The following is a 57,671-nucleotide window of genomic DNA, read 5'->3' as shown; positions in this document are numbered from 1 at the left end:
CAGGCTCTGAACTGGTAACCGTAGCCCTAAAGCGTGTTGATGTAAAAAACAACGACAACGACGATCTGTTGCTGCGTTTAAAATATCCGCATATTAATCTGCTGCCCAATACCTCAGGTGTACGGAACGCTAAGGAGGCTGTGTTTGCTGCCCAGCTTGCCCGCGAGGCGCTGGAAACCAACTGGATAAAGTTGGAGATCCATCCCGATCCCAAATACCTGATGCCCGACCCTATAGAAACCCTAAAAGCTACCGAAGAACTGGCGAAACTGGGTTTTATAGTATTGCCCTATATCCATGCCGACCCCGTATTATGCAAAAGGCTTGAAGAAGCCGGTACTGCGGCTGTAATGCCTTTAGGCTCGCCCATAGGTAGCAATAAGGGGCTTAAAACCATCGATTTTTTAGAGATCATCATCAGCCAAAGCAGCGTACCCGTTATTGTTGATGCGGGTATAGGCGCTCCGTCTGATGCAGCCAAAGCGCTTGAAATAGGCGCCGACGCCGTACTGGTAAACACCGCCATCGCGGTATCAAGTAATCCTGTACAAATGGCCGAAGCATTTAAACTGGCCGTTGAAGCCGGCCGGATAGCTTTTGAAGCAAAACTGGCACAACCTGTATCACATGCTATGGCAAGTAGTCCACTAACTTCTTTTTTAGATGAGTAGTTTTAACGATATTTTTGAAACCTATAACTGGGATGATACCAAGGCCAGTATCTACGCTAAAACCAGCGCGGATGTTGAACGCGCCCTGGCCGCAGATAAACGAACATTGGAGGATTTTAAGGCCCTGGTATCACCTGCTGCAGCGCCCTACCTGGAGCAAATGGCGCGGATCAGCCAGCGCCTGACCCTGAAACGTTTTGGCAAGGTGCTGCAGATGTACGTGCCGCTTTATCTATCCAACGAATGCAGCAACATCTGTACCTATTGCGGCTTTAGTTACGATAACAAGGTAAAACGCAAAACGCTTTCGCCAATGGAAATTATGCAGGAAGTGGCCGTTATTAAAGAGATGGGCTACGAGCATGTTTTACTGGTAACCGGCGAGGACAACGTGAATGTGCATGTTGATTATTTTAAAAAAGTGCTCGAGCTGATCAGGCCGCATTTTGCCCATATCTCGATGGAGGTGCAACCGATGGATCTGGAAGACTATCAACAGCTAACGTCTTATGGCCTCAATACCGTGCTGGTATACCAGGAAACTTATCATAAAGAGGATTACAAAAAACACCACCCCAAAGGCAAAAAATCAAACTTTAAATACCGGGTGGAGACGCCCGACAGGTTGGGCCAGGCCGGGATCCATAAAATGGGACTGGGCGTTTTAATAGGTTTGGAAGACTGGCGCACCGATTGTTTTTTTACCGCAATGCACCTTAATTACCTCGAAAAAAAATACTGGCAAACTAAATACAGCCTTTCATTCCCGCGGCTAAGGCCTTTTAGCGGCGGCCTCGAACCAAAGGTGGAAATGAATGACCGCGAACTGGTACAACTGATCTGCGCTTATCGTTTATTTAACGAAGAGGTTGAACTTTCGATATCTACACGCGAATCGGCTAACTTTCGCAATAATATCATCAAGCTGGGTATCACCTCTATAAGCGCCGGTTCAAAAACCAATCCGGGCGGGTACGCGGTAGAGCCTGAGTCGCTGGAGCAGTTCGAAATTTCAGACGAGCGCAGTCCAGCGGAAATTGCAGAGATCATTGCCCAACAGGGTTACGAGGCGGTTTGGAAAGATTGGGACAACTGTTTAACCTAAGGATATGCTGGAACGTGAAGAACTGAAAAGATACAACCGGCAAATGATATTGCCCGAGCTGGGCCTGCAGGGACAAGAAAAACTAAAAGCAGCCCGGGTGTTGATGATAGGTGCCGGCGGATTAGGTTGCCCCATTTTGCAGTACCTGGTAGCAGCCGGAGTAGGCACCATTGGTATTGTGGATGATGACATGGTTGATATCAGCAACCTGCACCGGCAAATATTATATGCTGCCGCTGATATTGGCCAGCCAAAGGCTTTGATAGCCAAGCAAAAACTAAATCAGCTTAACCCTTTTGTAGAGCTGATAACATATACAGAAAGGATTACCCTTGCCAACGCCCAACAACTGATAACCGGCTTTGATTTGGTGATAGATGGCTCTGATAACTTTACCACCCGCTATCTGGTGAATGATACTTGCGTCACCCTTGGCAAACCGCTGGTATTCGGATCGATATTTAAATTTGAGGGACAGGTATCGGTGTTTAATCATCAGGGCGGCACCGGCTATCGTGACCTATTTCCTGAAGCGCCACCAGAAAATGAAGTACCCAACTGTGCCGAAATTGGTGTTATTGGCGTGTTACCTGGTATAATAGGTACTTATATGGCCAACGAAGCCATTAAGTTGATTTGCGGTATTGGGGAGCTATTATCAGGCAAACTGTTAACCCTGAATGCGCTTGACAACAGCATCAGTATTTTCAAAATTTCTGCCGCAACGCCTTCACTCCCGGTTAACATTTCTCAGCCGGTTGAAAGTGACAAAGTTATAAATGAAATCGACGCCGACACCTTTAAAAAATGGAGGGCGGAAACACCCGACCAAATTTACCTGGTTGATGTGCGTGAAACCTATGAATTTGACGATGAAAATATAGGAGGAATAAATATCCCGCTTTATGAATTGGAAGAACACGCTAATATTTTTCCAAGCGGTAAAAAGCTGGTATTTATTTGCCAAACCGGCCAACGCAGTAAAATAGCGGCTCAGCAAACCAGGTCTTTGTCGGGGATAGCAGCCTTCAGTTTAAAAGGAGGAATTAACGCTTTTAACTTTTAAAACGCGCTTATGCAGTATTATCAATATTGTTCGGTATTAACCATTGCCGGCTCCGATAGCGGCGGCGGTGCGGGCATTCAGGCCGACCTGAAGACTTTTGCTGCCCTGGGTTGTTATGGTACCTCGGCCATTACTGCCATTACCGCGCAAAATACCCTGGGGGTAACTGATATCCACGTTGTTCCACCGGCAATGGTACAAAATCAGATCAGCGCGGTAATGAGCGATATCAGGCCTTTGGCAGTGAAAATCGGGATGCTGCCAAATGCGGAAACTGTGCAGGCAGTGGTCGATACATTAAAAAGCTACGAACCGGTACCCATCATCCTCGACCCCGTTATCAGCTCAAGCAGCGGAAAACAACTGGCAAATAACGAAGCATTGCTTGCCATGAAGGAGCTACTTTTTCCGATGGTAACCCTGCTCACTCCAAACCTGAATGAAACAACTCAACTAACCGGCCAACATGCCGGTAATGTTGATGATATGATAAACGCGGCAGAAGCATTGTTAGATTTAGGTTGCCAGGGCGTTCTTATAAAAGGTGGCCACTTAGATGGGACTGAACTCTACAACGTATATGCTGATCGGCAAGGTGTAAAAAAAACTTTCGCCTACCCTTTTATAAACTCCTTAAACACACACGGAACAGGTTGTACACTGGCTTCAGCTATCGCATCTTACATAGCACGAGGGCAATCTCTACCCGAAGCTATTGCTTTGGCCGGGAATTACGTTAATATCGCCATCAAAGAAGGGCAGAATGTAAAGACAGGCGAGGGATCCGGGCCTCTTAATCATTTTTTCAAGCCTCGTAAGTTGGCGAAGCTCAATTCCTGAAGGCATATATATCAAGTTTTTAAAGAATCGGCAGTGGTCCGTAATTAAAAACTGTGCTTTGCCTCTACGGTATTTCTAATTTTTATGAGCACGATCTATTTACATCCCCATTAGTTCAACCGATTTAACAACCACATAAAAAGCATTGCTCTGTTTATGTGGTTGTTTCTGTTTCAGGATATACCTTTTCAATTCAGAAGCTTTTATGGAGCATTAAAAATGAATTAGGTTTAATCTCCACATCCTGTATTGAAAAAATGCCTTGTGCCTCCTCCTATTTGTTTCTGCCAAGGCTACGCTGCACTCACCGCCTGTACCATGGATGTGCTGATCGGCCTGTCTTTAATATCCTACTGATATACCAAAGTTAAACGCTGTGCCTCTGCCTTTTGAATAGAATCCCGGTTGCATGAACCATTGCGCACGTGCTGGAAAATAGTCTTCATTAAACAGGTTTTCAATGCCCAGGCTCAACCGGGTATTCTTATTCACTTTATACCCGGCGGCCAGGTTGAACAGGTTATAGGCTTTTACAGCTCCTTCATTGCCATTGTAGATACCGGCAGCATTTTTTGCGAAACGGTTGCGGTTGCCAATTCCTGTATAATTCAGGGTTATGTCCACCACCCGGATTGGTGAATAAGTAACATTACCGGTAATCTTAGGAGCAGAAATGCGCCTGCCATTCAGGTAGGCATCTTGCGGGTCATCGTATTTCCCGTTATTGATTAACGTCCCTTTTTCCATCTGTATAACTGTAACTACCGCCTACAGTTAACCGGCGGCTAAATATGTAGCTGGCAGCTAATTCAAAACCGTAAATTTTTTCAGGGCTGCGCGCGGTATTAAATAAGCCGGTGGCCGGATCATATAATACCTCAATTCCCAACTTAGAGGTGCTTTGATAGGCTGAAGCTGAAAATGCCAGATTTTGATAACGGCTTTCAAAGCCCGCCTCATAATTATTCACTTTAACAGCATCGGTATTGATCTTATTAATACTGTTCACCCTGGCATCGCGTAAAGCCAAACCGATGTCCATTACAGAAAAACCCTGGGAGAAACTTACATAAGGACTGAACAGCTCAAAACGATTATACTTTAAACCGGCATTAAACAAAGCGGTATTATATTTCAACACGCCGCCTGTTACATCAAATGATGGAGTTACCGTAGCACCGCTTGCATTGGTGATGCGTAATGTACGATAATTGTCAACATCAATATTTACACGCTCATACCGGAACCCTGTTTTGAACACCAGGTCCCGAATGATCATTAGGTCAGCTTGCGCAAATGGCGCCAGGTTGGTCATGTCCATGGTCGGTACCCAAACACGGCCGTCTACCAGCGGTTGTGAGGTTTTGTCTTTCAGCAAATCTATACCATAAGACAGGTTAGCGTTCAGCAACGGACGGCTGACCAGTGGAGTTTGGAGGAATAATCGTATGCCTTTTTTATCATTATGTGCTAATGACTGACCGTCTCCGCCATCAAAGCGGCCTAACGACACATAAAAAACATCCTGGCGTTTTTCATAATAAGCGTCCGCGTTTAGGCTCGTATGAGCGAAAAGATTGTCAACCTTGTAAGATAAATGCAGGTTGTGATTGTAAGCCGCCCCGGTAGGAATGCCCGCCGGTTTACCAAGTACACCGGTAGCTTTCTGACCTGTAGCCAGGTTGCCGTTCACCAGCGTAAAGTTGCTGTTCTGTAAGCTGCTATAATAGTTATATACCAATTGCAAGCGCTGGTTACGCGTTGGCTGATAACCCAGTTTAGCAAAGGCATTATAGGTGTTTGTTTCACCGAGGCTGTAGTTAGGTCCAACCACATCGCCCCTGGCATCTTTGTATTCTCCGGTTTCTTCTGCCATGCCGCTTGCTACATAATCAAATTTCCCTGTTTTGCCATAAAACATCTGACTGATGCGACCGCCTACCGAATTACGTACTTTCACCAGTGAGCCGTTTAAATAAATGTCGGTCTTACCGGCAAACTTTGCCGAAGTATCAGGCACCAATGTTACATAGTTAACCAGGCCGCCGGCGGCACCATTACCGTAAATGGCCGTTGCCCCTTTTACGACTTCAATTTGCTGCAATACAGACGGGTCAATAGATCGCAGGTCCACCTCAGCATTTCTGAGTGGTGACGACTGGCTCACACCATCAATCATAACCAGCATGGGACGCCCCCTTAAGTTTTGACCAACATTACTGCCCGATTGCGCTGTCGGGGCAAAGCCGGGTACCTCGTTTGCCAGGATGCTGGTCAGGTCCGGGTTAACAGCAATCTCATTATCGAGTTTCTTTTTTGAAACGATGCTCACTGTTGATACAATATTCCTGGGGCTTTCCGGTCTTCTGGTTGCGGAAATTACAACCTCACCAAGCGCCTGGCTGGCTTGCTGTAAACGCCAGTTAATAGCCGTGTCGCGCGTTAAAGCAGGAAGTGATACCAATATGGGCTGATAGCCGACGGCAGAAATTTCTATTGTCAGTTGCTGTCCTGCCGGTACAAAAGCCGTGAAGCGCCCTTTGGCATCACCACTTATCTGCGCGGTTTTCAACTTGATTGTGGGATAGGCCACTCCAGACACGGAGTCGCGGACGCTACCTTGTATTTTCACGTTTTGAGCTGATGCAAAACAGGATAATAATAAAAAACAGGTAGTAATAAAGTGTAATGGTACATGTGATTTCATCAGATTAAATTTTGCACGAAAGTATTTATTTAATCTAATTCTAAATACTAAATCTTAAGAAACCCTATTAAGTCATATAGTTAAGTCAATATTAAAACTGGCAAATAGCATCTCACATATCAGGGTTTCGGCGAAACTATTTCTATAGATTACTGTATGGCAGGTCTGTCTTCCGATTCCTTATTTTAATTGTTTTGCCTGGAAAAAATGTATACAACATGGCCGAATGCAAATCTTTTAAAATTTTATCTTTGCCGATGAAATCAAATACTACAAAAGATGAGTGAACTTGCCCCCTGCCCAATATGTAAATCTCCCTATGCTTATGAAATGGATAACCTGCTCATATGTCCGGAATGCGGACACGAATGGAACCCCCAAGATAATCCTGTAAGTTCAGATCTGTTTGTGGTGAAGGATAGCAATGGAAATATTCTCCAGAACGGGGATACTGTTGTTACCATAAAGAACCTGCCGGTACGTGGTTCCTCTCAAAGTATAAAAGCCGGGACCAAGGTTAAAAACATCCGTTTGGTTGACAGCGATCATAACATTGATTGTAAGATAGATGGGTTTGGCGCTATGGCATTAAAATCAGAGTTTGTTAAGAAAGCATAATTTTTAAAAAATACAGCCCAAAGCGGGTAAACGCACTTATTTAATGGAAGGAGATCGGCTTTTACGGTATTCTTTTGGGCCGTATCCCATAGTTCTGTTAAACAATCTTGAAAAATAAAGAGGGTCGTCGATGCCAATGCGAAAAGCTATTTCACGTATCCTCAATTCCGTGAACTGCAAGTACTGACAGGCTTTTTGTATTTTAAGATGATTAAAATAATCTATAGGAGAAAATCCTGTGGTTTTCTTAAATAATGCAGAATAATGACTCACCGATAGGTTTACCGAGGCCGCGAGCTCAGCTAAACTTAGGGTCTTATCCAGATTCTTCTGCATGAATAAAATAGATCTGTCCTGCGGCTGGGAGTGTGTGTTTAAATTCGTTTTATAATATTTGTCCCTAAACAAAAAAGAACTTAAATATTGCAGCAACAGTAAATTGACGTAAGTGAGATTTTCTGTACTGTAACCCTGTTCTAAAAATACGTAAAGCTTGTCAAAAAGGGCGATCCGATCACCGTCAAATTCGATGCTGTACCGGAAACTCTGATCCCTTACATAAATTTGCTCTGTTATAGCATCCGCTTGCGGGCCTTTAAAGTGGCACCAGTAAATTGTCCAGGGGCTGGTTTCATTTGTTTCATAAAAGTGCTTAACACCATGAGGAATAACAAAAAAGTCGCCGGGCTTGATCTCATAAGTATGAGTGCCTATCTTAACCATCCCTTTTCCGTCAACGCAGTAAATCAGGATATTTTGCCCCGCACCTGTATATCGCTCCCTGCGATGAAATTTTGCCTTGGGATAGTATCCAATATCCGTTATAAATGCTCCTTGTATAGCCGCATTTCCCTCACAAAACCGCTGTAATATAGTTTTGGGTATCACGATCGCTCGCTGACCTTCAAAACCATCTTTTTTGTAACTTGCTGAATATGTGTTCATTTGATTTATTTAAATCCTATCGCGGGTTACGCATGTTTGCGAATGCAGACATGCTGTGTTAAAAGGCGAATAGATACTGTTTTGCCACAGCCGTTATCAATGCCGGATACTGACATTAAAAGTAAAATTTCTGAACGGCTGAATTTCATAAATCCATTAAATTATTATCTTTTAAAATACTGCCCTGCCCCATTTTTTAGGATATGGACAGGATTTGATATTCATTGATTTCAATCTGTAATTGTTAGTCGGTCAACATTGATATTCACAAAAATATTTAATAACAGGGCATTCTATATAGATGAAAAAATTAAAAACATGGACTATATAACTATCGCCGGAACGCTAAAACACTTTACGTTCATTGCGAAAATAAGGTCAGGCTTTTATAAGAAACAAGCCTGATGAGTACCCCTGATTCGGCTATTTATGGCAAACTTTTGTGCTTTTTATCAAACAGGACGAACTGAAATCATTTAACATTTGTTTTATTCCCTTCAATTTTCTCCTTCCTATAATTTAATGCGCCACTACGCATTCATTTTAATCAGCAATGCCACATTCGAAAGGCCCTGGCATACTCTATAATTAAATAGTAAAATTATCCATATAGAACGACCAAACTCATGAATGCCCGCCTTTCGTTTTTTTAACTAAAAGAATAAAATAACTCTACATAGCCCCAAATAGCGAAAAAAAGGCATAGGTTTTTATCAACCAATAAGCAGCAAAACAGCTAAATACAATAACAATCAGAATATTATCCATGTATTACATCATATCGTCTATACTCAACGATCCGATTGCCATTAGATTTGTCATCCTTAATAACCCCAAATAACCCAATTATGAGAACAAAATTTACACTAACATTAGTGTTATTGTTACCACTTTGCAGCCTGGTTTTCGCCCAAACCAAAGCCTTAAAAGGACGTGTAACAGATAACACGCATCAAACGCTTATTGGCGTAAGCATTTTGCTTAAGGGCACAAAAACCGGTTCTGTAACCGACGCAGCCGGTCAGTTCCAGATCAGAGCAAGCAAAGGTGACATACTGGTATTCTCTTACCTTGGTTTCCAGGCCAAAGAGGTTCCGGTGGATGACAGAGAAACTTATGAGGTAACACTTAATCCTGCCGACAATCAGCTTAATGAGGCTGTGGTAATTGGATACCAAACCATTACCCGCAAAAGCGTAACTACAGCGGTGTCCTCTGTCGGGACTAAAGACATTGCCCCTACCACCACCAGTAATGTTGCAGATGCTATTCAAGGTAAAGTACCCGGCCTGCAGGTATTTCAGGGGGGCGGCAATCCCGGCGCGCAACCGAAGCTGCTGATCAGGGGCTTCTCCACAATCACAGGGTCCAGCGATCCGCTCATTGTTGTTGACGGCGTGATCACCTCATTCGGCGGCCTTAATGACATCAACCCGTCAGATATTGACAAAATCGACGTGCTGAAAGATGCGGCAGCTACTGCTATTTATGGTTCCCGTGGCGGAGCCGGTGTTTTGCTGGTTACCACAAAAAGAGGGAAAGAGAAAACGCAGATCAATTTTAACGGAACTTCGGGCATGAACTATTGGGTGAACCCGAAACTTGCACAGACAGACGAGTTTGTAAGCCATTACCGCCAGATCTATGCTAATAACAACCAGACCCTTCCGGCCAATGGAACGGTGACAGGTGTTAATACTGATTGGTGGAATGAGGCAACCAAAAAAGCTTACACACATAACTATAATGTCAGCGCATCCGGATCAAAAAACGGGCTCACCTTTTACGGAAGCGCCGGGTATTTTGATCAAACCAGCAACTTTGCCGCACAGCGTGGTACTGCTGACTATCAAAAAATCACCACCAGGTTTAACATCGATTACGAAATTTCAAAAGTATTTAAATTTGGTGTTAGCCTTGCACCGCGTATGGAGCGATATGGCGACGGTGGCGGCACAAGCCTGTTCAACATCATGTCTATTGCACCCAACGTAGCGGCAACCAGATCTGCTGCCGAGACGCAAACGGCTGTTAACGCTTATGCAGCAACCAATCCGAGCTGGAGCTTCACTGCCTATAACCCGGTTTACAGCCAGTTTACGCGTTCCAATTTTAATAATATCAATAATCCATTAGCTGCCATGGCCCGTGATTTTAACCAATCACGATTATTCGGCACACAGGGTTCCTCCTATCTTGAAATCAAACCAATTAAAGGCCTGACATTAAGAAGCAGTATTTCCGGCTTTTATAACTCGATAAACCAGACTAATTACCAACCTAAATATTACATCGATCCGCAAGACCGCAGTGATATATCAGGCGCATCCCAAAACTCGGTGATCAACTACCGCTGGCAATTGGATAATACGATCAATTATATTGGTAGTATCAACAAACATCATTACAACGTTTTGATAGGCCAGTCTGCCGATAATTACACGTATAATAACACTTACGTGTACCGCCAGGATATTCCTTATGATGCGGAGCCTTATCACTACATTTCTGCCGGCGCAACGCTTGCCGACGGATCCGGCTCTCATCAACCCGGCGCGGGGCCCTTCGGTAAAATGAGCTCTTACTTTGCCCGCGTATCTTATGATTTTAATGAAACCTATTTCATTGCCGGCTCTTTCCGGGCAGATGGTTCATCAATGTTATCACCCGCCAACCGCTGGGGTTATTTTCCAACCGTTTCAGGTGCTTATGTGATTTCAAACGAGTCATTTATGAAGAACATCAAATGGCTGAACTACCTCAAATTGCGCGGATCATTTGGCCGTGTGGGAGGCAATTTGCCAGGCTCGCCAGGCGCATACGAAAGTACTCTGGGCTTATCAGATTATATCAATGGCGCAAACAGCCGGGTTTATGGTTATGTTCCCTCTAATGTACCAGACCCAAATATCAAATGGGAAACAACACAGGACGTGACCATCGGCTTTGATGCGGACTTCTTCAATAATAAATTATCCATAACTGCTGATAAATACTGGCGCTCGCCTAAAGATATGTTGCTTTACCTCCCGGTACAACCCTCGCTGGGCTATCCGCAGGGATATATCCCAACAGTTTATACTAACGTAGGTACCATGCGTACCTGCGGTTGGGAAGCAGCCATCAATTATAAAGACAAAATCGGTGGTGTTTCTTTCGGTATCGGTCTTACAGTACAGCATTTCATTTCCAAAGCGGTTGACTTGAAGGGACAGATCCTGTATGACGAAATATCCAATGACGTATTTCAGTCTACCCGGAGGACCAAAACCGCTGCAGGTGATATTTTAGGCGGTTATTACGGTTATAAGGTACTCGGTGTTTTCCAAACAGCCCAGGACGTACAGAACTATAAAAGCCCTAACGGCACTGTATTGCAGCCTAATGCGAGGCCCGGCGATTTTATGTACGCGAACGTTAGCGGCGATAATACCATTGATTTGAACGACCGGACATCGATCGGAAATCCATATCCTAAATTATCATCGGGCTTAAACCTTCAGGCTTCTTACCATGGCTTTGATTTCCGTATGGAATTTTATGGGTCCTTTGGCAATAAGGTAGCTGATGATTACCTGGTAAGGATGAACCCCATCTACGGGTATAACTTCATCAGCGGTAAAGAAAATAAATTTTGGACAGGTCCGGGCAGCACGAACAGTTATCCTGTGTTGAGTTTGAGTGATCCAAACGGCAATTTCTCTAAAAACTCCAGTTTCTTTATCAAAGATGGCACCTATGTACGCAATAAGTTATTGCAACTGGGTTACACCGTGCCTGAAAAAGCGTTGGGCGGCCGGGCAAAAGTGCGGATTTACGTATCTGCTCAAAACCTCTTCACCATTACCAAATATGACGGATTAAACCCTGAAGTACCATTTGCGGGTGTACTGAGGTATGGCATTGACAACGGACAGAACCCGATCCCCAAATTCTTCAATATCGGATTTAACGCGAATTTTTAAGACTTAGCAGTAAACAACAATGAAACACTTGAAATATATATTGCTCGTACTGGTTATTGCCGGCATGAGCGCTTGCAAAAAGACTTTCCTGGATCAGGAACCTTATGGTAATGCTATACAGGCCAATACTTTTTATAATACAGTTGATGAAGCCAGTGGCGCAACGATTGCTTGCTACAAATACATTGACTTTGACGACTGGTGGCAGACGCAATGGTGGAAGCAAGTAGGCGGCGAGGCCGCCTCCGACAATGAGTGGATCGGTATCAACGGAGGGCAAGGCACGGCAGTACAGGCCGCGCATTACACATTAAATGCCGAAAATGATCGTATTGAGGCACACTGGATCGAGATCTACAAAAGCATTTATATTTTCAATGCTACCATTGAAGGCATTCAGAAATCGCAGATTGACGACCCTACCAAACAGAAGCTTATCGCCGAGATCAAGTTTCTGCGGGCTTTCCAATATTTTGAGCTGGTAAGAAACTGGGGCGGGATTCCGCTGATCACTAAGACACTGGGCCCTCAGGAAAATACCTACAGCAGGACCAGCGCCGCCGATGTGTACAATTTCATTAAACAAGATCTTAATAGTGCTATTGGCATTTTACCGAATAAATCCCAGTATAGCGCCACAGATAAGTTCCGCGTATCAAAGGGAGCAGCGCAAGCACTGCTGGCCAAGATCGACCTGTATACGGAAGATTGGACAGGAGCTCAAAATCTGACCGGCCAGATCATCAGCTCTGGTGAATACAACCTGGAAACGTTTTTTGGTAATATATGGCAAACAACTAATCATAACGGACCTGAGTCTATTTTTGAAATACAATACCAGTATTCTACCCAATACCCAAACCTGGGCAACATTTTTCCTACAACCTCCATGCCTGGGACCGAAGGCGGATGGGGATATTTTACGCCAACCAGCGATCTTGAAAATGCCTTTAAATCTCAGGCAGACAGTGTAAGGTTAAACTGGACGATCATGCGCCAGGGCTTCTCCGTTGCCGGCGATCCGGCCAATACCTCATTCAATGCCAATCCGGCACAATGTAAATCTGCCAGGTACAACCGAAAAGTTTATGTACCTCGCGGTGAAAGAACACCGAACGGCCGCTTTTCAAAAGATCATATTTACCTGAGGCTGGCAGATGTTTACCTGATGAATGCTGAAGCTGCCGCTATGCAGCAGCAGTCGGCCCAGGCTTTACAGTCGATGCGTGCGGTTAGGAACCGCGTTGGCCTCACTACCGATATGACACTTACCGGTTGGAACCTCATCAACGCTGTGCGATTGGAGCGCAGGCTCGAAATGGCCCTGGAAGGAGATCGTTTGTATGACATCAGGCGATGGAAAGATCAAAGCGGACAACCGGTGATCAACAGCATTTTAGGACCGAACGGAAGTTTTGTTAAATACAATACGCAACAAAGCAAAGACCCATATGAAACTAAGAACCTGAACGAACCTCAAAATAAGGGTGCTAATTTTATTGCAGGAACACATAATCTATGGCCTATCCCATCAAAGGAAATTATTGCCTCGAACGGAAAGATCACACAAAACCCGGGATATTAGCAAATAGCCGCCGGCATGCCGGCGGCTTTAAATAACTATTATGAAAATAAATTTGCGATCAGCGCTGCTATTGATGGTAATGCTGGGGGTATCAAACTCATTCAGCTGCGCTAAAAAAACAGGAATTAAAAAAGGAGACGACGGTTGCATCGTTAATGGCGTTAATACATGCAACACCGGCCCGGCCCGCATCACTATCAATTTGGGAAATGAGCAGCAAACGATGCAAAGCTTTGGTGCCTCTGATTGCTGGACAACCAAATTCATCGGAAAGTGGAATGATGTTACCAAAAAGAATCAGATTGCTGATTACCTGTTCAGCATGGAAGCCGACCAGCAGGGCAATCCCAAAGGCATTGGCCTTACGCTTTGGCGCTTCAACATCGGCGCCGGGAGCTATGAACAAGGTTCGGATAGCGGAATACCGGATGAGTTTCGCCGGGAAGAATGCTTTCTGGATGCAAATAATAATTATAACTGGAACAAACAAGCAGGCCAGCAATGGTTCCTGTCGGCAGCGAAAGCACGCGGTGTAAAAGACTTCCTGGCATTTTCTGTTTCGCCACCGGTACAGTTCACGCAAAATAATAAAGCTTATGGTTTGGCTAACAGTCATCTGAACCTGACAGAAAGCAAAAAAAATGCTTTTGCAGATTTTCTGGTTAGCGTTTTAAAGCATTTTAAATCAAGCAGTACCCCTTTTAATTATCTCAGCCCCTTTAATGAACCCCAGTGGAATTGGGGAGAAAATCCATCGCAGGAAGGCACTGGTGCTACCAATGCTGAAATTGCAGACTTTATACGCCTGTTGGGCCCGAAGATGAAAGCTGCCGGCTTAGCTACCACGATCTGTCTTGGTGAAGCCAATCAATGGAATTCGCTGGATGCTAACAACAGCGATGGTCGCGGCGATCAGCTCAATCAGTTCTTTAACAAAAGCTCCGCTAATTATATAGGCGATGTCCCTTCGATGGAGCACTTACTATCAGCACACAGTTATTTTACTACCTGTCCGGGCACCGATTTGATCAGTTACCGGCAACACGCAGCAGATAAGCAAAAGACTATTGACCCAAGTCTCCATCTTTGGCAGTCAGAGTTTGGTATATTAGGCGATATTTGTGGTCAATTGAATGGGTACCCGAAAAATACCGGTATTGATTACGGCTTGTATGTGGCCAAAGTTATTCATCATGACCTTACGGTGGCCAATGTAACTTCATGGCAGTGGTGGCTTGCCGTTGATACTTATAATTATAGTGACGGGCTTGTATACATTAACGACCCATCTGGTGGATATGACCTGAACAGCATGAAAACCAATGGCCTGGTTAGTGATTCAAAACAATTGTGGTGTTTGGGAAATTATTCGCGGTTTATCAGGCCGGGGATGATCCGCATAAATGCAGCATTAAGCGATGTTACCGATCCCGTGCTGGCAACAGGAACACAAATGGTTTCCGCATACAAAGATCCCGCTTCAAAACAATTGGTTATTGTGCTGATAAATATGAGTACCGAAAGCAAACAATACACGGTTGATCCGGGTGGTTCACAATTGGCCGGAAATACATTTGATGTGTACACTACAACAGTTCTCAAAAATCTCAAAAAATCAACAACACCAATAGGCACAATAACACTTGAGCCCCGCTCTGTTACTACTTTAACCGCTCACTATCAATGATGCAGTATTCTTTAAAAAAAACATTTTTCTTGCTCGCGGCACTGGTAGCAAGTTCCACCATTTCGGCGCAGGTTAAACCAATCCCGGTTGCCGGCAAATGGCTGTACAGACTCGATTCGCTTGACAATGGTTTGGATCAGAAATGGCAGCAACAGCAATTTACTAACAGCATATGGCTGCCTGGCACCTTAGATGACGCCGGTATCGGGGCGCCTGTAAAGGTGGATACAACTGTGCTGAGCAAGGACATCATGCTGCATCTGTCCAGAAAACACAGGTATATCGGTGCTGTTTGGTACCAGCGCAGCATTAATTTAACCAGCTGGATGGCCAACGCCCTGCTGTCGCTTGAACGGGTGATCTGGAAAACCGATTGTTGGATAGATGGCAAACCAGCCGGCACACAGGAAAGCCTGATTGCACCACAAGTTTTCAAATTAGGTCCTCTGGCAGCAGGTAAACATGTGATCACCATTCGCGTAGACAATCGCAAACAGCATGATATCAGCGTAAATGACTTTGCCCATGCCTACACCGACGGTACACAGATCATTTGGAACGGCGTTATCGGAAAGATGCAGCTGATCGACATAGGCAAACAAGTTATTAACCAGGTACAGGTATACTCCTCGCTGGCCAATCACAGCGTAAAGGCAGCTATCAGCCTGGGCGGTTCCCATCGTGGCGATACTTATCTGCGGGCTTCCCTCCTTTCCGGAAAAAAGGTCGTTAAACAAACCAGCCCAACCGTTATTCAGCATGATCAGCAGGAAATTAACCTCCAGGTTCCGGCGGTGCAATCATGGGACGAATTTCATCCGCGGCTATACAACCTTCGCACGGAAGTAATTGACAGCAAGGGACGAGTTTTGGATGCCAGGACTCAAAGTTTTGGCTTCAGGGATATTAACGCGACCGGGAACGAACTTCGTATCAATGGTCGTCCGCTTTTTCTGCGCGGTACACTTGAATGCAATATTTTTCCGCTGGAAGGCCATCCACCAATGAATACAGCCGGCTGGCTGAAGGTGTTTAAGACCGCTAAAGCTTACGGGCTGAACCATCTTCGCTTTCATTCATGGTGCCCGCCTGAAGCAGCATTTCAGGTAGCCGACTCGCTGGGTTTTTACCTGCATGTTGAGCTGCCGCTATGGGCACTAACCGTGGGCAAAGACCCAAAAACATTGATTTACCTGGAACAGGAAGCCGAAAATATTATCCGGAATTATGGCAACCATCCTTCATTTTGTTTTTGGAGCATGGGCAATGAACTGGAGGGCGATTTTGGATGGCTGGAGAAGCTGGTGCGTAAGTTAAAGCAGGAAGACAACCGGCATTTATACACCACAACCACCTTCAGCTTTCAAAAAGGGCATGGCAAAAATCCGGATCCTGCCGATGATTATTTTATTACCCAGTACACGGAAAAAGGATGGGTACGGGGACAGGGTATTTTTAACACCAACCCGCCCGATTTTAAGACAGATTACAGTAAAGCGCTGGAAGGGACAACAGTTCCCCTTATTATTCACGAGGTGGGCCAGTATTCTGTTTATCCGGATCTTGAAGAAATAAAAAAATATACTGGGGTTTTGCGGCCAGCTAACTTTGAGGCAGTACGGAACAACCTCCGCAAAAAAGGGATGCTTGGATTGGCTCCTGATTACCTTAAAGCAAGCGGAACACTCGCTGTTCAGCTTTACAAAGAAGAAATTGAACGCGCATTGAAAACCAAGGGTGTTGGCGGGTTTCAATTGCTTGACCTTCATGACTTTCCGGGACAGGGAACAGCACTTGTTGGGATTTTAAATGCTTTCTGGGATAGTAAAAGCTTGATTTCGCCGGCTGATTTTAGCAAATTCTGTGGCCCGGTGGTGCCATTGATCCGTTTTGAAAAGGCGGCTTACAGCAATCGTGAGCGTTTTGCTGCGGCTGCCGAAATTGCCAACTATAGCGACCGGCAAATAAATGGCGAAATTCTTTGGTCGGCAATTTCAGCAGATAAGCACTTTAATCTTCGTGGTTCGCTTGGCCGGCAGTCTATTGCTATTGGCAACGCTTCTGCGGGAAGTTTCTCGATAGATCTCAGCAAAATCGACCGGGCTTGTGAATTACTGATCACTGTAAGCATAGCCAATACCGGTTATACTAATCACTGGAAAATTTGGGTTTACCCAAATAAAAATCCGGAATCTTTTAGTAACGTGATCTTTACTACATCCATCGACAGTGCCCTTAGTTATCTGCAAGCGGGGCGAAAAGTGTTGCTTAATCCGGATACTGCCAACGTTAAAGGTATCGACGGCCGTTTCGCTCCTGTTTTCTGGAGCCCGGTCCATTTCCCGGACCAACCTGGCAGTATGGGCCTGCTCATCGACAAAAAAAATAACGCGCTGGCTGATTTCCCTACTGACTTTTATACGGATTGGCAATGGTGGGACCTGGTGACCCGTTCCCGGTCGCTGATACTTGATAAATTGAGAGCTCCTGCAACGCCGATAGTCCGGGTGATCGATAACTTTTTCAGGAACCGTAACCTGGCAACGCTGGTTGAATTCAAGGTTGGTTCCGGGACCTTAATTCTTTGTACAATGGATCTTCATAGCCAATTAACGGAACGGGCAGCGGCAAGGCAGCTCCGATACAGCTTGTTACATTATGCGGCCGGGGGTGCATTCCGGCCGGTACAGGAGATCAGTGCGGGCGATCTGCGCAGGTTATTAGATAACTAAAACCGAGCCTGGAATATCGAAAAAGGTTAATAACAAACAGGCGGTCCCCTCCGCCTGTTTGTTATTTGTTAAATGCTCTTAGTTCCCCGAAGGCGCTCCCTGAACATCGTCATTACTGATACCCCGTTTGTTTTTCTTAACCGCTTCCTTCAGCTTGCCGAACCGGTAATTAAGGCTGGCGGTAAAACCCCGGAAATAGGCGCGGTTAATATTTGTTTGGGTAAAATCGGGCCCGAACGAACTCCTGATGTTATTCCTGTATTTGCTGAAAGGGTTATTCACCGTGGCCGAGAACGAAAGTTTATCCTTCACTACATCCTTATTAACTGTAAAGGATACACTGGCATAAGGGTTCGATGTACCCTGGATAGAAAGGTTAGGCCCATTCAGAAACACGTTGGTGCTAACCCGCCAGCCCTTCTCTAAATTATAACCGCTGTTTAGTGATGCGCCATACATAAAGCCCTGATTTTTCACCAGTTGGCCATTCACTATGCCCTGCACACGGCCATGCGCAATCCTACCGTTGAACGATGTGCTCCATTTTTTGGTGATGGGGTAATTGATATTAGCGTTAAAGGTGAACAGGCGGGCTTTGCCGGTGTTATCAAAAGTGCTGCGGGTAATATTCGTGGCCGGGTCGAAAATTACAACGGGCATGATCAGGTCGTTAAAATAATTATAGCCAAGCATCAGGTTTAAGGATGCCTTTTTCGTTCTGCTATAACCCAATTGAATGCTATTGGAAACCGCTGGCCTGAGGTTGGGGTTTCCCGACGATTCGAAGTTTGGGTTCGAGCGGTCAACAAAAGGGTTTAACTGGTATATGCCCGGGCGCTGTATCCTTTGCGAAAACCCGAAGTTCAGCGTACTGGAGTTTTTAAACCGCTTATTAATACTTACCGAAGGCACTATATTAAAGAAATTTTTGTTCAGCTGCGATGAGGTAGAAATAAAATCAGCATCAATCAGCGTCTCCTCTACCCTGGCGCCTGCTTTAAAGCTCCAGTTTTGCAGGATATAGGTATAGCTGTTGTATGCACCCAGTACATTTTGGTTATTATCGAATTTATTGCTTCGCGATGGGTCGGCCTCGAAATTACCGGTTGTCGCATTAAATCCGAGGTATTGAAAGTCACTTTTGTTATCACGAATAATTGCTTTCACCCCCATTTCAATATTCAACTTCTTTACAGGCTGAACGTAATCTACCTGGACAGTCTGTTCGGAAGATTCACCTTCATTGTGTTGCAGGTAATCGGGCGTCGTATAGTTCACGCGATTAGATGCCGTCAGCGACGCATCTTGCCTGTTGTTGAATGTATAGTACTGGTACGAAAAGGTGAGCAGCCTTTGCTTATTGCTTTTAAAACCCAGCTGGTAATTTAAACCGACATTCAGGCCCCTGCCGCCTGCCGTATTGTTATTGTACAGGTCGTACCCTTCAACCATGTTGCCGGCTTCGTTCAAAACAGAACTTTGCGTGTTGATGCCGTCCTGGTTATTTCCGTTAATATTGAATTGTCCCGAAATAAGGTTAAGACTATCAATTTCGTAACTTATGCCAACTTCCGCATAGCCATTTTTGCCATCCCATTTCGCGGTGTTATTCTGGTTAAGGCTCGTAGGGTTGCTGCCGGTAGTAAGCCTCGAAATGGAACTGAGCACTTCGGGCGAATTGGAGATATTCCCGCCAAAATAGCCTGATAGTTCCAGCTTGCCTTGTTTAGACGAAAATGACCCGCCCAATCGTGGGCCGCCTACCGGGAATACATGGCTAAGGTTTAGCGTGCCATTGTACCCGTTACTTATTTTTTTATTGGTCACTATATTAATAATCCCCGCCATTCCCTCGGCATCATACTTCGACGAAGGGTTGGTAATTACCTCGATGCTTTGAATGGTTGACGCAGGCATACTTTTGAGGATATTCTTCGGATCGCGCTCCATCATACTTGATGGTTTACCGTTAACAAATATCCGGTAGCCGCTATTTCCCTTCAAAAGGATGTTATCGTCACCGTCTACTGTTAACAAAGGCACTTTGCGCATCATCTCCAGTACATTGCTGCTTTTGCTGTCAGGGTCAGCCTTTAAGTCGTAAATGAGCTTATCAACCTCCTGTTTAATTATGGGCCTGTCGGCCGTAATAGCCACCGTTTTAAGTTGTGTAGTTTGTGTGCCCAGGGCAATGTTCCCCAGATTTATAGAGGGTTTATTATTATCTAAAAAATCAACAGGAAGTGTTTTCGTCTTAAAACCGACACTAACCATCGAGAGAAGATATTGTCCTGATGGCAGCTTTTCAAACCGGAACGTGCCGTCGGTTTTAGTCACCGTGGTGCGGACCAACTGCTTTGCTTCGTTGCGCAGGTTTACGGTTACATAGGCAAGCGGTTGTTTCGATAGTGAATCCGTTGCGATGCCGTTTACCGCGAATAACGCCTGCCCCGCCTGCCCGAAGGCCGGGGCCATAACGATTGAAAATAAGATGAGGAGTAAGAGCTTTAGTTTCATGCTGATGTGATAGGTGAACTGTTTGACCATTAATCTTTTTGAGCCAATCTTAACCAGGCTACAAATCCTATAATACCATGCAATACATAGTACTATAACCATATGACTACCCCCCGAACGAATTTGTTACACCTATTTGAAATAAAAAATTTTAATAATGCTGTCGGGCTGACGTACCGGTATATATATGCCTGCCTTAAAACGGGTGCATTAGCCAAGTTTTATTAAAAAAAACCAGTAACCTAAGCCCATATTATTCACCGTACCGGCTTAATCGTGGAGATTTCGTTATTGATTGGGATTGCTTATGAAGTTCAGGATCCAACTAACGTTTTGGGCGTAACAGAAGCGATCACTTCTGTTTTATGCATAAAAATGCCCCCAAATAGTGTCTAACTTTTTGGGGGCAGTAAATTTAAAACGGGCCCTTCACCGGGCTGTTACTTTGCCTTTTATGGTAATGAGAATGCAACACCCTGTAATGAGGGTGTTATTCCCCTTTCAAACTTTTTACCGGATTTGTTAATGCAGCCTTGATTGCCTGGTAGCTTACTGTCAAAACAGAGATCAGCAATGTTAGGGCCCCGGCGATTACAAATACCCAGATATTAATGGAAATCCGGTAACTATATCCTTTCAACCATTGGAACATTAAATACCAGGCTATTGGTGCCGCAATGCAAAATGAGATTGCGACCAGCTTCAGAAAATCCCTGGAAAGCAGTGTGGTCACACTGGCAACTGATGCGCCAAGCACTTTTCTGATGCCGATTTCTTTGATACGGTTTTGCGCCATGTAAGCCGCCAGGCCAAAAAGTCCGAGACAGGATATAACGATTGTCAATCCGGCAAACAGGCTGGCCAAAGTCCCGATCCGCTGCTCATCGCCAAACTTCTTGGCGTACTCCTGGTCGACAAAACTATATTCAAACGGGTAATCCGGGTTGTATTTCTTAAATACAGCTTCAGCGCGGCGCAGGTTTTCTTTTGTCGAATTAGCGTTATTAAGCTTGTAGTGAATGATATTGAACCAGGAACTGGGGCCTTCAATCAGCATATGTTGCACAGGTTCATAAGGCGAACTGATGATAAAGTCTTTGATAACTCCAACAATATGCCATGTTTTGATGTCTTTACCTTCGCCCTGGGTAACTAATTTACCAACCGGATCTTTCAGGTTCATGATCTTCACCGAAGCCTCATTTACCAGCATGGCTGTTGAGTCCGTCGGATAGTTTACCGGGTCGATATCCCTGCCTGCAACAAGCTTAAGGCCCATGGTTTTAATAAGGTTTCCGTCCGAAGTGTAAATAATAAAATCAACCTTGTTCTTGGGCTCTGAACCTGGCCAGTTAAAACCCCAGCTATCGCTGTATCGCTGAGTTATAGGCGAATTTGTTCTGGACACCGAAGTCGCGGCGCCACTGGTAAGTAATTCATTTCTGATGGATTGATAGTGCTTCGAGATCTCGCCGGACATAAATGTGTAAACAAGGTTATCTTTCTTATACCCCGTATCCCTGTCCTGGGCGTATTGTAATTGCTGGCGGATAATGATGGTACAAATGATTAATACCACCGCAAAAGTAAACTGAATGACAACCAGCAACTTACGTGGGGTAACCAAAGCATTTGCCGCCTTAAAAGTACCTTTCAGTACAGCTACAGGCTTGAATGAAGACAGGTACAATGCGGGATAGCTTCCCGAAATAACACCGGTAACCAGTATAAATCCAATTGCGGTGAGCCAAAAATAGGGATTGCTATATGGTACATATAATTGCTTTTGGGTAAGCTGGTTGAAACCCGACATACTGATTTGTACGATGACGATGGCAAAAATACCGGCAATAAGTGCAATCAAAACAGATTCACCTAAAAACTGCCAGATTAACGAACCCCTTAATGCGCCGACAGTTTTACGGATGCCCACCTCCCTTGCACGTGTCTCGCTCCTGGCCGTACTTAAATTCATGAAATTTATACAAGCAATGACGAGGATCAGAACAGCGATCAGTGAAAATACCCTGACCCGTTCAATTCTCCCACCGACTATCACCCCATCCTTAAACTGCGAATACAGGTGCCATTTGACTGCGGGGTGCAAAAACTGCTGAATATCTTTGGTATCAGAATGGTTCCTGGTAAAGTTCAGCACAGCGGCATCAGCATGAGCTTCCGTTACGCTTGGTTTCAAAAGAACAAATGTTTGAATGGAGTTATTGCCCCAGTATTCATCATCCTGCCCTATTTTTTTTAGATACGACCAGGGAATCAGGTATTCAAAATCAAACCGGGTATTATTCGGGAGGTCTTTCATCACACCCGTCACTTTAAAATAAGCGTTACTATCTATTTTAACCGTTTTGCCGAGCGCATTTTCCTCTCCGAAAAGTTTCTTTGAAAATTTTTCAGTGATAACTATGCTATGAAGGTCGTTCAAAGCGGTTTTGGGGTCTCCATTGATTAATGGAAAACTGAACATGGAAAGAAAATCCGGATCAGTAAAATCGCCGGTTGCAGTCAAACGTTTGTCGCCAATGCTAAACAAAAAACTGGCATCAGTTACCCTGGCTACTTTTTCCAGTTGCGGCAACTCTGCTTTCATCACCTTACCCATGATTTTAGGCGTGGTTTCCCAGCTCCATAATTTACCGTCAAATTTCGAGCGGTTATATACAGAATAAAGCCGGTCCCGTTTTTCATGGAACTGATCATAGCTAACCTCATTCTGGATCCACAACAAAATCAGCGCTGCGCTGGCCATACCAATAGTCAATCCGAGGATATTGATCAGGGAGAATGTTTTTTGACGTAAGAGGTTGCGCCAGGTAATCTTTAAGTAGTTTTTTAACATATGATCAGGCTTTAATAACCATAAGACGCCGGCATTAAGATTTTAGTTGCACTGTTTTTCTTTTTTCTGCTAAAACAAAAATCCGCGGTATTGCACAACATCGTAATACATTGTTTATAATGTTTACATCAGAAATTATAAACCGGCCTATGTTTGATTAAATAATATGTCCCCATTAATTTCCGATTAATTTAGGATATTTACCAATACAGTAATAATTGATGCCGGTAACGAATCGAACTATGTATTGATAAAAGTCCGATGTACCAATTACGCTTATTGTAAAAAACTAATACCAATGACAACTTTAACAGAATTTAAAGCATCATTAAATTTAGAACAGCCTGTTAACGGGCTCTCTGCACAGCTAAAAAGCCTTTGGTTTGATGGTAAAGGCGACTGGCATCAGGCGCATGCACAGGTTGATCATCTGACGGATCAGGCATCGGCCTGGGTCCATGCCTATTTGCACCGTAAAGAAGGTGATATTGGAAATGCTGACTACTGGTATAGCAAAGCGCGGCAGGTGCGCCCCAGCCTTTCTTTGGAAGAGGAATGGGAGCAATTGGTATTGCAATTCCTTTGATCGATAAAACTTACCATATCCCTTTTACAGGCACAGCAAGACAATTATATAACAATAGTTGCCATTGAGTTTATTAAAAGCCTTATTAATGATAAGCTCTTCATCAATGAAAATTCCTGCCCTTATGAAAGGCGCTCTTATTGGGGATATTTCGCGGACCAGGTGAAGGCATCGAGGTTTCATCCCCCCTGGACAGGCTCAGCAAAGAAGGCTGTTCATCTGGCACAGCCGTCAGTTTGCCCAATAAAGAATTGAGATTATAACAGCGGCGTACCACCACATGGATTACTTCGCCCTCAACCTGTAAATGCCCATCTACCAGGAGCAGTTGCGACTGAACGATCTCTTTGCGGTACTTATCAAAAAACTTACCCCAAACCACAAGATTGGCAAAGCCGGTTTCATCTTTGATAGTTACGAATACCACGCCTTTGGCCGTCCCCGGCCGCTGCCGCACGGTGATCATCCCGGCAACACGAATTTTTTCGCCATTTTTTAACGATTGGATCCGATTGAGCGGCATAACCTGCAGCCGGTTCAAATCTTCCCGCACAAAACTTACCGGGTGCGCTTTAATGGATAAGCCGGTAGAAGCGAAATCCTGTACCACGTGCTCACCCGCGGTCATTAGCGGTAATTCAATTTGCTCACCTGCGCTGGCCGAAGGCAAACTTTCCAGCAATGCCACGGGGCGGTCACCTAAAGCGGCTACTTCCCAAAGCGCCTGCCTGCGGTCGAGGCCGATAGAGCGAAATGCATCCGCATCAGCCAGTTTCTCCAAAGCTGCCTGCGAAATCCCGACATTTGACAAATCGATAATATGTTGATAAGGTGCATTCTCAACCAGGATATTCATTTCTTCTTCTTTTAGCCCTTTCACCAACCGGAAACCTAAGCGTAATATCTTATATTTTCCGGCCTGTTCTTCCAGCGAATGATCCCAGGCCGAGTAGTTAATATCCACGCCACGAACAAAAACGCCATGCCCGCGCGCATCATCCACGATCTCAGCGGGCTGATAAAAGCCCATCGGCTGGCTATTGAGCAAAGCAGCGGCAAAAGCATCCGGATAATAATACTTCAGCCAGGAAGATATATAAACCAGCAGCGCAAAAGAAGCGGCATGGCTTTCGGGGAAACCATAACCCTCAAAACCTTGTAACTGCTTAAACACCCGCCTCGAAAAATCTTCCTCATAACCACGCGCCACCATACCCTCCACCATTTTCTTTTCGTACAGGTATAACTTGCCATTCGCTTTAAAAGTCGCCATGCTCCGGCGCAGTTCATCAGCCTCGGCCGGTGTAAAGCCTGCTGCAACAATAGCGATCTCCATCGCTTGTTCCTGAAAAAGCGGAACACCTAACGTCCGGCCTAAAATATCTTCCAGTTCCGTTGATGGATATACTACCTGCTCTTCGCCATTACGCCTGCGCAGGTAAGGATGCACCATATCACCCTGTATGGGACCGGGCCGCACGATAGCCACCTCGATCACGAGGTCATAAAAACATTGGGGCCTCAGTCTTGGCAGCATAGACATTTGCGCCCGGCTCTCAATCTGGAATACCCCAAGTGTATCCGCATGACCTATCATTTCATAAACTTTGGGGTCGTCCTGCGGGATATTGGCTAAGGTAAGCTTTCGGCCATAATGTTGTTTTATCAGGTCAAATGCTTTGCGGATCATGGTCAGCATACCCAATCCTAAAACATCCACCTTCAAAATGCCCAACGCTTCCAGGTCATCTTTGTTCCATTCCAGTTGAGTACGGTTCTCCATGCGGGCGTTGAGCACCGGGCACAGGTCGGATAGTTTGTTATCGGTAATAACAAAGCCGCCGGTATGCTGACCCAATTGCCGCGGGAAACCCATCAGCAGTGTCGTCAGCTCCAGTACTTTGTATATCAATGGATCGCCCGGGTTAAGCCCCTGTTCCTGCAAGCGCTTTTCGTCAAAACCTTCTTCACTGAAATCCCATATCGTACCACCGATACGTTTAATCGTATCTTCAGATAAGCCCATCGCTTTGCCCACATCCCGAATTGCTCCTTTATGCCGCTCTTGCGTAACGGTAGCCACAATAGCCGCGTGTTCCCGGCCATAATCCTCATAAATATACTGGATGATTTCCTCGCGGCGTTCATGCTCGAAATCCACATCGATATCAGGCCATTCCTCACGCGCATCCGACATAAAACGGGAAAAAAGCAAACGTGACTTCATCGGGTCGACCGCCGTAATGCGCAAACAATAACATACCGTTGAGTTGGCTGCAGAACCCCTGCCCTGGTGCAAGATTTCGAGTTCTTCTGCTTTCCGGGTGTATTTATATACACGGAGAAAATAAGGCGCCAGCCTGCGCTTTTCGATAAAGGCCAGTTCAAAATCAATCTGCTTACCTATTTTAGGCGGTATATGCTCACCATAACGTTCATGTGCACCTTCCCACGTGTATTTTTTTAACCTTTCCTGTGGTGTTAACCCGTCAAAGATCTTTTCTTCCGGCTCGATGTATTTTAAATCATCCAGCGAAAAAGTACAGGCTTCGGCAATAGCAAGCGCATTTTCAATGGCTTCCGGATATTGCCTGAAGATCCGGTGTATTTCTTCAATAGGTTTCAGGTAGCGTTCCGCATTCTGATGCAGCCGGTATCCTGCGTTGTTGATAGTGCATTTCTCCCGGATACAGGTCAATACATCCTGTAGTTCCCTCCTGTTCGGTTCATGATAATGCACATCACCGGCAGCAACCAAAGGTATACCCATACCGGCTAACCTGTGCAGCCGTTTGGCATCATCGCCGCTGTAAGAACGTAGGGCAGCCATGTATAAGGCATTCCCGAAAGCTTGTTTATATTCTGCTACTGCTGTTTTAAACTCATCTGCAAAATCAAACCGCGCGTTGAGCTCATCGGGCGGAATGATGATAAACAGGATGCCTTCCCGGTGTTCATAAACATCTGCTTTATATAAATGGCATTCACCTTTTTCAGCGCGCAGATTACCCCTGGTGAGCAAGGCCGAAAGCCGGCCATAAGCAGCAAGATCAGTAGGATAAGCCAGCAGACCCGGCCCATCCAGCAAGTCCAGGCGACAAGCGGGAATAAATTGTACAGGTAGTTTTTTTGCGGCAATATGCGCCCGGACAATACCGGCCAGGCTATTCCGGTCGGTAACCGCTATGGCCGTATAGCCATGAACCACTGCCTGCTCAACCAGTTCCTCCGGGTGAGATCCACCGCGCAGGAAGCTAAAATTGGAGGTACAATATAATTCCGCGTATTTCATCATCAGGCAAAAAATCCGTGTAAATACCATTGGGCATCTCCGCCATCATAATGGCCCGAACGGAACAGCCAATAACGGCCTCCATGCTCATCTTCCACCATATAATAGTCGCGGTGCTCACCTTTGTCCAGCCACCATTCCCGTTCAATACGTTCCGGGCCGTCTGCTTTATCCACAACATAGCGCTTACCCTTATAGATAAATATTTTTGGCGGATAATCCGGTAACAGAGCCATGACTTCAATGGCTTCCGGTTTGCTGAGCAAGCGTATTGGCCTTGGCTTGTCAGCCCGCCAGCCGGCCAGCGAGATATCTTTGAGTGAAAGAGCGGGCCGGATGGAACGTTCGGGCCAGTAATGCTCGGCAGGCAGGTAACGCATAATCCTTTCCGGGCCGATCTTTCCGGCAATCCGATCAAGCAGCTCAGCCAGTGCGGTATCCTGCAAGCCCGGCTCCCCCATCCATAACTTTTCCTGCAAGGGGTCGATATCTTCCACTTTTTGTGCTTCCAGCAGAAACAGCTCAATACCCAAAGCAGGTTCAATCTTGCTGATCTGTAAACCAAAGAGCTTGAATAAATGGGAAACACTATGTGAGCCGCGCGTGGTCGTTATCCCCGCTTGTACCATTTTACCATCAATCCGGAAACATTTCAGCACGGCCTTACGCACACCTTTTCCTTCAGCTTGCAAGCGGCTACATAGGCCTTGCAATAGTTTTTCAATGCCAATCTCTATGGCTTTATCCGTTCGTACCGGTTCCAGGCAGGGCAGCCGCTCAACATAAGGTACGGGCGGGATAATCGGGGCCAGGTATTCATCAGTAGTACCCAAAGCCTGGGCAAGCCTTAACAAAAAGCCCTCACCAAAACGCCTGCGCAGCACGGTACGTGGCATGGTCATAAAACTTTTAACATACCGGAAGCCGAGTTTATACAGTTTGTCCAGTATTTCCGGTTCCAACCGGAGGGCGGCCGGAGAAAGGCCGGCAATGGCTTCCGCCTGTCCGCCACTTTCAATAATGGGCCTGATCTTACCATACCGGGCAATAGCCCAGGCTGCGCCAACAGTATCAGCAATAGCGGCCCGTGCATCGTAGCCCATACCCCTTAATTTAAGTACAACAGTTTTTAAATATCCTTTTTCACCACCCCATAGGTGTGCACAGCCGGAAATATCAAGGGTCAAACCATCGGGCAGGTCAATAGCCACAACCGGCGTATAGCGGATGCACCATAAACCCAAATGCCGGAGCAGCTTACTTTCCTGGCCCAACGGAAAATCAATAACCTGTAAATTGGTGGTAATCGCTTTGGCATCTGCTGCCGGCATTCCTGTACGAACACCTTGTGCTTCGGCTTCGGGATTAGCTGCCCTGACGATCATACGGTTATGTTCGGGCACAACCAGCACAAAGGGCTGATCTTTTAATTCCGGCTGCCGGAGTGTCAGCCAGTCTGTCACCAGGTGACGAAACCAAATAGCCATATACCTGTGCTGCATAGCTCACCCCGCTTTCCGTTTAAATGGTTTAACTGTTTGCTCTTTTTCCACCTGTTTGAATTTACCTTCTGCCCATTCTATGATCCAGGTACCCGGATGCCCGTTACGGACACGTAATAGTTCTACCTCCCAGCGCGGAAAACCAAGACCGGGCAAATCGTCTACCGGTTCGCTCGGCAAAGGTTTCACCTGCCACCGGGCAGCGCAAGCCGTTGAACCGATCTTTTTAACAGCATTACGCAGCACAAATCCGGTAACATGACTTTGCTCAACAGCCAGCTGAAGTCTGCGCGATTGTTTAAAATCCAGTTCCCGCGTTTCTGCCACAACCGCGGCAAGCCCCGCACATTTCAGCGCTTCTTCCATCACCCATAAGGCTTCCTGGTCTTTGGTTACCCGGATAAAGATCAAACGGCTGGGTTCTATACCAAAGCCGCTTAACGCCGGTGGGAAGATGTTTCCGGTGAGGCTGATCCATAAACAGGCCCCGCCATTTTGCATAAACACGGAGAGCAGGCCGCTAATCAATCCGCTGGAAGCAGTAGCCTGTTCGGTGGTACTGCAAACCAGTTCATGCACTGTACCTAAAGGAAAAACGCCGTTGGGGAAAGCCGTTTCCACTGCCCCCAGGCCTACCAATCCCTGCGTACCTGCAGGCGGTGGCCTATAGCCCTCCCATTGCAAAATATTCTTTTGCAGACTGTTAATCAGCGCTTTTCGGTCGTGTGCCGTTTCCATCGTGTTTGTACCAAATAGGGAGTACAAATTTAATGCTAAAAATATTAGTATTTTATATATCTTTGAGAAAAAATTTCAAATGCAGGAATTGTTGGTCAAAACGTATTTAAAAAGCGAGGCTAAAGCCTGGCTTAAATACCGCGATGGTTCACGGGAAGTGATGAAAATTGTACCGGATACAGCGCAAAAGCACGCTGTACAATGCTATGAGATCTATACGGCTTATGATCAGCCGCCCGTTTACATGGGCCGTATTTTATTTGACGCGAAGGGCTACTGGATATACGACGGCGATGTACTGCAACCAGAAGAACAGGAACAATTGGCCCATTTTATAACAACTTATGTGGAAAGGATTTAGTGATGGAACAATTGACATTATTTGCCGAAACCGGGCAAAGTAAAGGATTGCCTAAGGATTTGCTGGAATACCAGCCCGGTTTAATTGATCCGGCAACGGGTGACTGGCTGTTAGAAAAACTGATCAGGGAAACACCCTGGAAACAAACAACACAAAAACTTTGGGATAAGGAATACCTGACACCAAGGCTCACCTGCTGGTATGGAAACACAGACCGGATCACAGGAACACTCCCCTGGACACCGGAACTGCAAACTATCCGGGGCATGGTGGAACCTTTAGCGGGTATTACTTTCAACAGCGTATTACTGAACTATTATCGTGATGGAAATGATTCCGTAACCTGGCATAGTGACAAGGAAAGCATTATGGGCAGTCAGCCAATTATTGTTTCGGTAAGCCTCGGGCAGGTGCGCAGTTTTGACATCCGCAATAAAGTTAATCACAAAGAACATTACTCCGTCAGGCTCGAGCATGGTTCATTCCTGCTGATGAAATCAGGATTGCAGGAGTATTGGGAACACCGGATTGCCAAGTCTAACAAATTAATGAAAGCGAGGGTAAACCTCACCTTTCGTTTGGTGATTTAGCCCGTTGATATTTGCTCAAACTCATATTTATTCTTTACGAAAAAGTGCAGATAGCGGCCTTTCACCCGTGAGGATCTCAGTTCCTTATAAACATCTTCCGGAACGTTCTTGTACAGGCCGGCTTCAATTTGACGATTATAGCGGTCACCTTTCTTTCCAAATATCCTGTAATTTTTATCCCCTATCAGATGATCAATTAATTATAGAACCGCATTTGAGCAGTTTGATATCTTCACATATCTTCATCGCCTGGCAAATAAGATTCATATCTTTAGCCAATGAGCTATGATGCTTTCTTCCAAAAAATAAAAACGTACGCTGAACTCTCACCGCAGGCCGAAGCGGCATGGGCGGCTTTGCTCCGCGAAAATACCTATAACAAGGGCGATTATTTTGTTACCGAAGGCCAGGTACCTAAAAAAGTGGCTTTTGTTGTGAATGGATTAATGTATCAATACTACGCTGCCGAAAACGGCGACATAGTGGTTAAATATTTCTTCCCCGAAAACCGGATTGCCGGTTCCATGACAGCAACGCTCACACAGTCGGCGGGTAATTTTACCATAAAAGCCTTTGAGGATACAGATGTGCTCGAATACAATTTTATGGAATTTAAGAAACTCGTTACCATTTATCCCGATATTGCCGCTTTTTATATCCGCTACATGGAACAGCATTGGATAATTGAAAAGGAACCTTATGAAGTGTCGCTGCGATATGAATCGGCTAAAACCAATTACGATAATTTCCTCCGCAAATATCCTGGTTTAGTGAAAAGGCTAAAGAAACAGCACATTGCCGCCTATCTCGGCATTACCCCAACGCAGCTAAGCCGCATATTTTTTGCGAATAAGTGAAGATTTTTCGCTTTTCTCAACATATGTAAATTTTTAAAAAAAACGGTTGCCGCAACTTTGTGCCATCAATAACAATTAAAAAATTTAAAATCATGGCAACAAAAATTTTCATCAACCTGCCTGTTAAAGACCTGGAGCGGTCAAAGGCATTTTTCAGCGGTCTTGGCTACAGCTTTAATCCACAATTTACCGACGACAAGGCGGCCTGCATGGTGGTAAGCGAGCATATTTATGTAATGATGCTTGTAGAAAGCTATTTTAAAACCTTCACCAAAAAAGAAGTAAGCGACGCACACCTGGCAACTGAAGTATTGCTGGCGCTTGATGCAGCCTCGCGCGAGGAAGTGCAGCAAACCATAACAAAAGCAACCGGGCTTGGAGGCTCCATTTATGCCGAACCTCAAGATTACGGATGGATGTACCAGCATAGCTTTGCAGATCCGGATGGGCACCAATGGGAAATTGTTTACATGGACGCAGCGAATATGCCGAATTGAGATTGAGGCCTGATCCTCTCTGTGGCTAATTTTACCATAGAGGGGATTTTTTGAATTTAGCTTAAAATAAGTTTATAACCAAAATGCTTTATGATAACCGCAATGCTTTAAATACCAGCTCCCTATAACTGTTCCCTATCGGAACTTCCGTAGTGCCGAATTCTATTACATTACCTTTAATACTGGTGATCTTGTCCAGATTAATGATATAGGAACGATGTACCCGTATAAATCGTTTAGCCGGCAATCTTTCTTCCAGGATTTTCAGATGCATACCTGCAAGTAGCCGTTTACCGCCACACAAATAAACAGAGCAAAAGTCACGTTCTGCCTGCACATAACTGATTTCATCAAAATTCACTTTTACCAGGCGGGTATCCTGCCTGAGAAAGATATACGGCGGCGGATCCAATTCTGGTTGATGCGAGACCAACCGCTCCTGCGCCCGCCGCACGGCCTGGTTAAACCGTTCAAAAGTGATCGGCTTCATCAGATAGTCCACAGAATTCAGTTCAAAACCCTCGACAGCATAACTGGAATAAGCAGTGGTAAAAATAACCAGCGGCGGATTAGGTAATGAACGAAAAAACTCTATTCCGGTAATTACGGGCATTTTGATGTCCAGGAAAATCAGATCGACAACATGTTCATAAAGCGCCTCGTAAGCCTCATTCGCATTGCGGCAGCTTTTTATCAAAGCAATTTCCGGCAGGCGCTCGATATACGTTTCCAATATACTTCTTGCAATGGGTTCATCTTCAACGATGAGGCAACTCAGTTTTTTCATGTCAGCTCAATAAATAAGATGGCGTTATAAACGCCGTCAGCAAAATTATCTTCGTACCAATACTTGCCGGGGTAATACATTTCTAAACGTTTTTTAAGGTTGCCCAGCCCTATACCTCCGTTTTGCTGCATCCGTTCCCGATGGTCCACAACATTGTCAGATGTAAAACGCAAACGACCGTCAGTGACATCCAGAAAGAAATGAATACGAGCTCCCGGTTCATCAGGAGAAAACTTGAACGCGTTTTCAACCAGCGGCATGAGTAAAAGCGGCGGTATTTCATATGTCTTGGAATCCACAGCAATATCCACTATGACCCCGGTGTCATTCAGGCGTACTTTTTCCAGTTCTATGTAATTTTGTATCAGCTTGATCTCGCTTTGCAAAGGCATAAATGCTTCATTGGATTCATAAAGCATATAGCGCAGCATCTCAGACAAGCGAGCGACCAACCCGGCAGACCGTTCCTGGTTACCTTGCAGTATCAAGCCGTAAATGTTATTCATCGAATTGAATAAAAAGTGGGGATTGAGCTGCGCTTTCAGAAAGTTAAATTCCAGCTCCAGGTTGTCTTTTGCAAGCTGTAAAGCTTTTAGTTGCGATCGCCAGGCGTTAACCGCCAGCTTCAGGCATAACGGAATACTCAGTGTCAGCAAAAGGCCAAATGGGGTGCCCAGGCTAAGCAGGCGCTTCAGTACAATGTTAATGAGACCGGATTGTACCAGGGCAAAATATAGCGGCTGATCTTTCTGCAAACTGAGCAAGCAGCCGGAACAGGACCTGAGCAAGGCCTGCTCCGTTACCGCCTCGATCAATGTGTATCCGCATAACAAACCCAAAAAGGAGAAAGTAAAGTGAAAATATTGCCTCCGCTGCAATAGTTTCCATAGCGGACCTGTCATCAGATAAAATACAGCCGCGATAAGCAAGGTACTGCTTAGGTTCAGCAGGAAAACAATACTAAAAGATAAGCCGCTATAAACGTTGAAGGTAATCAGCGTGAGGTATAGCCTAACTATAAGCAGTACAAGCCAGAATAAAAGGTGCACCATTTTGCGGTACCCGGGCCGGGAGGTGTATAGAGCAAAGCTTTGAAACATTGTTATTTAAAGTTGGCTTATCTTTGTCAATTACACAACATAAATCAACAGAGCGGTGTTTTTAGTCAACGAGCAGGGTTGTGGGGCAACAAAAGATCAATTATGCTATCATGATTGAACCGATCGTTTGTAATAATAAGCGATGGCCAAACCGGCAAATAACGCGGCACCGACAAAAACGGACAAGCCTATAACTTCAGATAACGCTTCCCTGCCCGCCGTGATCCTTTGGGTAAAGATGCCAGCATCACCTTTGCCTCCCCAGCACCACTGTCCCATATTCCACGCTGTATGCAGGCCAAGCGGAAGTCCAATTCCTTTACTTTTAAGAGCCGCATAGCCAAATAGCAAGGCCCCGGTTCCTGAACCGATCAACGCCATCCACCAGTTCATTCCTCCCCAGATGTGCTCAAAAACAAACAAGGCGGCAATAAACAATTGCGCTGAGCCTGCTCCAAAGCGGTCGGCAAGACTACGTAAAGCATAAGACCTGAACACAAGTTCTTCGCGGCAGGAGATCAACGTAAAAAGCAGCATATGCAGACCGATAACATGCGGATCAAAGGCGTTAAATTGAAGCTTCACGTAACCCATAATCATCAGTATGCCCGGTTGCAGGCATGACATCAGCAGCCCGGCGAGAAATCCGGTAATTATACGGCCCGGGCTTCCTTTGTCAGGAATAGTACCTGCTTCGGTTAGCGGTATGGCCCGCAGCCTGCAAAATATGATCACCAATAAAAAGGTAAAAAGCGCGGCGGTTGCCATTGCGATATGCGAGGCATATTTCTCTCCCAAACCTTTAGCCCAAAGATCGGATAAGATAAATACGCATACTGTCAAAACGTAGAACAGTAAAGTTTGCAAGATAACCTTCATGGTGCTAAATGGATTGAGGAGATGAAGTTAAGGGTACCGTGCTTATCCTCATTCTTTGTTTAAGTAACCACAAGACTGCCATTGTACATAAGACAACACCCAAATATGGGCCGATTATGTATAGCGAACTATAATGTTTAGGATCACCATCCACCGTGATAATCGTCCTCCCTGCAGCGCCTGCTGTTCGGGGGATCAACGCCTGAGCATAGTTCCATCCCACGTGCAAACCTATTGGCAGCGCTAAGTTGCGGGTATATAGATAAGCCATCCCGAACAAAACCGATCCCAACCCTGTCGTCAACATAGCCATCAAAATAGTTTGCATGTTCATTGTACTGTTTACATGCATCAAACCAAAAGGTATCGCAATGATGAGCTGTGCTTTCCAGGCTCCATAGTGACTGTTCAGCGTCTGGAAAGGATATCCGCGAAAAGCAAATTCCTGCACAAACACCGACCACAGGTTGGCCAGAAAGCACATCAGCAGGAATATGATGTCAGGCGACGAGTTGAAATGCCATTTGTCGCCGGTGAGATAAACGGTTATCATCGCCGTGACGATTAACATTAAAATGCCGCCCACGGTTCCGCATAGTAACTGAAGCCAATTACTGCTACACACCGGAATAAAATTTAGCGTCTTTAGTGTTTTCCCTTCTGCCCATAGCAACAGCCAGCTTATTAGCAATGAGACGGCCATATAAAAGGACAGATCATTTAACGCAGGAACAGCGTCTGCGACGAACCTGGCGGCGGTAAGCAAAACAAAATAAAGAAATACTTTTAGCCATGCCGGGAGATTACAAATGATGGTTTTCATGTTTTTTTTTAGGCAAATAGCATGAAAAGTCACCTATAAGGAAAAAATATCGACCAAGTAGTTCTTTTTTTCGGCAAATGCTACATTCCTGGCAATGAACGACACCTGGATTTTTTTCTAAATTGATTTACCGGCTGGTGATACAATTAGTAAAAGCAACTTAGCATAAGTGCTGATAATTGTCGGATAAGTTATGCTATTACACTTTATATGACCGAATACCTAAGGAATAAGCCCGGATACTACACTCCCGGGCCTTATTCCTTAAAAACTGTTGACCGGGCGAATGAACTTACGTAACATCAGATCGAACATTCCATGGATCATTCTTACAAACAACCAATTTTACGGCTGCTTTTTATTAACCGTCCACTCAGCCATCTGGAAGTCACGACTGCCATTATTAGTCTTAATGCTTATCCTATAAAACTTATAAGCCACATTGTTATTAAAGTGATATAGGATGCGCTGAAAGCGGTTGGCAAAAACTTCGTTGTTCTTACTGTGCAGGTTTATCCAGCGTATACCGTCCTCAGAACCCTGGAGGATCCATCCTTTCGGGTCACGGGTGGGCGAATCATTTGCAGATGTCATGGGTATAGGCTCCTGCAACGGCAGGTGTTTTAAGCTCATATTTCATCACCAGGTCGCCGGAGAACCCCGATTGGAAAAACTTGGTATTCGGATCACCGTCAACCACTTTTAGTGACCCCTCGTTTGCATTTGGGCCGCCCCCATTGTCGCGTGATACAGTCAATGTACCGCCTATGGTAGCAAAGTAACTTTCACCAACCTTGGTGCGGTCAAAATTAGGGTCGGCAACGTTCAATATTATTTCCCGCGCAGCTGAATATCCCTGTGAATTTCTGGCCGTTAATGTTACGTGATATAAGCCATCAAAGGCATACCTATGCTTCGGTGCTTTTTCTGCCGACGTGCTATCGTCGCCGAATTGCCACAGGATATCTTTATAATTGATGGATGTACTGGTGAACTGATAGCTTAAAAAATCAACGCTATCTGTTCGTGCCACTGTGAAACCTGCGATGGGTCTGGGCTCATCCGGTTCGGGTTGGGGCGCAGGCTTATCTTTTTTACACCCGGCAAACAACAGGGCTACCGTTGAAAATACCGAGATAATATGCAATATTTTTTTCATGTCCTTAATTTTCATTGATCAATTGGCTTAAGGGGCGGGGAATAATTGGCTTTGTGGTACTATTCTTCTGCCGTTGATGCCGGCCGATGGAACTTCAAAAGTTAAACGGGCGCGCTGGCCACCCACGTTTTCGCGATGATCTGCTTCTATTTTATAGCGTTTACCGCGTTCCAAGAAAATTTTGGCAGTACGGCTATCCTTATCCCACTCGGTAGTGAAATCATTAATAATGGCCTTGCCGTCTATATATAATCTTGATCCGTCGTCCCATTCGTTCTGCCAGAACACGTATTCACCCCGAACGGGTGCAAGGAACTCGCCAGTCCACCTGGTGGAGAAATTATCATGACTTATACTTGGTATAGCGGCTTGCCAAACCCCGTCATTAGGCCAATCAATAGTAGGTTCTATTTGTACAAGATCGGGCTTTCTGCCATCAAAATCAAGCAATTGATTGTTTGAAAAGTATTCCGCTTTTAAGCCCGTTCCGTTTCCGGTTATGTAAGAGTTATTATCAAGATTAACCTCTGGCTGTACCAAAACGATCAACTTGCTTTTTGTTGGATGCAAGATGTGTTTTGACGGATTAACCAAACTCACCACAAAACCAAAACGTTTATTGGCAACTATATTGGCATCAAAAACAGGCCATCCTATTGATAAGCGCACCACCGCTGTACTGGCGTTGGAATTTACCCTAATCAGGGTATCAATAGAAAATTGATCGGGGTTAAGTGCTATAGTGTTATCAGGCAGCACTTTTTTACTTACCAAAGTTGTAATGGTATCCATGTTTAATTTTACATGAACATTAAACGCGCCGGCCGGTACACCCGCCATGTTTATGGTTAATGGAATGGTGATACCTGCCGGTGATGTTGTATAGTTTTTTTGATAATCAACATCCATAATGCCACCGCCATTCAAAAGCGACACATAATGAATATCACTTTCTTTAATAAACTTTTTGGTATCAAGCACCACCAGGATATTTGATTGCGACCCTTTGATTTGATTGCCCTTGCCGGGATCAGTAAGTTTAAATGCAAAAGCTACGTTTTTACCATAATTAGCCTCAATGGCCGATAACCTGACGCTGGCAACGGCAGTGGCGGTATCTGACCCAAATGCTACGTTGATTACGCCGGGATAATCAATTGCACCGGCAGGTAATATTACCGTATTTTTAAGGGTGCCATTCGCTATCAGCTTGGCTATAGTATCATTATTAAGTGTTATACCAACCTGGAATGCTTTGGTTGCCGGCCCTGATAAGGATATTTTAAATGGAACTTTAACTATTTCGTTACCAGCAGTTGCATCACCAGTATTGGCTCCTGCGCCGGAAACGTTTCTGTCGGTGTTTTGAATTGGCTTCAGCTCATCAAGATCATTTTGCTTGCAGGCTCCCGCTATCAGGACAATTAACCCGATAAACAAGATATATCTGTATTTTTTCATCATCAAATAATTTAGTTTGTAATGGTTAGCTTTTTACTGGTCAAGCCAAACACGGCCATCAAGCCCCCAAGCCTGCCTGTTAGGTATTCTGAACCAGTTTATTATTTGCGCCGGGATATCTGCCGTTTGCGGGACAAATATGGCCAGTGCCCCTGCCGGCGGCGGGCAGATCAGATCATTAAAATCTTCCCATTGGTAAGGGCCTTTTAATTGAAAGTCGCGGGCTTGCGGGCCAATATCCCTGATCTTGTCGCCCTGGCCATCTGTGCCCGGCCAGTATGCTGCCAAAAAGGTATAATAAGGATGACCTTCGCTAATGGATGTTTCGCAGGCATAATTTCCAATCACGGCATCGGGTACGTCGACCTTGAAAAATCTGATGTCGGTTACATACACATCAGGTGTACCATGCCCGTTACCGTTTAAATAGCCCAACTTCAACGGGCTGTGGTTGCTTAAACTTCCCGATGCGGTTATCTCCAATTCATTATTAAAAACCCCGTCGGTGTAGGTTCTGATATATCGCTTGCCTGCGCGTATTTCACATTTAACCGAAAGGTTTTGCCATCTGCCTTTTTGAAGGTCGCCGCCACGGCATTGATGATAATCGTTATCCTTAGTCCCCCGGTATTCAAAATACCAGTAAGCATCTTCCAGATAAATCACCCAGCCAACTCCCGGATGACCTGCCGACCATTGCGCTCTTTTCCCGAGAATACTTGGCCAAAAGAATTTATCCTCATTCTTCTTAACTTTTAGCTCGATGGTGAACTTGGTAGTATCATCGATGTTAAAGATATCAGCTGTATCTATCTCGGCTCTCAACCCCGTATCTTTCAAACGTACTGTGCGCCCCAAATACCTGTTGCCGGTAAATGGTTTACCTATTATTCTTTGTTTATATTTTGGATTGTAATAGATAGTAAATGTATTGGCGGCAGTGTTACTGAAAACTGTATTATCGTTCTCGTTAGCCGGGATATTAAATTTACCACCACCGCTCGACGCAATCACTACCAGCCAATCTTCATTGGCATAATTTTTCCTTTTTTTTAGGGCATTAACAATCTCACCTACATAACCGTCAAATTTTTCGATAGAAGCTTTGTACTGCGACGATGAATTGTCGAATCCGTATTTGGCACCTGCTTCTTTAATATCATTAAAATGGCCAACTATCAATTGTGCCGTGTCGGTATTCAGGTCATTAACTACAGCCGTTTTAATTTGCTCATCAGTACTATACAACTCGCTTACTGCAGCACCCTGTGTTAACTTATTTTTAAAAATAGCCGAGGAAGAAAAAGAAACGATTTTGGCATTTGGTCTTTCTTCTTTTATCCTTTCAAAAAACACAGGATAAGTTGCCAGGTTATTGCCGGCAAAATCATCCGACAAGATCTTGTGCTTTTCTTTTTTTACGCCGGTTAGCATATTGGCCCAGTTGCTTACATCGCGGGTCGAGTCCGGATCGCTCAATGCAACCCAACTGTAAATTGAACTGGGCAGTAATGCTTTAATATTAGGCACATTGGCGCTATTTACTGATGAGCCCCGTGCCCCGTCAACAATCAGGTACAAAACCTTACGTTCGCCGGATGTTGCTTTGGCCGTGTCAGTATAATTTTTATCGGGCAGCGTGCGCACAAAATCCTTATTACATGATATTGTCGCGACAGCCAATGCACAAATAATTGAAAAAATGATCTGTTTGTATTTTTTCCTGTTCTGCATTTCTTTATAGATTATAAGTTCAATTAAAATTTATTCGATGGTAACGCGTATGATATTGCTAACCTGAATGTTATCAAAACGGTCAAAACCACCAATCAGCAATAATGCCCGCTTACCATCAGTCGATTTGGTTTCAATAATATCAGACAATGTACCTGAAAATGGTCCGGTAGTATTGTAATTCCCGGCAAGTTCACCTTTGGTATTTAGTACCATGAAACCATTGCGGGTAACGTTATTATACTTTTTAAAGCTGCCGCTAACTACTACCAGTCCATCATTAAGCTGGCGGGCAAAACCAGGATAGCCTCCCTCAAATGTTTTAGCTACGAAAGTTTGATCAAGACTACCATCCAGGTTAACCAGCGCCATGCTGACGGCCGGTTTGCCATCGTATGTTCTGAAGATCCCTGTTATCAGGTATTTTTTGGTTACAGGATTGTACGTTAAAGATGAGATGCTATTATCGGTACCTGTCCCGGTTTTAAATGAATCATCAATGGTGCCATTGGGGCTCAAACGAACCAGCCGCCCCGCTGTTTTTTGGTCAAACGTGGTAAAACTTCCAAACAGCACCAGTTTTTCCAGCTGATCAGCGTCGGTATGCATGTACGAGTCAACAGGGCCATTTGCCGAAGGCAAGCCTTTGTTTGTCGCTATGTTAAAACGATAGGTTTTGTCAAGTGTTCCATCCAGGTTAAAACGGGCTATTTGCCGGATTTCCGTACTGTCAAGAATCACCGTATCGCGGGTAAAATCATGATTATGTTCAGTATAAACCCGTCTTACATAATATCTGAAACTCCCTGTTGCCAGTATTTTGTTCTGATGCTTGTATATTTTAGATATATAGTCGTTAGTACCGCCGTTAAACTTCGGAAAATATTTGGTTGTATCTGTTTGGGATGGGCGCCTGTAGGTTTTTACGCCAATGGTATCAATACTGCCATCAACATTTAATGTGGTAATATTACTGATGTTTTCTGTGCGCTGATTGTAGCCGCTAAATCCTCCGGCTATTACATATTTTCCGCCGAGTTCTATTACTCTCGATAATAATCCGTTTGCTGCCTTACCTGTCCGGAACGTACGGTCAAATTCACCATCAGCCGATGTTCTTACAATGCGGTTAAGCGGGGTAATGATCCCTTTATTATCATAATTGGTAAACCAACCCAGCACCAGGTTCCGGCCATCGGCAAGAGGATACACCTGGTTTACATTGCCATTTGCTCCGGCAGTTGCCCGGAAAGAAGGATCGATATTAATTAATCCGGATACCTTAAATAGCGGCCCAAGTACTAACTGATCGTCAATTGCTATTGACGTAATACCTGTGCTGCCAAATGGCGGAACTTTTACCTTAATAGTTGATTCTGTTACCTCGGTAACCTGACCGGGTTCGCCATTAAACATGAACTTTATTTTGCCTTTATAAGGAATAAGTCCGGTGGCTTTGAATGTTACCTCGGTACCCACCGTCCCATTTGCCGGTGCAGGTATTGCGTCACGGCTAAGGATGACGCCCAACGGCGGCTTTCCTTCCCCATAGGGGTCAGAATAAACTGTTTTATCCTTTTTGCAAGCTGCAATTATGAGCACCAGCAGGATAAACGTGATGATATAGTTAAATCTTCTCATATTCAATTTATTATCATTGAAAGAATATTGTTAATAATGTTTTACTCAGAATGGTGAAGGCCTGCAAAGTATATTTCCTCATAAAAGTCGTACCGGTTAAACCCGAAATAGGCTCCGTCATATTGCAGGGTATGTACTATCCCGTTCGTAGGTTTGATATCAGACGATGAAACCTTATTCCCGAAAACTACGTTTTGCGCATTATTGATGTCATAGATATAACTGATTACCAATGTACGCGAACCAATGTATTTGATGTTATTCGCGTCGTCATATATCACACCAATGTTCACCACATCGCCGCTGTATGAATAATAAAGCGCTCCGGGATACTGATTTTGCAGGTTAAAATCTATTTGCGGATAATCTTTAAGCCGGTTGATCCCCTTGAACATATACCGTTGCAGATATTTTTTCCATATAGCAGAGTCGATGTCCGACAGCTTTTTCACGGTATCACGACCGGCCTCGTACAAAAATTGATTTAAAGAGCCTCTGGTTTTGTAGTCACCTATCGTTCTTTTTATAACATCATCGTCTGGTGCAAAAAAGGTAAAATCACTTTTGCGAAATGTTTCTTCCATACCGGCCAGTTTTACGATCTGGGCAATGGTATCAAACGGTACTGCTTTATCCTGCAGGTATTGAAGCATATCGGCAGGGTAATCGGCCTTAGCTTTACCTCCGTCTTTATAATACTCATCGCGTTTACAGCCGGTAAGCACCAGTAAAAACCCGGCAAAAACAATAATTATATTTTTCATATTTCTTATCATTACTTTTTAGGAATAGGTTAATTACCTCCGTTAACCCAGTACATGTTTAATGACATAAATGGGTTATTGGCCAACGCGTTACTACTAATTGGCCATGTCCAGGCACCGCGGTTAAATTTGTCCAGCGTCAATACGTTATATGACCACTCGCTGTTCATAATCCTGCGGGTACGCACCAGGTCAAAGTAATGGTGCCCCTCGCCCATCAGTTCCCGGGATCTTTCCAGGAAAATAAAATCCTTAAGGTCTTGTCCGCCGCCACCGGTATAGCGCGAAGCTTCGGCCCTGTCCCTCACTTTATTCACCAGTGCAATAGCCTGGTCATCCTGACCAAGTTCGGCCAGTGCTTCTGCGCAGAGCAGTATTTCACCAGCATATCTGAATATCATAAAGGTGTTGTCAGGATTGGCGTCCTCTTCGCCGGTTGCAAATGAATTTTGAGCAAATTTGAGCATCATGAACTTTCCGTTATCGGCGTAGATGTCTGAATTAAACCAGGTTGTAGCGCGCTTGTCAGCCGTACCTGAATATAGTTTTTGCATATACTCGGCCCTGAAATAGGCGAAGCTTATACGGTGCGTATATTCCGGCCTTTTATATGGATAATGCAGAAACATATCGCCAATAGGGGCAACATTGGTGTTTTGATCGCCATAGTTTATACTGCGATAAAACTCAAACAAACTCTCGTCCGACCGGCCTTTGATAACCGTGGCCCATTCATTGATGGGTAACAGCCTGTAAGCATTGCTCTTAATCAATTCCTGCCCAAGGTCTGCAGTCTCCTGGTAGTACTTGGTTGCATTGGGTTTGTCGAAACCAGCATTCCACATGTTCATGTTCATGATAAGCGCGATAACGCTGCCCCTGCTTGCACGTACCCCTTTTAAAGCCGGGTCAGAATAAGTCCAAGGCAAACCGTCCTTATATTTTTTAAGGTCGGCGATGCTTTTGTTTAAAACAGATACCATGTTTTCGCGCGGTAAAGCTGTTGAATGGTAAGCATCGGTATAATAAGGAACGTCGCCATAAAGCCTTACCATAAAGAAGTATGCAAGCCCGCGTATAAAAGCCGCTTCGCCCTCAAACTGTTTTTTTTCGCTGTCTGATACGCCAGGCACACCTGCTTCCAGTTTCGAGATGAGGATGTTGGCACTTTGTATTACCTGGTAATAACCTGTCCAATCGGTAATGCGATAAAAGTTGTAAAAATTCCAGGGCGGGTTGCCGTTGATAAGCCCAAGCAGGTCATTCCGGCCTAACACCTCTACATATGCACGTGCGGGCCCGTTATCTGCCTGAGGTTCAGATAAAACCTCTCCCGAACGATATTCGCCCGTAGCGCCAATAAAATGCGTTTCGTTGATCTTGCCAAAAAATGTTCTTGACATATCATAAATATTGGCCACAACGTCATCTTTCGATTGGTAAAAGTTATTCCCTGTTAGTTTATCAATGGGTTGTACGTTCAGAAACTTTTTACAGGCTGGTAAACACAAGCTTGCTGCCGCTGCTAAAATGTATATAACACTTTTTTTCATGATCTTGAGTTTTATTTACTTGTATTGAGTTCAATATTTAAACCTAAATTATATGTACGCGGTACCGGGTACCCGCTTGATATATCCCGGCCCAGAGAAGTTACGTTTTCGGGGTTGGGGCCATTATATCCTGAAAATGTGATCAGGTTATTGGTTGAGAAATAAACCCTAACGTTATTGAACCCGAACCTTCGTACAAACTTTTTGTCAAACATGTAGGATAGAGTAACCGTGTTGATCTTCAGGTATGAGCCTTCTTCCTGCCACAAATTTTGATCGGAACGAAGTGGCTTTATCTGATTGAACCTCGAAAACGCATAGGGATTAGGATACTTGGATTGATCACCCGGTTTTCGCCATATATCCAGATCGTCCAATGGAACTGCTGCCAGCAGGGCATAAGGATCTTTCATGATCGACAACCTGTCTGATAACGCGTTATTTAATATCGTTCTCTTGGCGGTATAGGAGGCATAAATATTTAATCCAAAATTTTTGTAGTTGATATTTGTCGATATACCACCGGTAATTAAAGGTTGTGAGTTACCGGTTATCTCATAATCCCGGTCATCGAGGATGTAATCGCCGTTAACATCTTTAAACCTCGGGTCGCCGCCTTTAAAGGCAAGCCCACCGGTTTGATATTTTTTACCGGTTACAGGGTCTACCGGTACATCACCATCGGTTGAATAAACACCCTGGTTAATCAGCAGGTAGTTTGACAATGTATTTTTACCTACCCTGAAAACAATGTGCTGATAGTTATTATAATCAAATTTGATGTATTGTCCGTTGTATTCGGCAGGTAACCTCAATAGGTAATCGCGGTTAATGGCGCCGTTAAATGATACCGTCCAGTTAAAATCCTTGGCGGTTAAAGGCCTTACCGTTACCATCAGCTCATACCCATAATCGGCAATGGATACGTCATTGCTGGATTTTTTCTGAAAACCTGTACTATTAGGTAAAAACCTGTCAAACAACAAGTTATCAACCTTTTTGTAATAAGTGTCAAAAGTCAGGTCGACTTTACCCTGCAAAATCGTCATGTCAAACCCAAGGTTGTACTGCGTAGTTGTAGTAGGCTTTAATGCTGGGTTAGGCACAAATTCATAATTAATACCAATGGTTGGATTGTTGTTGAAATTACCATTAAGGTTATACAAACCATAAATACTTTGCAAACTGCCGGTTGGTACGATATTTTGGCCCCAGGTTAACCTTAAACCTCCTGAAGTGAGCCAATCCCAATTTTTAAACCAGTTTTCCTTGTAGTAATTCCACCTGAAACCGGCTGCAGGATTTTTGGAATACGGATTCTCTAAGCCGTTTGAGGATGTACCATCTAAGCGGTATGATAACTCCAGTACATACTTCTTTTTATAATCGTAGTTAAAGGAGCCTGCGAATGAAGCGATGGTGGCATTTTTAAAGTTTGACAATACACCTCCGCCTCTTGAGTTATATGGGTCGGACCCTACTGGCCCCTGCAATTGATCATTAGGTATACGGTTTTGCCTGATGATACCGCTTTGGCCGCCTTGTTTATATATTTCATTAAACGTATTAATGAATATGGTGTGGTCGGCGCTGAATGTTTTGGCATAAGTAAGTGCGTTACGGTTGTATAATGTGAAATTACGGCCCTCATAATCATATACCTGCGCAAACTGAGCATTTGCAGCTGCGGGCGTGAAGGTTGATTCGGCATCTGAGGTATAATCATAACTGATGCTTGAGGATAGCGCCAATCCCGGTATAAACTCATAACGACCATCAATATTGGTACGGATATTTCTTGTACTGTTACTGTTTTGGGTTTGTAAAGCTGACGTTACGCCATCTGGTGAAAGATAAAACGAAGGAGGCGGCAGCAGCGTAGATGCCTGACCGTTTGAGGCCACTCCTTGTTGCAGTAAGCCCACACCATTGCCCTTAGCCTGGCTTCCCAACGAGCCGAACAATGAACCAAAGAACCTGAATTTATCATTCGGCTTAAACTCCATATTCATATTCAGGTTATACCTGTCGAAACCGGTGTTTTTGATCACGCCTTTTTCCGAATAAAGCCCCATGTTCACTTTGTAGTTAAAGCGGTCGTTGCCACCGTCTAAGGCTACGTTATGGCTTTGGTTATGTGTTGTGCCATAAAAAATGGACTGCCAGTTTGTTGAGTTATTCCAATATGCGTTCAAACTATCAGCCAGGAAACCGGTTTGCCCCAATTTCCTTAACTCATCAATAATTGTTGCATTGGATAATATCTGCTGAATTTTTGCCCGGCGTTCGGAATTACCACCCAGTGTTGCGCGCAGCTGTGGGACGGCGTTAACGAAGAAGTTGCCCGTATACCTTACCCGGGGTACTTTAGAATTTCCTCGCTTGGTAGTTATGATGATTACGCCATAAGCCCCCCTTGATCCGTACATGGAAGTTGCCTGCGCATCCTTCATGATCTGTATGCTTTGGATATCCTCTACCGGGATCAATGATAACGGGCTTACCCCCGGCCCCTGCGTTTGAAAACCAAACTCAGCAGCCTTATCCGCATCTAAAGGTACCCCATCAATAATATACAGGGGGGATGTAGGTTGCAGGAACGATTCACTGCCACTGCCTGATACACTCAGGGCTGATAAACCACGCACCTGAACGGAGCCCCTGAAACCTGGAGCACCAGTATTGTTCTGAACGTTTAAACCAGCTACTTTTCCTTGCAGCAGGTTTTCGACGTTTGATGCCGGCACATCCTGGATGTCCTTTTGGGTTAAGGTAACCGCAGCGCCTGGTGATGATTCTTTATTCCTGTTTTGGTAGGCCACAATAATTACTTCATTAAGGCCTTTTTTGTCTTCAGTCAGCGTTACAGTTATGTTTTTTTGCCCGGGTTCAAGTTTTACTTTTTCCGTAACAAAACCTACAAACGTAAAAGTAAGTGTGCTGTTAGCCGGTACAGAAACGGTAAACTTTCCCTTATAATCAGTTTGTATCAGGCCTTTACTGCCCATATAGATATTTACACCGGGTAAAATTTTATTGGTAGCTTTTTCAACTACCGTACCGGTAACCGTTATATTTTGTGCTTGTGCATGAACATCTGCACAGAATAAGATCGTGCAAACAGCAAGCACTATATAAAATAGTATGTGTTTTCTCATGGTGATAAGTTTTAATTCGGTTATTCGTCTTCAAACTTTGGATTGTCCTTCAAAAAATGGAACACTATCTCCCAGTCGCCTTTTTTGTATATAGCGAAATCTATCCCGAAGCTTGCCACTACCCTACTGCCGCCAAAACCAATTCGCGAATATTTAAATTCGGCATGGTCCCTGGTTCCTCCTGGGGCATATACAGTTGGTATTTCCACTAAAGGAATAGGATAGGCAACATCGTATTGTACATATGTTGCAGTTTTTTGCATGTTAAAGCCATGTACTATTTTATCCCAGGTAGTTTCGTTAAACAGGGCCGGATTCATCTCTACTGAGTCTTTGTTCAGAAACTTGAACCTTAACGAATTTCCCGTACCGCCGGTAAACGGACGGATATAAACCACCACATCCTTTTTTTCGTCATTACTCTGCAGCGGAATGTCGGTTACCTGGCCTATTACCCCGTTTAAAAATGGCCTGATGTAGTTTCGGCTGGCCGGATTATAAGGCGTTTTGGGATGAGGCGCAGGCAGGCCGGAGTAAATGTTAAAGTCGTCAGAAGGTTCATAAGGGCGCTCGCGGAATGGGCGTACCTGCAGGTCGCGAATTATAGTACTGCCACCCGTGTTGGTTATCTTTATGTCAAAATAGCGCGTATCCTGCGGAAAATTGGTACTATCAGACGGCCTGGGCTTGATCAGCTCATTATTGGAAGAAGCCCACATAATAAACTCGCCCGACGAGCGCACTTCAAATAAAGGGTGATCTTCCAGCTTGCGTTTTGCCTCTATCTCGGCCAGGCTCTTTTCAAGCCCGTTGTAGGGCGCTGTCCATACATAGGTTGGTCTTTTTTGAAAAAGATCTGTCACAGGTTTACCGTCACCAAAACGCGCGTTGATGATCTCAAACTTTAACGGCTGGGTTGAGTTATCTCCATTAAACCCGCCCATCAAAGTGGTTCGGCCTAAAATCGGTTCAAAAACTTTATTGCTGTAGTTTACATTCGAACTCAGATAATCTTTTTCATCGGGAATGCCATACATCTTCTTGCAACTACTGAACGCGACTGCAGCAAATAGTAGAGCTACAGATCCCATTTTTATGAATGTTTGCATCTCTTTTCGTTTTTTTAATGTATTGATATTTTGATCTTCCATGCCTTATTTTACTTTGTTGATGGTCCATTCGGCCAGTTGGAAAAGCCCCCCGTCACGCAGTTCGGAAATATCCACCCGGTAGAATTTATAAGCGGTGGTGTTAGGGCACCTGAAAACTTTGGTCTGGTATCGTTCTTCGAAGAAGAAGTTACTCCGGCGATCTAACTCCGTCCAGGTTTTGCCGTCATTTGAGCCTTCATAAGTCCAGGCCCTGGGGTCGCGTTCAGGTGCATCATTGGCAGATGTGAGCGTATACACCCCTGATACGGCAGGCTCATTTAGCTCAAACTGCATCCATAACCGTCCCTGAAGTTCGGCCAGGAACTTGGTGTGATCATCGCCGTCAATTACTTTTTTAGAGCCTTCGCCATTATCCGGACCGCCATTGTTATCTCTCAAAACGGTAAGCTTGCCACCTATCAGGGTCATTAGGTTTGGCGGTGGCGGAACAAAGGTTAATCGGGATACAAATTCATCAAAACCGAAAATGTGATCGGGACTTACCACATGAACAATACCATTTTTGGTGCTGATATTATTGGAGCCGGTAGTAGTGGTTGACCAGTTTCTGATAAACTTGCTGCGTTTGGTATTGCTAAACTCAATAAGATCAGGGCCGCCACCGGTAAGGCCGGAAGCTGATATTTTGGAAACCTTGCCATGCATAGGATATCCGAAACGTACGCTGAAAAGATCAAGCCCGTCCTGCAGCAGCAGGGAATCAGTTGTACGTTTACCCCTGATAATATAATATGACACCATGGTGTCTAACTGTACGCCATCAATTTTTGCCAAAAACAGCGGATCTTTGTCGCTTTGCCTTCTTAATGTATTCAGGTTATTAATTGCCAGCTGAAAACTTGGATTGGTAACCGCAAAAAGGGTAACATTGCTGTCCATGAGCGTTTGCTGAAGCCCCATCCGGTTGACTACCGCCAGTAATGAATCATATACACCGGGTTTGCTTTTTAAATACTCATAAGTATTACCCGCAAATTTTGAGTTGGTGCCTGTAGCGTCATGGTAGCCGCCATCCTTTTTGCAGGCAGTTTGCAACAGGGCTGCAATCAACACCGGCGTTAAGGCACTCATATATTTTTTTAACTTTTTCATATATGGTCAGTTTATTTCCAGAATGGGTTTTGGGTTAACAGATTGTTTTGAGCGATGAGCTTACGCGAAACAGGCCAGTATATCCCCTGCGAATTGATGAGTTTCATGAATGCCGGGTTGTTTTGCTTGATTTTATTATAGCGTACCAGGTCATACCAGCGATGTCCCTCTCCCATCAATTCGCGATGGCGCTCCTTAAATATCAAATCAATAATGTCCTGGTCGCTGTCTATCGTAAGATCTCCCATCCCCCGGCGGGTCATGATATTAAAAACTTCATTTTCGGCCCCGTTCACATCCCCTAAAACAGCCAATGCCTCGGCCCGGAGTAATACGATATCCTCTATCCTTGTAAAGATCAAAGCACTGGTGAAGTATCGGAAGTTAGGATCAGAAACGCCCCCCAGTATCACTTTTATTTTGCTAAAAATGGGGTACTTGCCATTGATATTGGTGAAGTATCTTTCGGTACGGGGCTGACCAAGCGTATCTATACTAAAGCGCTCATCCTTGGGCATGTCAAATATTTTCAGGATAGTATCCTTAGGCATGTAGATATCCGGCACTTTTTTATTCACCACAGGTTCGGCCAGGGTTAACTCTTCCAGGTGGCCTGTTACCGATCCGTCAATATGGCCCCAGTCAGAGTTAAAACCAAACATCTGGCTGGTGTTTTTATTGAAAAAGAACCCGTTTGATTTGGTCAGATCTTCTGTGCTTTGAAAATTGATGCCGCTTTTACCATAATTATCTTCAACAAACTTGGTATAGGTAGCTACATCGGTATAGTTACCTTGCCAGGCAGCCAAATGAGCCAGGACCGCATAGGCTGAGTTCTTCGTGGCTAAAGCACCTCCCCAGCGGGTAGCATCTTCATTATAATAATTGCCGGGCTGCTGCACATCGTTGTTACTGTATACAAACGGCAGGTCGGCTGCGGCCTTAAGCATTTCCTGCTGCGCCCATACTAATATTTTGCTGCCACTTTCGCGGGGTTGATTTTCAAACTTGCCATCGTGGGATGAGGTAATGAATGGTACATCTCCCCAAATCCTTACCATATAGAAATAGGTAAAGGCCCTTAAAAAACGTACCTGGGCAACATCAACTATCAAATAGTTTTCTGTATAGCGCTTATCGGCAGCTTTTACATCGCCAATACGTTCAAGGAAGATATTCGCAGCATTAATTATGGCGTAAAATCTTGTCCAGTCGCTCAAGGCCTCAACAGTTGGATATGAGGCGTTGAGCTGATTACTTGCAATTGCTTTCAGGTCCTGCCGGTTCGGACTAATAAATTCGCCTGTACGTACATCGCCATAAAGCCAGTGACCATCGTTGTCAGATAAGGCTGCTCGGGTAAGTGCATACACTCCTAATAAGCCTGCACGTGCATCTTCAAGCTTATTCCACATGTTTTTTTCGCCCACAACCCTTGTTGAATCAATATCCAGGGTTTTATTACAGCTTGTTATTGCCGCAGTAAACAGGATCAGGACGATACATAATGTCTTTTTCATTTTTACAACATGATTTTTGTGATCGTTTTTCATATCATAATTCCATTTTTACACCCAGGGTATATGTTCGTGGTATAGGCAGGCCGTAACCGGTATCATAGCCATCATAATTCACCAATTCAGGGTCCTGACCGGTATAAGGGGTTATGGTGAACACATTATTTGCCGTGGCATATACATAAAACCTGGTTAGCTTGATTTTCTTTAAGCGCATTGCTTTGGTTAGGTCATACCCAATGGAAACGGTTCTTAATTTCAGGAATGAAGCATTTTCAAGAAAAAGGTCCTGATCAACGCGATATGGGATAACGGTACTCCATGGGTTATACAATTGATATTTGTTGTAGTCGCCTCGTTTTTCCCAGAAGGTGATCTCCTTAACAGAGTTTACATCGCTGTTACCTTCCCGGTTAATAAAATCAAAGCGGTTGGCCATTTCCTGGTGTATAAGGTCGCGCCCCAGGTTGAAATAGAGATTGACATTTAAATTCCAGTTGCCATATCTGAAATTATTATCATATCCACCTGAAATTTTTGGTAAAGCATGTCCCTTTAATACTTTATCGTTATTATCAATTACGTTGTCGCCATTGATATCACGCCATCTGGGATCGCCGGCATGCAGGGCGAGGCCATTGTACTTAAGTGGCTGCCCATTTACAACTGGTATTTCGCTTTCCGATTTATAAATGCCATCATTTACCAGTAACCAATACTGATCAACCGGGCTGCCTACTTTTAAAAGCCTGTCGTTAACAATGATTTGATTTAAGCCCCTTGGCAATGCTTTGAGCTTATTGGCATTATGATTTAAATTCAGGGAAGATGTCCATCCAAATTTTGTATTTCGGATGATATTGGCAGATACAGATACATCTATACCGGTATTGTTTACAGCCATACCGCTCTCAATCGACTGCTTATACCCATACTCCGCAAAAGCGGGAATACCTATCAGCAAATTCTTTTCCTGTTTCAGGTACCAATCAACCGAAAGGTGCAAACGGTTATTAAGAAAACCGGCATCTGCGCCTATATTAAGCTGATTAGAATATGACCATGGTATGCCATAACCTATCCAACCGGTAGAGTAAGGCCTGGTAAGCACACCAAAAGCGTTATAGCCAGGCACGGTTAAGTTACCAGTATACCCTACCGATGCTGTATACTGAGGCCCCTGTGCATAGTTGTCAAAGGCATTAAGACGACCGATCCTCCCTGCGCTTGCACGCAAAATAAGGTCGTTTATAATAGTGCTATTATCTAATACCTCCTTCTTAATGTTCCAGGCTGCAGATAATACCGGCGAATAGAACCACCGGCTGGTAGGCTGAGCGTTTGATGATCCATCTGCGCGTACTGTTGCCGAGAGGAAGTATTTTTCTTTGAATGAATAATCGGTCTTGGCATAAAACGAAACCAGGTTATGCTTGATCTTATCCAGAAAACGGAATGTTAACTCGCGTGGAAAGGCTGTTGGGTTGAGATAATTATCGTTGTCAGATCCGTCTGGGTTTTTTGGGTTCGAATCCAGCAGATCTATCTTAATATAGTCATTTACACCTTTGTAGGCATAGGCGTTGCTATATTTATAAATGTCCCATTGGGTTGAGTGACCAAGCTCAAAATGGAAATCGTTTACTTTATTTACTGTCAGATCATAGGTTGCCCTGTTATCTGCCATTATCCTTTGGCTAAAGCCAAAATAATTGGAAGCATAGCTGTTGCCCTGCAAAAGCGTGCGCGCATAAAACACATCGCGGTAGCCTTCATTATAATCTAAATTGAAGGTGGTTACGAATTTAAATTTTCCGAGATCGATACCTATTTTGGCATAGCCGTCAACAATATTTGTTTTGTTGTTATCGAAGCCTTTTTTGTACTGCGCCAGGTAGTCGGCATAAAATTCTTTGTTTGGTGGTAGCGGGGCGCTGAGATCTGGAAAATAGTTGATCTGGGCAAATCTGTCGCGTAGATATCTGTTTCGTTGCCGCTCAATCCGGTTGGCGTTTACCATAGCCGAAAAAAGAAGCCATTTGATAGGTTTCATATTAATGTTGAACATGGCGCTATATCGGTTTAGCACTGTTCCATCAGCAACACCATTATTCTTCAGATCCCCCAATGAGAAACGGAAGTTAGCACGATCTGTACCCCCGGAAATACCGAAGTTAATACCATAAACTGCAGCATTACGATAGTAAAGATCGCTCCAGTCTGATTTCCCGCTATAAACATTGTTTAATGAATCGCTTAGGTAGATGGGATAGTTCTCATCATCAGAGTATCTGCCATTGGTAGTATAAAGGTCGTAAAAACGCTGTCTGAAAGCATTTTCATACTTACCGTTTATAGTGGTTACATGCGGCCGCTGTGCCAAACCTATATACGAATCAAAAGTGATGCTTTTGGCAGCGATAGGAGTTTTAGAGGTTAATACAATAACTCCATTAACAGCGCGGGGCCCATAAACCGCCGTGGCCGACAGATCTTTTAACACTTCAACCGAGGCTATATTATTCATATCAATACCAGCAAATGGGTTGGTGGCTGTTCCCATCCTGTTATAGTTATATAGCTGTATATCATATGCAAACGGGTGTTCTGTTACAAGCGGAATACCATCCAGTACAACCAGTGGCTGCGATTGGTAAACATCTCTTGGAGAAAGAAGCGGCATGGGCGCCCCTCTCATAAACATATTTTGAACGGTACCGGGTTCGCCCGAAGGTTCCTGTATATACAGCCCTGCAAATTGCCCTTTTAACAATTGCTGCAGGGAAACAGCCGGGAATTTGGATAGATCATAAGGCTTTTTGGTAACACTATCTGCCAGCTTATTATAAAGGGTATGCTTTATAATAATATTTATGCTGTCTTTTAATAATGAATCTTTTGCCGTTGTATCCTTACGGATATAGGTTTTATAAAAAACAGAACGTTTTACTTTGCTTTTTTTACCCTCATTCCCCTTAGCTAAGCCTGTAAGTGCATTTGTGGTTATTGCTGCGAAAACCACAAAGCACAGCCATAAGTATCGCATAATGAATGGATCTTTTAGATTGTAAAATAATTTTTGATTTAACGGGCCATGTGCTTTTATGCCTGCAAACGAGTTATGCAGATGACATGCACCTTTAGATTAAGTAGAATGTAATTCTTTTTCCATAGCGCTGATTTACAAGCGAAAAGAACAGAAATCAAAAATAACCGGCAGGAATATTTTTGATAGCGGCGCATAGTTATACACCCCCGGGTTTGCTATCAAAAATGACCATACCCAAGCGTTCTTTTCACTTTTGGTGATTAGGTTAATTAATAAAATTTTTGATACCTAAAATCTTCAACAAGAGATTTTTTCGAAGGATCAAGCCTATCAGATGATGGGCTTCTGAAAGATGTGGTACAGGTAAATCATGTTTTTCATGTCAGTGATATTGGTTAATTTAATGATTACATAAATCTCAAAACAAGCAGTTCAGGTAGCTTAAACGATTAAGTAATAAAGTATTTTTCACAATTGGTTTTAACAAATATAATTAAGAAAAACGTTTTACCAAGTAATATCAAAAAAATAATAAACTTTTATTATTTCAAATAGGAACAATCGATCCCTATTGAAAAAATGACAAAAAAAGTAACAAAAATTTTAAGTTTTTTTACAAACTATCAATAATGCAGCCGGTAAAATCCTGATAAAATGTTAAAAAATCATGCTCCAACCAATTAAAATCAGCCATAAAATGTAAGAATTACATTTTTAGTTAGGTACTGCAACCCACACTTCATATTCTGGCCCGCGGCAATCGGTCTTTTCCTTTCTTTATTTCCATGTTGCTTGTTCACTTTCTGCGAGTTAAGTCCAGCAGGATATAAGCTGCACACCGCTTCCCGGCGTCGCCATCATTCACCTTTGGAAATATTAAAACGCGGGGAAATTAGGCCGGACAGACGGACATCCACCGGTAAACCAATCATGTATATATTGATAAGATTGAAAAATTTATAGCCGCCGGAATAGCATACCGAAAAATTAAATAAAAACCGGGCAAAAGATAAAATTATTGTAATGGGGTTATAGCATCTTATTTTGTTACTCTTGGGCCCGAAGGCAAAAAATACAACCAGCCAAAACCGATTAAGAAAAGAATTGATGAGGCGATAAAAGATGGGAAGGCTATATCTGTATTTTTTTCCAATGCGTTATTTAGCGCGGTGTACAATAGCCATACCTGGATACTCACATTTAATATCAGGATCATGATCAATGCCAGCATGAGTGTCTTGGTTTTATTAGGATGTGCCTGATTTTGGGCTTCGCGGAAATTACTCATAACTTAATTATAATGTTTGTAAAGGTTAATGACCTTATGATCTGGATTGACGATTCGGATCTGGTTTGTCGTTATCAGGTTTAAAATCTTTGACGTATACTTCTTCCCCTTTAATCACTACAGTTAAACGGGGTAACGGCCGGGGCGGTGGGCCGGCAAGCACTTCGCCGGTAAAAGCGTCGAACAAACCATTATGACAAGGGCATTCAATTTTTCCGCTGCCGGGTTTATAAAAAACCGCGCAGGATAAATGGGTGCATTTTTGTTCGTAAGCCCTAAACTCATCATTTTCCATACGAATAAGGATATAAGGAATAGTACTGCCATTGATCACAAACGAGCGGGTCCCCCCTACCGGAAGCTCGTGCTTCTTACAAACAAAGTGTTCACCCACGATTTTATCCGGTGGAAAAAAATTAGCTTTTATGGCAACATACCCGCTTCCAACGGCCAACCCACCAGATACGAGGCATAAAAATTTTGCAAAATCACGTCGGCTTACCTGGGTAGATTCAAGCTGATAGACCGGAAAATCTTCTTTCCAGTGATTATCCTTTTTATCTGTGGCCATAAATAATGTCAGTCTATAATTAATGAAGTACTTCCTTTGGGCATCATGATATTTACTTTGGTGCTCACACTTTCTTTTCCGAAAATAAAATTGTTAACAGGAGTACTGTTTGGGCGCATCTTTGCAATTTCTTCTCTTGTACCATAATACAGTGCTTGTGTTGGGCAAACGGTGGCACACATCGGTTTTTTTCCGGCGCTGGTTCTGTCGTAACACATATTACATTTCATCATCAGGTCATAAGCCTCATCTTTTTTAGGGACGCCGAAAGGGCATGCCATTACGCAGTTTGAACAGCCTATACACCGTGCTGTATTGGCGGTGTGCACTACGCCAAACTCATCTTTCGTTATAGCATCTGCCGGACAAACGTTAGCGCAAACAGGATCGTCACAATGCATACAAACCTGTACGGTGGTTTGTACGGTAACGGCGCGATCAATATAATTAACATGGATCATAGATTCGTGACCGTTTGTTTCACACTCCGAACAAGCCATTTCACAGGCTTTGCATCCAATACATCTTTGCATATCTACAAAGAATTCCTGTTCTGTTCTGTAATTGGTTACGGGCATATCTTATAATTTCGGGTTACAATTTATTAAATACTCGCACACGCGCCTGACGCCGTTGATGGCGGCGATATAACACCCAAAGGCTTCAGGTTACAGGCGCAAACTTTAAACTCCGGGATTTTTGATACCGGATCAAGTGTTGCCGGGGTAAACTGATTTGCCGACTTTTTGCCAGGCCAATGGTAAGGCAAAAAAACAGTGTCGGTGCGGATAGTCTCTACAATATTTGCAGGAAACTCATCAGTACCTCGGCGGGTAGATACCTGCACCAGTTCATTTTGTTTAATTCCATATTTCCGGGCAAGTTCCGGGTGTATTTCTAATTTAGGTTCAGGATACAAATCAACCAGTTTACCTATCCTGCGGGTTTGCGTTCCGCTCAGGTATTGAGATACAACCCTGCCGGTTGTTAATATTATCGGGTATTCTTCATCTGTAATTTCACCGGGATCCCGGTAAGTCACCAGGTTAAAGTGGGCTTTACCGTCGGGAGTCGCAAATTTTTTATCTTCCCATAAGCGCGGTGTACCCGGATGATCCAAAGTAGGGCAAGGCCAGAAAACGCCCATTGTGTCTTCAATTTTTTGGTAAGTAATACCATAATAATCCGCAGTGCCGCCTTTTGAAGCAACCCTTAACTCATTGAATAACTCTTCGCTGTTACGATAAGTGAATTTATCTTCGGCACCAAGTCTTTTTGCCAATTCCAATATGATGGATGTATCGCTGCGTGCATGTCCCGGCGGGTTCACGGCTTTTCGGATCCGAACTACACGGCCTTCGGCGGTAGTAACCGTTCCTTCCTCTTCTTCCTGTAACGATCCCGCCAGAATAATATCAGCATGACGGGCGGTTTCATTCATAAAAAAATCAATGCAAACATAAAACTCCAGTTTCTCCAGCGCTTCGCGCACATAATTATTATTAGGCAGAGAAACCAACGGATTAAAACAAATAGATAGCAGCCCTTTTACTTCGCCCCGGTGAATGGCCTCAATAAGTTCGTAGGCGGTGTAACCTTTGCCGGGCATATCTTTTTCATCAATCCCCCAAACCCCGGCTATATACTTTCGGTGTTCAGGATTGGTAATATCACGATTTCCCGGCAGCTGATCACATTTGTGGCCATGCTCTCTCCCCCCCTGTCCGTTTCCCTGGCCTGTAATAGTACCATAGCCGCAATATGGCTTACCAATACGGCCGGTTGCCAGGACAATATTGATACAGCCAAGCACATTATCTACACCTTTTGAATGATGTTCAATACCTCTGGCGTGTAACAAAAAGCTTGTTTTTGCTTTGCCCCACCATTGTGCTGCCAGTTCAATTTTCGCTTTTTCAATACCGGTAATTACTTCGGCCCCATTCCAACGTGTAATCCTTAACAGCTGCCAATGCCTTATCAAAATCTGTGGTATGGTTGTCAATAAAATCATGATCGAGCATATCATGATCGGCCAGGTATTTAAGTATTGCGCCGTACAAAGCGGAGTCGGTTCCGGGCCTGACCGGTAAATGCAGATCGGCGGTCCTGGCCAGTGGAATTACCCTGGGGTCAACCACGATTAATTTTGCCCCATGGTCCCGCGCACGCCAAACCCAGTGTGTTAAAGTCGGAAAGGTTTCG

At 44.3% G+C, this 57,671-nt stretch carries 45 protein-coding genes (2 of these 45 only partly in view); 15 read left to right on the top strand and 30 right to left on the bottom strand.

Annotated features, from left to right (window positions below):
• The 4 genes in view from ABID99_RS09215 to thiD are tightly spaced (at most 9 nt apart) and all read left to right on the top strand, a layout consistent with a single transcriptional unit that may run on beyond the window.
• On the top strand, positions 1 to 671 hold the 3' portion of the coding sequence (locus tag ABID99_RS09215; RefSeq protein WP_373613515.1) for a thiazole synthase. It extends 97 nt beyond the left edge of the window; only the last 671 of its 768 coding nucleotides appear in the window; the start codon falls outside the window, past its left edge; the stop codon is at positions 669 to 671.
• Positions 664 to 1,776, top strand: coding sequence for a 2-iminoacetate synthase ThiH (thiH, locus tag ABID99_RS09210; RefSeq protein WP_188832477.1), 1,113 nt, complete (start codon positions 664 to 666; stop codon positions 1,774 to 1,776). The genes ABID99_RS09215 and thiH overlap by 8 nt, the downstream gene beginning before the upstream one ends.
• Positions 1,777 to 1,780: 4 nt before the next feature.
• Positions 1,781 to 2,842, top strand: a complete 1,062-nt coding sequence (gene moeB, locus ABID99_RS09205) for a HesA/MoeB/ThiF family protein (RefSeq protein WP_090527510.1) — start codon at positions 1,781 to 1,783, stop codon at positions 2,840 to 2,842.
• 9 nt (positions 2,843 to 2,851) lie between these two features.
• Positions 2,852 to 3,682 carry a bifunctional hydroxymethylpyrimidine kinase/phosphomethylpyrimidine kinase gene (thiD, locus tag ABID99_RS09200; RefSeq protein ID WP_373613514.1) on the top strand — a complete coding sequence of 277 codons (831 nt, stop codon included), beginning with the start codon at positions 2,852 to 2,854 and terminating at the stop codon, positions 3,680 to 3,682.
• Positions 3,683 to 4,024: 342 nt separating this feature from the next.
• Here the strand turns inward: thiD and ABID99_RS09195 are convergent, their stop codons facing one another.
• Positions 4,025 to 4,429 (bottom strand): TonB-dependent receptor domain-containing protein, encoded by a 405-nt coding sequence (locus ABID99_RS09195; RefSeq protein ID WP_373613513.1) that lies wholly within the window; start codon positions 4,427 to 4,429, stop codon positions 4,025 to 4,027.
• Positions 4,404 to 6,389: a TonB-dependent receptor gene (locus ABID99_RS09190; RefSeq protein ID WP_373613512.1), complete on the bottom strand. Its 1,986-nt coding sequence runs from the start codon at positions 6,387 to 6,389 to the stop codon at positions 4,404 to 4,406. The genes ABID99_RS09195 and ABID99_RS09190 overlap by 26 nt, the downstream gene beginning before the upstream one ends.
• 279 nt (positions 6,390 to 6,668) lie before the next feature.
• On the opposite strand from ABID99_RS09190, the gene ABID99_RS09185 reads away from it, so the two are divergent.
• A complete protein-coding gene (locus ABID99_RS09185; protein ID WP_090527498.1) occupies positions 6,669 to 7,007 on the top strand; it encodes a zinc ribbon domain-containing protein YjdM in 339 nt (112 codons plus the stop codon).
• Positions 7,008 to 7,043: 36 nt separating this feature from the next.
• On the opposite strand, the gene ABID99_RS09180 is transcribed toward ABID99_RS09185, so the two are convergent.
• Positions 7,044 to 7,952, bottom strand: a complete 909-nt coding sequence (locus ABID99_RS09180) for an AraC family transcriptional regulator (protein ID WP_090527495.1) — start codon at positions 7,950 to 7,952, stop codon at positions 7,044 to 7,046.
• An 848-nt stretch (positions 7,953 to 8,800) separates the two neighbouring features.
• On the opposite strand from ABID99_RS09180, the gene ABID99_RS09175 reads away from it, so the two are divergent.
• The 4 genes from ABID99_RS09175 to ABID99_RS09160 are packed head-to-tail and all read left to right on the top strand — an operon-like array spanning position 8,801 to position 17,921.
• Positions 8,801 to 11,917: a SusC/RagA family TonB-linked outer membrane protein gene (locus tag ABID99_RS09175; RefSeq protein WP_373613511.1), complete on the top strand. Its 3,117-nt coding sequence runs from the start codon at positions 8,801 to 8,803 to the stop codon at positions 11,915 to 11,917.
• A gap of 19 nt (positions 11,918 to 11,936) precedes the next feature.
• Complete coding sequence (locus ABID99_RS09170) at positions 11,937 to 13,502, top strand: RagB/SusD family nutrient uptake outer membrane protein (protein WP_176627276.1); 1,566 nt, start codon at positions 11,937 to 11,939, stop codon at positions 13,500 to 13,502.
• Positions 13,503 to 13,542: 40 nt separating this feature from the next.
• Positions 13,543 to 15,189: a glycoside hydrolase gene (locus ABID99_RS09165; protein ID WP_373613510.1), complete on the top strand. Its 1,647-nt coding sequence runs from the start codon at positions 13,543 to 13,545 to the stop codon at positions 15,187 to 15,189.
• Entirely contained in the window at positions 15,186 to 17,921 is a 2,736-nt protein-coding gene (locus tag ABID99_RS09160) for a glycoside hydrolase family 2 TIM barrel-domain containing protein (RefSeq protein WP_373613509.1), read from the top strand. Before ABID99_RS09165 ends, ABID99_RS09160 begins: the two co-directional genes overlap by 4 nt.
• Positions 17,922 to 17,999: 78 nt before the next feature.
• Here the strand turns inward: ABID99_RS09160 and ABID99_RS09155 are convergent, their stop codons facing one another.
• Both ABID99_RS09155 and ABID99_RS09150 read right to left on the bottom strand, forming a co-directional pair.
• Entirely contained in the window at positions 18,000 to 20,438 is a 2,439-nt protein-coding gene (locus ABID99_RS09155; RefSeq protein WP_373613508.1) for a TonB-dependent receptor domain-containing protein, read from the bottom strand.
• 490 nt (positions 20,439 to 20,928) lie between these two features.
• The gene (locus tag ABID99_RS09150; RefSeq protein ID WP_373613507.1) at positions 20,929 to 23,295 is read right to left on the bottom strand and encodes an ABC transporter permease; all 2,367 of its coding nucleotides are present in this window, start codon (positions 23,293 to 23,295) and stop codon (positions 20,929 to 20,931) included.
• A 298-nt stretch (positions 23,296 to 23,593) separates the two neighbouring features.
• On the opposite strand from ABID99_RS09150, the gene ABID99_RS09145 reads away from it, so the two are divergent.
• On the top strand, positions 23,594 to 23,881 hold the full coding sequence (locus tag ABID99_RS09145; protein ID WP_373613506.1) for a hypothetical protein: 288 nt from the start codon (positions 23,594 to 23,596) through the stop codon (positions 23,879 to 23,881).
• A 103-nt stretch (positions 23,882 to 23,984) separates the two neighbouring features.
• Here the strand turns inward: ABID99_RS09145 and ABID99_RS09140 are convergent, their stop codons facing one another.
• Genes ABID99_RS09140 through ABID99_RS09130 form a run of 3 tightly spaced genes read right to left on the bottom strand, consistent with a single transcriptional unit; the run spans position 23,985 to position 29,413 of the window.
• Positions 23,985 to 27,176 (bottom strand): error-prone DNA polymerase, encoded by a 3,192-nt coding sequence (locus ABID99_RS09140; RefSeq protein WP_373613505.1) that lies wholly within the window; start codon positions 27,174 to 27,176, stop codon positions 23,985 to 23,987.
• Complete coding sequence (locus ABID99_RS09135) at positions 27,176 to 28,675, bottom strand: DNA polymerase Y family protein (RefSeq protein ID WP_373613504.1); 1,500 nt, start codon at positions 28,673 to 28,675, stop codon at positions 27,176 to 27,178. The genes ABID99_RS09140 and ABID99_RS09135 overlap by 1 nt, the downstream gene beginning before the upstream one ends.
• A 3-nt stretch (positions 28,676 to 28,678) precedes the next feature.
• Positions 28,679 to 29,413: an ImuA family protein gene (locus ABID99_RS09130; RefSeq protein WP_373613503.1), complete on the bottom strand. Its 735-nt coding sequence runs from the start codon at positions 29,411 to 29,413 to the stop codon at positions 28,679 to 28,681.
• A gap of 79 nt (positions 29,414 to 29,492) precedes the next feature.
• On the opposite strand from ABID99_RS09130, the gene ABID99_RS09125 reads away from it, so the two are divergent.
• Positions 29,493 to 29,774 carry a hypothetical protein gene (locus ABID99_RS09125; protein ID WP_373613502.1) on the top strand — a complete coding sequence of 94 codons (282 nt, stop codon included), beginning with the start codon at positions 29,493 to 29,495 and terminating at the stop codon, positions 29,772 to 29,774.
• Positions 29,775 to 29,776: 2 nt separating this feature from the next.
• On the top strand, positions 29,777 to 30,364 hold the full coding sequence (locus tag ABID99_RS09120; RefSeq protein ID WP_373613501.1) for an alpha-ketoglutarate-dependent dioxygenase AlkB: 588 nt from the start codon (positions 29,777 to 29,779) through the stop codon (positions 30,362 to 30,364).
• Here the strand turns inward: ABID99_RS09120 and ABID99_RS09115 are convergent.
• Entirely contained in the window at positions 30,361 to 30,480 is a 120-nt protein-coding gene (locus tag ABID99_RS09115; protein WP_373615902.1) for a KTSC domain-containing protein, read from the bottom strand. The two genes, ABID99_RS09120 and ABID99_RS09115, sit on opposite strands and share 4 nt — an antisense overlap.
• Positions 30,481 to 30,642: 162 nt before the next feature.
• Between ABID99_RS09115 and ABID99_RS09110 the strand changes: the two genes are divergently transcribed.
• Complete coding sequence (locus ABID99_RS09110; protein WP_373613500.1) at positions 30,643 to 31,221, top strand: Crp/Fnr family transcriptional regulator; 579 nt, start codon at positions 30,643 to 30,645, stop codon at positions 31,219 to 31,221.
• A 92-nt stretch (positions 31,222 to 31,313) separates the two neighbouring features.
• Positions 31,314 to 31,718, top strand: a complete 405-nt coding sequence (locus tag ABID99_RS09105) for a VOC family protein (protein ID WP_090527463.1) — start codon at positions 31,314 to 31,316, stop codon at positions 31,716 to 31,718.
• 88 nt (positions 31,719 to 31,806) lie between these two features.
• On the opposite strand, the gene ABID99_RS09100 is transcribed toward ABID99_RS09105, so the two are convergent.
• The 14 genes from ABID99_RS09100 to ABID99_RS09035 all read right to left on the bottom strand — a co-directional run bounded on the left by ABID99_RS09100 (position 31,807) and on the right by ABID99_RS09035 (position 48,867).
• Positions 31,807 to 32,505 (bottom strand): LytR/AlgR family response regulator transcription factor, encoded by a 699-nt coding sequence (locus ABID99_RS09100; RefSeq protein WP_373613499.1) that lies wholly within the window; start codon positions 32,503 to 32,505, stop codon positions 31,807 to 31,809.
• Positions 32,502 to 33,605, bottom strand: a complete 1,104-nt coding sequence (locus ABID99_RS09095; protein ID WP_373613498.1) for a sensor histidine kinase — start codon at positions 33,603 to 33,605, stop codon at positions 32,502 to 32,504. Before ABID99_RS09095 ends, ABID99_RS09100 begins: the two co-directional genes overlap by 4 nt.
• A gap of 108 nt (positions 33,606 to 33,713) precedes the next feature.
• Entirely contained in the window at positions 33,714 to 34,484 is a 771-nt protein-coding gene (locus tag ABID99_RS09090) for a lysostaphin resistance A-like protein (protein ID WP_373613497.1), read from the bottom strand.
• Positions 34,485 to 34,488: 4 nt separating this feature from the next.
• A complete protein-coding gene (locus ABID99_RS09085) occupies positions 34,489 to 35,307 on the bottom strand; it encodes a lysostaphin resistance A-like protein (RefSeq protein WP_373613496.1) in 819 nt (272 codons plus the stop codon).
• Positions 35,308 to 35,652: 345 nt separating this feature from the next.
• On the bottom strand, positions 35,653 to 35,901 hold the full coding sequence (locus ABID99_RS09080; protein ID WP_373613495.1) for a hypothetical protein: 249 nt from the start codon (positions 35,899 to 35,901) through the stop codon (positions 35,653 to 35,655).
• Positions 35,885 to 36,466 (bottom strand): PKD domain-containing protein, encoded by a 582-nt coding sequence (locus ABID99_RS09075; RefSeq protein WP_373613494.1) that lies wholly within the window; start codon positions 36,464 to 36,466, stop codon positions 35,885 to 35,887. Before ABID99_RS09075 ends, ABID99_RS09080 begins: the two co-directional genes overlap by 17 nt.
• Positions 36,467 to 36,493: 27 nt before the next feature.
• Entirely contained in the window at positions 36,494 to 37,930 is a 1,437-nt protein-coding gene (locus ABID99_RS09070; RefSeq protein WP_373613493.1) for a PA14 domain-containing protein, read from the bottom strand.
• 30 nt (positions 37,931 to 37,960) lie between these two features.
• Positions 37,961 to 39,661, bottom strand: coding sequence for an alkaline phosphatase family protein (locus tag ABID99_RS09065; protein ID WP_373613492.1), 1,701 nt, complete (start codon positions 39,659 to 39,661; stop codon positions 37,961 to 37,963).
• A gap of 30 nt (positions 39,662 to 39,691) precedes the next feature.
• Positions 39,692 to 41,302, bottom strand: a complete 1,611-nt coding sequence (locus ABID99_RS09060; RefSeq protein WP_176627300.1) for a DUF5008 domain-containing protein — start codon at positions 41,300 to 41,302, stop codon at positions 39,692 to 39,694.
• A 41-nt stretch (positions 41,303 to 41,343) separates the two neighbouring features.
• Positions 41,344 to 42,066, bottom strand: a complete 723-nt coding sequence (locus ABID99_RS09055; protein WP_175489988.1) for a fasciclin domain-containing protein — start codon at positions 42,064 to 42,066, stop codon at positions 41,344 to 41,346.
• A gap of 29 nt (positions 42,067 to 42,095) precedes the next feature.
• On the bottom strand, positions 42,096 to 43,619 hold the full coding sequence (locus tag ABID99_RS09050) for a RagB/SusD family nutrient uptake outer membrane protein (protein WP_090527432.1): 1,524 nt from the start codon (positions 43,617 to 43,619) through the stop codon (positions 42,096 to 42,098).
• An 11-nt stretch (positions 43,620 to 43,630) separates the two neighbouring features.
• Positions 43,631 to 46,777, bottom strand: coding sequence for a SusC/RagA family TonB-linked outer membrane protein (locus ABID99_RS09045; RefSeq protein ID WP_354483581.1), 3,147 nt, complete (start codon positions 46,775 to 46,777; stop codon positions 43,631 to 43,633).
• Positions 46,778 to 46,797: 20 nt separating this feature from the next.
• Entirely contained in the window at positions 46,798 to 47,886 is a 1,089-nt protein-coding gene (locus ABID99_RS09040) for a DUF5007 domain-containing protein (RefSeq protein ID WP_373613491.1), read from the bottom strand.
• 45 nt (positions 47,887 to 47,931) lie between these two features.
• The gene (locus tag ABID99_RS09035; RefSeq protein ID WP_354437217.1) at positions 47,932 to 48,867 is read right to left on the bottom strand and encodes a fasciclin domain-containing protein; all 936 of its coding nucleotides are present in this window, start codon (positions 48,865 to 48,867) and stop codon (positions 47,932 to 47,934) included.
• A gap of 81 nt (positions 48,868 to 48,948) precedes the next feature.
• Here ABID99_RS09035 and ABID99_RS09030 point away from each other — a divergent pair, with 81 nt between their 5' ends.
• Positions 48,949 to 49,011, top strand: coding sequence for a hypothetical protein (locus tag ABID99_RS09030; RefSeq protein WP_354437216.1), 63 nt, complete (start codon positions 48,949 to 48,951; stop codon positions 49,009 to 49,011).
• A 41-nt stretch (positions 49,012 to 49,052) separates the two neighbouring features.
• Here ABID99_RS09030 and ABID99_RS09025 read toward each other — a convergent pair whose 3' ends face one another.
• The 7 genes from ABID99_RS09025 to ABID99_RS08995 form a co-directional block, all read right to left on the bottom strand.
• A complete protein-coding gene (locus ABID99_RS09025; RefSeq protein WP_188832490.1) occupies positions 49,053 to 50,561 on the bottom strand; it encodes a RagB/SusD family nutrient uptake outer membrane protein in 1,509 nt (502 codons plus the stop codon).
• 34 nt (positions 50,562 to 50,595) lie between these two features.
• A complete protein-coding gene (locus ABID99_RS09020) occupies positions 50,596 to 53,604 on the bottom strand; it encodes a SusC/RagA family TonB-linked outer membrane protein (RefSeq protein ID WP_373613490.1) in 3,009 nt (1,002 codons plus the stop codon).
• 1,042 nt (positions 53,605 to 54,646) lie between these two features.
• The gene (locus tag ABID99_RS09015) at positions 54,647 to 54,895 is read right to left on the bottom strand and encodes a DUF6755 family protein (RefSeq protein WP_373613489.1); all 249 of its coding nucleotides are present in this window, start codon (positions 54,893 to 54,895) and stop codon (positions 54,647 to 54,649) included.
• Positions 54,896 to 54,929: 34 nt separating this feature from the next.
• The gene (locus tag ABID99_RS09010) at positions 54,930 to 55,466 is read right to left on the bottom strand and encodes a Rieske (2Fe-2S) protein (RefSeq protein ID WP_090527415.1); all 537 of its coding nucleotides are present in this window, start codon (positions 55,464 to 55,466) and stop codon (positions 54,930 to 54,932) included.
• Positions 55,467 to 55,474: 8 nt separating this feature from the next.
• Positions 55,475 to 56,044, bottom strand: coding sequence for a 4Fe-4S dicluster domain-containing protein (locus ABID99_RS09005; RefSeq protein WP_090527412.1), 570 nt, complete (start codon positions 56,042 to 56,044; stop codon positions 55,475 to 55,477).
• Positions 56,045 to 56,070: 26 nt separating this feature from the next.
• Positions 56,071 to 57,450, bottom strand: a complete 1,380-nt coding sequence (locus ABID99_RS09000) for a molybdopterin oxidoreductase family protein (protein WP_373613488.1) — start codon at positions 57,448 to 57,450, stop codon at positions 56,071 to 56,073.
• Positions 57,383 to 57,671, bottom strand: partial view of a molybdopterin oxidoreductase family protein gene (locus ABID99_RS08995; protein WP_373613487.1) — the end only. The gene runs 617 nt beyond the window's last position; only the last 289 of its 906 coding nucleotides appear in the window; its start codon lies beyond the right edge, outside the window; it ends in the stop codon at positions 57,383 to 57,385. Before ABID99_RS08995 ends, ABID99_RS09000 begins: the two co-directional genes overlap by 68 nt.

The organism is Mucilaginibacter sp. OAE612 (assembly GCF_041806395.1).
Classification (GTDB): domain Bacteria; phylum Bacteroidota; class Bacteroidia; order Sphingobacteriales; family Sphingobacteriaceae; genus Mucilaginibacter; species Mucilaginibacter rubeus.
Note: the sequence above shows the minus strand (reverse complement) of the source record. Positions and strands in the feature narration are given on the sequence as shown.

Excerpts from the sequence above, each read along its gene's own strand:
- thiH (WP_188832477.1), top strand. The coding sequence starts at position 664 with ATGAGTAGTTTTAACGATATTTTTGAAACCTATAACTGGGATGATACC.
- moeB (WP_090527510.1), top strand. The coding sequence starts at position 1,781 with ATGCTGGAACGTGAAGAACTGAAAAGATACAACCGGCAAATGATATTG.
- thiD (WP_373613514.1), top strand. The coding sequence starts at position 2,852 with ATGCAGTATTATCAATATTGTTCGGTATTAACCATTGCCGGCTCCGAT.
- ABID99_RS09195 (WP_373613513.1), bottom strand. The coding sequence starts at position 4,429 with ATGGAAAAAGGGACGTTAATCAATAACGGGAAATACGATGACCCGCAA.
- ABID99_RS09190 (WP_373613512.1), bottom strand. The coding sequence starts at position 6,389 with ATGAAATCACATGTACCATTACACTTTATTACTACCTGTTTTTTATTA.
- ABID99_RS09185 (WP_090527498.1), top strand. The coding sequence starts at position 6,669 with ATGAGTGAACTTGCCCCCTGCCCAATATGTAAATCTCCCTATGCTTAT.
- ABID99_RS09180 (WP_090527495.1), bottom strand. The coding sequence starts at position 7,952 with ATGAACACATATTCAGCAAGTTACAAAAAAGATGGTTTTGAAGGTCAG.
- ABID99_RS09175 (WP_373613511.1), top strand. The coding sequence starts at position 8,801 with ATGAGAACAAAATTTACACTAACATTAGTGTTATTGTTACCACTTTGC.
- ABID99_RS09170 (WP_176627276.1), top strand. The coding sequence starts at position 11,937 with ATGAAACACTTGAAATATATATTGCTCGTACTGGTTATTGCCGGCATG.
- ABID99_RS09165 (WP_373613510.1), top strand. The coding sequence starts at position 13,543 with ATGAAAATAAATTTGCGATCAGCGCTGCTATTGATGGTAATGCTGGGG.
- ABID99_RS09160 (WP_373613509.1), top strand. The coding sequence starts at position 15,186 with ATGATGCAGTATTCTTTAAAAAAAACATTTTTCTTGCTCGCGGCACTG.
- ABID99_RS09155 (WP_373613508.1), bottom strand. The coding sequence starts at position 20,438 with ATGAAACTAAAGCTCTTACTCCTCATCTTATTTTCAATCGTTATGGCC.
- ABID99_RS09150 (WP_373613507.1), bottom strand. The coding sequence starts at position 23,295 with ATGTTAAAAAACTACTTAAAGATTACCTGGCGCAACCTCTTACGTCAA.
- ABID99_RS09145 (WP_373613506.1), top strand. The coding sequence starts at position 23,594 with ATGACAACTTTAACAGAATTTAAAGCATCATTAAATTTAGAACAGCCT.
- ABID99_RS09140 (WP_373613505.1), bottom strand. The coding sequence starts at position 27,176 with ATGATGAAATACGCGGAATTATATTGTACCTCCAATTTTAGCTTCCTG.
- ABID99_RS09135 (WP_373613504.1), bottom strand. The coding sequence starts at position 28,675 with ATGCAGCACAGGTATATGGCTATTTGGTTTCGTCACCTGGTGACAGAC.
- ABID99_RS09130 (WP_373613503.1), bottom strand. The coding sequence starts at position 29,413 with ATGGAAACGGCACACGACCGAAAAGCGCTGATTAACAGTCTGCAAAAG.
- ABID99_RS09125 (WP_373613502.1), top strand. The coding sequence starts at position 29,493 with ATGCAGGAATTGTTGGTCAAAACGTATTTAAAAAGCGAGGCTAAAGCC.
- ABID99_RS09120 (WP_373613501.1), top strand. The coding sequence starts at position 29,777 with ATGGAACAATTGACATTATTTGCCGAAACCGGGCAAAGTAAAGGATTG.
- ABID99_RS09110 (WP_373613500.1), top strand. The coding sequence starts at position 30,643 with ATGAGCTATGATGCTTTCTTCCAAAAAATAAAAACGTACGCTGAACTC.
- ABID99_RS09105 (WP_090527463.1), top strand. The coding sequence starts at position 31,314 with ATGGCAACAAAAATTTTCATCAACCTGCCTGTTAAAGACCTGGAGCGG.
- ABID99_RS09100 (WP_373613499.1), bottom strand. The coding sequence starts at position 32,505 with ATGAAAAAACTGAGTTGCCTCATCGTTGAAGATGAACCCATTGCAAGA.
- ABID99_RS09095 (WP_373613498.1), bottom strand. The coding sequence starts at position 33,605 with ATGTTTCAAAGCTTTGCTCTATACACCTCCCGGCCCGGGTACCGCAAA.
- ABID99_RS09090 (WP_373613497.1), bottom strand. The coding sequence starts at position 34,484 with ATGAAGGTTATCTTGCAAACTTTACTGTTCTACGTTTTGACAGTATGC.
- ABID99_RS09085 (WP_373613496.1), bottom strand. The coding sequence starts at position 35,307 with ATGAAAACCATCATTTGTAATCTCCCGGCATGGCTAAAAGTATTTCTT.
- ABID99_RS09080 (WP_373613495.1), bottom strand. The coding sequence starts at position 35,901 with ATGACATCTGCAAATGATTCGCCCACCCGTGACCCGAAAGGATGGATC.
- ABID99_RS09075 (WP_373613494.1), bottom strand. The coding sequence starts at position 36,466 with ATGAAAAAAATATTGCATATTATCTCGGTATTTTCAACGGTAGCCCTG.
- ABID99_RS09070 (WP_373613493.1), bottom strand. The coding sequence starts at position 37,930 with ATGATGAAAAAATACAGATATATCTTGTTTATCGGGTTAATTGTCCTG.
- ABID99_RS09065 (WP_373613492.1), bottom strand. The coding sequence starts at position 39,661 with ATGCAGAACAGGAAAAAATACAAACAGATCATTTTTTCAATTATTTGT.
- ABID99_RS09060 (WP_176627300.1), bottom strand. The coding sequence starts at position 41,302 with ATGAGAAGATTTAACTATATCATCACGTTTATCCTGCTGGTGCTCATA.
- ABID99_RS09055 (WP_175489988.1), bottom strand. The coding sequence starts at position 42,066 with ATGAAAAATATAATTATTGTTTTTGCCGGGTTTTTACTGGTGCTTACC.
- ABID99_RS09050 (WP_090527432.1), bottom strand. The coding sequence starts at position 43,619 with ATGAAAAAAAGTGTTATATACATTTTAGCAGCGGCAGCAAGCTTGTGT.
- ABID99_RS09045 (WP_354483581.1), bottom strand. The coding sequence starts at position 46,777 with ATGAGAAAACACATACTATTTTATATAGTGCTTGCTGTTTGCACGATC.
- ABID99_RS09040 (WP_373613491.1), bottom strand. The coding sequence starts at position 47,886 with ATGCAAACATTCATAAAAATGGGATCTGTAGCTCTACTATTTGCTGCA.
- ABID99_RS09025 (WP_188832490.1), bottom strand. The coding sequence starts at position 50,561 with ATGAAAAAGACATTATGTATCGTCCTGATCCTGTTTACTGCGGCAATA.
- ABID99_RS09020 (WP_373613490.1), bottom strand. The coding sequence starts at position 53,604 with ATGCGATACTTATGGCTGTGCTTTGTGGTTTTCGCAGCAATAACCACA.
- ABID99_RS09015 (WP_373613489.1), bottom strand. The coding sequence starts at position 54,895 with ATGAGTAATTTCCGCGAAGCCCAAAATCAGGCACATCCTAATAAAACC.
- ABID99_RS09010 (WP_090527415.1), bottom strand. The coding sequence starts at position 55,466 with ATGGCCACAGATAAAAAGGATAATCACTGGAAAGAAGATTTTCCGGTC.
- ABID99_RS09005 (WP_090527412.1), bottom strand. The coding sequence starts at position 56,044 with ATGCCCGTAACCAATTACAGAACAGAACAGGAATTCTTTGTAGATATG.